We start from the raw sequence: 57,671 nt of genomic DNA, 5'->3' as shown, positions 1-57,671 counted from the left end.
GATCTTGTACAAATCACTGGCGAGCAGATTGAACCGGGCTCGAACAAAACCGGGCAAACATGAGTCCTTGGAAGGCATCGATGAACTTGAAAAAGTGATTGATATTGACCAATCACCAATCGGCCGTACGCCACGGTCCAATCCTGCCACTTATACCGGGGTATTCGACGATATCCGCGATGTCTACGCCTCAACGAATGAAGCAAAAGTGCGAGGCTATAAAAAAGGGCGTTTCAGTTTTAACGTTAAGGGTGGACGCTGTGAAGCTTGCCGCGGAGATGGTATTATAAAAATAGAAATGCATTTCCTGCCGGATGTTTATGTTCCATGCGAAGTTTGCCATGGCAAACGCTACAACCGGGAAACGCTGGAAGTGAAGTATAAAGACAAGAGCATTGCCGATGTATTGGAAATGACCGTTGAAACAGCTGCACAATTCTTTGAGAACCATCCGAAGATTTATCGTAAATTGAAAACGATTGTCGATGTCGGTTTAGGCTATGTTACGCTGGGACAGCCGGCAACCACTTTGTCGGGAGGAGAAGCGCAGCGGGTGAAACTCGCTTCTGAACTTCATAAACGTTCCAACGGCAAATCTTTCTATATATTGGATGAGCCGACAACTGGCCTCCATGCGGATGACATTTCACGCTTGCTTCTTGTGCTGCAGCGTTTGGTTGATAATGGCGATACGGTTTTGACCATCGAGCATAATCTGGATGTCATTAAAACAGCTGATTATATTATCGATCTTGGGCCGGAAGGCGGAGACAAAGGCGGGACAATTATTGCAACCGGAACACCGGAAGACATAGCAGCTTCCCAGGATTCTTATACCGGGAAATATCTGGGACCGATTCTGGAACGTGATCGCGCCCGTATGGAAACCTTAGTTAAAAAAGCAACGCGCAAGAAAAAAGTAGCGAAGTGAAACTTTTTTTGATTCGAAACGTATCAATTAAGAGACTATCAAGTTCGGTTTTTGTCTAGCTTCCGCTTTTCATTAAACCGACGAAGAGGAGGCCGCAATACATGCAAAGTGAAAAAGAACGCATATTGGATATGGTGGAAAAAGGCACCATTACGGCAAGAGAAGCAGTAGAGCTATTGAGAGCAATAGACGGCGGTGGGGAACGGGAACAGTCCTCGCGTGATTACGGCCGCCATGATTATCGGGAAAAGCGCGGCAGACGGGGCTTGTTCCGTCCGGAAGACATGGTGAAAAAATTCTCTAAAGATTTTTCACGTGATTTCTCGAAAGATTTCTCGAAAAACCTTTCCAAAGACTTTAACCAATTGAGCGACCGCATGATGCAGTTTATGCAAAGTTCAGTCGGGAAATTGAAAACGATGGAATTCGATTCTCCATTCGGGGATGCGATACAGTTCAGCCATACCTTCAAACAGGAAAATATCGATGTCAACAACATCATCACCGATATTGCGAATGGCCAGCTGGAAATCTTCCCGTCGCAAGACGATACAATCCGTGCTGAGTGCAGCGTAAAAGCTTATCGGGCAGAATCGGAAGAGCAGGCAAAAGAAGATTTTCTTGATAAATTTGTTTTCATTGCAGATGATCAGAAACTCCGCATCATCAGTGATATGAAAACAACGCAAGTAAATGTGGTGCTGTATGTACCAGCCAAAAAGTATACCCACATTGCTGCCCGTTTATTCAACGGCGGTTTTTCAATGAAGCGCATTGATGCAGCTTTGATCAAAGTGAAAACTGCAAACGGCAAAATCGAATTGAAAAATGTCGATTTTGATGATGCTGAACTAGAAACAGCAAATGGTGCAATCCAAGTGCAGGATGTCCAGGGGAAAGTAATGGAAACAGAAACTTTGAACGGCCGCATTTATATTGATGGTGACATCCAGACAACAGAAGCAAAATCGTTGAATGGCAATGTCGTAGTGACATCAAGATGCAAAGAAGCCCGCAAAGTGGAAGCGAAAACATTGGCAGGAAATGTAGAAATTTATATTCCTTCCCACTTGCCATTAAGAGGGGAAGTTTCTTCCAACCTCGGCAAAATGGATGTCTTGCTTTCAGATGTTGAACATACCCATGAACAAGGACAGTTTATGCAAAAGTCCATCCGTTTTTCAAAAGAAAGCGGAGAAGCTGTGGCAGCGCCTCTTTTGGTCTATGGAGAAACCAAAACCGGTTCTGTACTTGTGCGCTATTTGACAGTTGAATAAATTATAGAAAAAAGCCGGCATAGAGCATGCCGGCTTTTTTTCGTTTCTTGAGCTCTAATGACATATGCAGTACGGTTTAAATAAGGTAGCAACTCCAAAATTGAACAAGAACTAAAAATGATAAGGAGGAGAGTACGTGGCAGAAACGACCATTTCAACCCGGATAACAGAAGCCTTTAATCAGTTGAAAGAAGATGAAGCAGTAAAAAAGGGATTGTCATTCATTGAGCAAGATCACCATCAAACCATTGCAGACCAGATTGCCTTAACGGAAATTCCAGCACCGCCTTTTAAAGAACAGCAGCGGGCTGAAGACTTTATGCGCCGGCTGCAGGCACTTGGACTTGAAGAAGTTCAAATGGATGCAGAAGGCAATGTTTTTGGAATGCGCAGAGGAATTGGTGATGGACCAAGGGTTTTTGTTTCAGCCCATCTGGATACGGTATTTCCGGAAGGCACGGATACAACTGTGCACCAGAAAGACGGCATTCTTTACGCACCGGGAATTGGCGACGATACACGGGGACTGGCAGAATTGCTGGCGGTCGTGCGGGCGATGAAGGAAGCAGGGATAAAAATCAGCGGAGATCTCCTATTCGGTGGAACTGTCGGCGAAGAGGGAGCCGGGGACTTGCGAGGAGTCAAAGCGTTTTTTGCTGCGCGTCCTGACATTGATGCTTTTGTATCGATGGACGGCGAAGGATTCAACCATATCACTTATCTTGCAACAGGAAGTTTTCGCTATACCATTACATATAAAGGTCCGGGCGGCCATAGCTTTGGGGCATTCGGGACACCAAGTGCGACGCATGCACTTGGCCGGGCGATTGCAGCAATTGCAGATTTTGAGACTCCTTCCCGGCCGAAAACGACGTTTTCAGTTGGCCAAGTATCAGGAGGCACTTCGGTGAACGCGATTGCCCATGAAGCAAGCATGGCTGTCGATTTGCGATCCAATGATGAACAAGAACTCGGAACATTGGAAAGCCGCTTTTTGGAAATTGTCCAAAAAGCGGCTGAAGACGAAAATCGCCGCTGGGGCGATGACCGCTTAAAAGTGGAAGTTGTCCGTTTCGGCAACCGGGCGCCGGCCAGCCAATCGCCAGAAGCGCCAATTGTCCAAATTGCCTGTGCCGCCGTCAAATCGATCGGTGGGCAGCCGAGGCTGGGAGAACCGAGCAGTACTGATTCAAATTATCCGATGAGCCTCGGGATTCCTTCGATTACGATTGGGCTCGGCGGTGACTTTGGCGGGGCCCATACACTGGAAGAATGGCACAATCCTAAAAACGGCCATTTGGGCATCCAAAAAAGTTTTATGGCGATTTTAGGGATGGCCGGAGTAAAAGATATTTGCGAGTCTTTATTAATGGAATAGCAAAAGCCAGAAAAGCAGATAACCGCTTTTCTGGCTTTTTCAATTGTATTCTGCATATAACTTTTTAGTAAAATCCATGGATTGAATAATCAACTCTTTTAAGACTGCGGTATCGATGTCTTCAAGTTTGTTGATGTAGACGCAGGATTTTCCGCTGGTATGCTTGCCCAGTTTAGCAAGCCGCTGTTCATAGTCCGGATCGCCAGATGCAATATACAAACTGATTTTCGCTTTCCGTGGAGAAAAGCCGGCAAGCGGTGCATCGCCTGAATGGCCGGAAGCGTAAACATAATGATAGGACCCGAATCCGATGATGCTCGGCCCCCACATTTTCGGCGGGTATCCGCTGGTTTCTTGAAAAATCTCAAGCAACCGGTAAGCATCTTGTTTTTTCTTTGGATTTTCCACCGTCTCTTCGATAAATTGGATGACATCTGAATCTGTTTCTTTCATCTTTGCTTCATACATACGGATTCCCTCTTTTCCAATAAATTTTAAAGGCAGTGCATAGCGGCTTCTGCTTCGTCCCAAGGAACTTTATAGCCTTGTCCTTTGGCACAAAAGATAGAGGTTGATGTGTATTCCGGGTCCGCATCTTTATTGTAACCTTGTTTTGTGATAATTTCTTCTTCGTTATGGCAAAAATCATAGCCGCCGGGCAGCAGCGTAAGCGTCCCTTTTCCGTGGGTGAAAGAAGCGAATTCAGTGCTGTAGTTCATAAAAGTGGCCACTGGCACCCTTCCTTCGATAAAAGCTTTGCCGTCTAATAATTCAGGGGCATTAAAACTGCCATGGGATTGCTGGATATCAGATAAAACTTTCCCCATATGGTCCATTTCCACTTTAATCTTGAAATGATAGACAGGTTCCAGCAAGCGGTTTTGGGCTTTTTCAAGTCCTTGGCGAAGTGCCCGGTAAGCGGCTTCGCGGAAATCGCCGCCGGCAGTATGCTGGTTATGGCCACGGCCGGTCAATAAAGTGATTTTGACATCAGTTAATGCTGAGCCGGTGAGCAGGCCATGATGGTCCCGTTCTTTCAAATGATGGAGCACTAAGTTCTGGTTGCCGATGGATAAAGCATCGGCATGGCAAATGTTGGCCAAAGTAATGCCGCTTCCGCGAGGTGCCGGTTCAACCTTGAGATGGACTTCTGCATAATGGCGGAGCGGTTCAAAATGGCCGTAGCCCGTAACGGGCTGCTCAATTGTTTCCTTATAAAGAATTTCAGGATCTCCGAATGAAACTTGAAAGCCGAAGCGCTCTTTGACGATTTGTTCAAGGATTTCAAGCTGGATCACACCCATGACATGGATATGGATCTCCTGGAAATGCTCATCCCATACTACACGCAGTGAAGGATCTTCAGCATTGAGCAGCATAAAGCCTCTCAGTACTTCCTTGATATTAGCGGCAGGATCAACTAATACTTTTGATTTTAATGCCGGCACCATACCAAAAGATGCCCGTGCAGCCAATTTTCCCAAACCGTCTCCGATGCAAGTTTCTGAAAGTCCGGCAACAGCGACCAGTTCGCCAGCTCTCGCTTGCTCTACCGGTTGGAATTTATGGCCGTTGTATATGCGGAGCTGAGTCGCTTTTTCGTGAAGCCGGTTTTCGGCAGCCCCATAAGCGACTTCATCCCGTACCCGCAAAATGCCACTCAGCACTTTGATAAAAGTAAGGCGGTTGCCGTTCGCTTCGTGGCGGATTTTATACACTTGAGCAGCGAATTCTTCTTCATCTGAATAGGCAGTTGCCGTCAGTTGGTCAAGTTGATCGAAGAACTCAATAACTCCAGTATCTTTCAATGCTGAACCGCCGGCAGCAGCGAACAACTGCTGATTTTGAATCATTGTTTTCAAGGTTTGCAGCCAAAGTTCGGGATCGTACCCGTAATCCATATAGTATTCCAATAGAGTTTCATTGCGTTCAGCCAGAAACTCAATCAGCTCATCGTCCATTTCACCGTTATGAAAAGAAGCGGTCACATCAAATACATCCGGCGTAAGGCTGCTGCGGATCTCTGTTAAAACCCGATTCACCTCTGCGCCTTCGCGATCGGTTTTATTGATAAAGAAGAAAGTCGGTACCCGGTATTTCTTCAGGAGCTGCCAAACTGTTTCCGTATGTCCTTCAACGCCATCAACGGCACTGACGATGATGATGGCAATATCCAAAACCTGAATGGCGCGTTCCATTTCTGCTGAGAAATCGACATGTCCCGGTGTGTCGATCAAGTAATAAGTAGAATCGTTGTAGGAAAACATCGCTTGATCCGCAAAAATGGTGATGCCTCTGTTTTTTTCAATTTCATGGCTATCGAGAAAAGCGTCTTGATGGTCAACGCGCCCGCGCTGCCGAATGCTTTTGGTATGATATAGCAATTGTTCAGAAAACGTCGTTTTTCCTGCATCAACATGTGCAAGAATGCCAATTGTTTTGTTCATAGTCCACCTCTTCATTTTGTTCACTATGCAATAAGTGTAGCAGAACTGGAAGCTTTATCCCCACTGATTATTAGATGAACCAATCGGGCTGTTAAAGCACGGCAAAATAAAAAGCCCCGTGAAAGCAAATTCAGCTTTCACGGGGCGCGGATGTTAAATGGCACAACCGATGCCAAATGCGATAGCGCTGGCACAGCGTTTCCGGTAAGCATCCAGTTTTAATAATTCGGTTTCTTCACGGTTTGTCATAAAGCCGCATTCAATTAGAACAGCCGGCATTCCGGTATCACGGAGTACGGCAAAATCGGCTTTTTTGACGCCGCGATTTTTCCGGTGCGTTGACAAAATCAATGCCTGTTGAATCGAACCGGCAAATTTTATACTGTCTGCACTTGATTTGGTATAGATGAACGTTTCAATTCCTTGGGTGTCATTAAAAACAGAGCCAAAAGCGTTTGCGTGAATGGAGACGAATAAATCTGCTTTTAACCGGTTAGCAAGCGCCGTCCGTTCATGGAGAGACACATCCTGGTCGGGTTGATGGCTGAAAAAGACGGAATGGCCGTCTAATATGAGCCGCTTCTTGACTTCATCTGCGACTGCCGCATTAAAGTGGAATTCCCGGAGGCGTCCGTCGGGGGAGCGCTTGCCCGGAGTATTAGGTCCATGGCCTGCATCTATCATTATTTTCATTGTCAAATTCCTCCTTTACTGTCCATATAGATGGAAGCTTGCAGAAAGGAGACACGAAAATCTTCAAATTAAAGTTTTCCGTGTTAAAATAGGAGCAAACCGTCAGAATGCTGAAAGAACTTCAAACAAAGTTCTTTGCGTTTTGAGTGTAAAAGGAATGAGGGTAAAGATGGGACAGGTAACAGTAAAACAGGTAATGGACACTTTTGATCTGAAATTAATCAGCGGCGAGGACGGACTGGGACGGCATATTCCAATCAGTGATATTTCGCGGCCTGGACTTGAGATGGCAGGATATTTCACACATTATCCAGCGAACCGGATTCAAATGCTTGGCAAAACGGAGCTGTCTTTTTTTGCGCTGTTGGAAGAAAGGGAGCGGACAGAGCGGATGTTGAAACTCTGCACCGACGACACACCGGCAATTATTGTAGCCCATGAAATGGAAGTGCCGCCGGAGCTGGTGGATGCATCGAACCTAAAGCACGTGCCAGTATTCCGCACGAAAATGCCGACCACCCGTTTCTCCAGTTTGCTGACAAATTATTTGGAAAGCCAGCTGGCGCCTACGACTGCGGTCCATGGAGTGTTGGTTGATATTTACGGAGTCGGTGTTTTGATTACGGGCAAGAGCGGCGTGGGTAAAAGTGAAACTGCGCTCGAACTTGTGAAAAAAGGGCATCGCCTCGTTGCGGATGACTGCGTAGAAATCCATCAGGAAGGCGAGAATACGTTAGTCGGCCATCCTCCGAAACTGATAGAGCATTTGCTTGAAATCAGAGGGGTTGGCATCATCGATATCATGACATTATTCGGTGCAAGTGCTGTCCGGACATTCAAACGCATTTCACTGGTCATTGATCTGGAATTATGGGATCAGGACAAAACGTATGACCGCCTTGGCTTGGAAGAAGAGAAGATGCGGATCATCGATACGGATTTAACGAAGCTGACAATTCCTGTTCGCCCAGGGCGAAACTTAGCCGTTATCATAGAAGTAGCTGCCATGAATTATCGCTTGAAACGCATGGGCGTCAATGCAGCAGAAGAGTTTTCAAAACGGCTCGATGAAGTTATTGCTCAAGATACAAACTAAGGGAATGGGAAGGTGCATGGCATGTATTCGATTTTAGCTGCAATAGATCCGATCGCTTTCTCGCTCGGACCAATCGATGTCCGCTGGTATGGCGTCATTATTGCTACCGGCATCATCATCGCATTTTTGGTTGGCCAGCGTGAAATGGTCAAACGGGGCCTTCATCCCGATTTCTTGACGGATCTGCTGATTTGGGCGGTGCCGCTGGCTATTGTGGGGGCCCGCATTTATTATGTGATTTTTCAATGGGATCATTATAAAGACAATCCTGGAGAAATCATTGCCATTTGGAATGGCGGAATTGCTATTCACGGAGCGCTTATCGCTTCAGTAATTGTGGCGTATATTTTTACCAAGCGCCGCAATACGTCATTCCTGAAAGTGGCGGATATTCTCGCTCCCAGCATTTTAATCGGCCAGGCCATTGGCCGCTGGGGGAATTTTATCAACCAGGAAGCGCATGGCGGGGAAGTAAGCCGTGCATTTTTGGAAAATCTATTCATTCCCGATTGGATCATCAATCAAATGTACATAGATGGAGCTTATTATCACCCGACGTTTTTATATGAGTCGTTATGGAGTTTTGTCGGCATCATTATTTTGCTGCTGCTGCGCCGGGTTAATCTGGTGCGCGGCGAAATGTTCTTTTTCTACGTCATCTGGTATTCTGTCGGCCGCTTCTTTATAGAAGGGATGCGAACAGACAGCCTCTATGTGATTGGGGAACTGCGAGCTGCCCAATTGGTATCCGTAATAGCCATCATCATTTCAGTTGTTTTCGTTGTTTACCGCCGAGTGAAACTAAAAAATCCACCGCATTACTTGGATAAGTAGAAAGAAGGAATGGAATGTCTACGTTGAAAAATGGATTGAAAGCGGGTCTACATACGACTTGGACATTGGGGAAAATCATTTTCCCGATTACATTATTGGTGACGATGCTCCAATATACACCGGTCCTGCCATTCATCATCGATTTAGTTGCTCCGATCATGGGGATCTTCGGGCTTAGCGGAGATGCTGCCATTCCCTTGGTTCTTGGTAATGCATTAAACTTGTATGCCGGAATCGGAGGGATTCTGTCTCTGGAGCTGACCGTAAAAGAAGTGTTTATCCTGGCGGTCATGCTTTCTTTCTCCCATAATATTTTTATCGAAACCGGTGTTGCGTTAAAAGTTGGAGTTAAGCTATGGGTGGTTCTGGTTGTCCGATTCGGATTGGCCGCTTTATCAGGAATCATCATCAATCTCGTTTGGAAAGGCGGCGGCGAAACAGCCCAATATGGTTTCGCTCCAGAAGTTGCAGCTGCGCCGGAAAGCTGGATGGGCGTTTTCCTGCTCGGACTTGAAAAAGCCTCTTTCGGAATTTTACAGCTGGCGATCATTGTCATCCCGTTGATGCTGATGATTCAAATATTAAAAGATAAAGGCTTTTTGCAGCGCATCTCCAATTCGATGGGACCATTGACTCGATTGCTGGGCATCCAGAAAAATGCTTCGCTGACATTGGCATCAGGCTTGGTGTTCGGTCTAGCCATGGGAGCAGGCGTTATGATTCAAGCAGTTCAGGAAGATGGCGTCAGTAAAAAAGATGCCACATTGGCCTTTATCTTTCTAGTGGCTTGCCACGCCATTGTGGAAGATACGCTTATTTTCGTTCCACTTGGCATTCCCATATGGCCATTGTTTATCATACGCCTTGTTACAGCACTGGTCTTAACGATTTTTGTTTCTTATGTATGGCGGAAAACAGAAGAAAACCGGAAGGAAGTGCTTTCCTCGTGACCAAAGACATCAATACACTGTTATTCGACTTTGACGGAACGCTGCTCGACACCAATGAATTGATCATCCAAACCTTTCTTTCGGTATTGGACGAGCATTTTCCGGGCCGTTTCGAAAGGCAGGAAGTGCTTCATTTTATCGGGCCTTCACTTGAACAGACGTTTACTGCCATTGCCCCGGGGCGCACAGCAGAACTGACTGAGCAATACCGTGCCATCAATAAAACCTTGCATGACGAGTTGGTAACAGAATATGATGGCGTAGCTGAAACCTTGAGGCTGCTGAAAAACCGCGGCTTGAAAATGGCGATCGTTTCCACCAAAAGAGGGGCTTCCATCAAACACGGACTGGAATTAATGGGAGTCGGAAATATTTTCGACGTCATCGTCAGCCTGGATGAAGTCAAAGAGCCGAAGCCGGATCCAGAACCGATTTTGCTGGCATTGGAACAATTGAAGGCAGCGCCGGGCGAAGCCCTGATGATCGGTGACAATTCGCACGATATAGAAGGTGGTCAAAATGCCGGTGTCCGCACTGCCGGCGTCGCCTGGTCCGTAAAAGGCGAGGAATTTTTGGCCGGTTTTAATCCCGACTATATGCTGCAGCACATCAGTGATTTGCTGCATTTGACGAAAGAAGAAGTCCAATGAGAAACACCGAGCGCCATTTTGTCACCGGTCAAAATTCGCTATGGCATGTCTATAAAACCGTGCCGTTTTGGAAAGTCGTTAAAAATTTCATTGTCATTCAAACCGCACGTTATACACCTTTTTTGCCTATGAAAAACTGGCTCTACAAGACGTTTCTGCATATGAAAGTGGGAGAGCATTCTTCTTTTGCGTTAATGGTCATGCCGGATGTCATGTTCCCGGAGAAGATCACGGTCGGAAAGAATTCGGTCATCGGTTATAATACGACTATACTTGCCCACGAATATTTGATTAACGAATATCGATTAGGGGAAGTTATAATAGGAGACGAAGTTTTAATCGGCGCTAATACGACTATTTTGCCTGGAGTGACAATTGGGGACGGTGCCATTGTTTCCGCTGCCACACTGGTCAATAAAGACGTGCCAGCCGGAGCTTTTGTCGGTGGAAATCCGATGGTGATTATTTATACAGCTGAACAAATGGCCGAACGCCAACTGAAAACCTGAAAGCGGTGTGCTTTCAGGTTTTTTTACTATAAAAAGGGAAGTTTTCAGTGACTGGTATGTTGCGTGAGCCTTCGTAGATATAGTTGTTTTTGCTCCCTAAAGAGGTTGAAGCGATGTTGAAAATTCATTTTTTTCATATAACTTTTGCACAATTCCTTGACGGTCCATGGAAACATGCGCTAAAATAAAAATTACTTCACCACTCTAACTAACTAAAGTAAAATAACCAATTTTAGGAAGTGACCTTCAATGACCATTCAAATGTTCGAGAAACCACTGGGTATGCGTGACGATTTCCCGTTTATTGCTAAAAAGAAAGCTGAACTGCGTGCGAAAGGCACAGCGATCATGCAAGGTGCTGGATATGATTTGCTTCAAACTCCAACACTGGAGTATTACGAAACAATCGGCAAAATTTCTGCTATTCCAGATAACGCGCTTTTTAAATTATTGGACAGCCAAGGCGAAACACTGGTCCTTCGTCCCGACATGACTTCCCCAATTGCACGGGTGGCAGCATCAAAATTGCTGAAAGAAAAAATGCCGGTCCGGCTCGGGTATTATTCCAACGTTTTTCGGGCACAAAAGCGGGAAGGCGGCCGGCCGGCAGAATTCGAACAAATGGGCGTCGAACTGATCGGCGATGATTCGCTTTACGCAGATGCAGAAGTGATTATCCTGGCCTCGAATATCTTAAATCAGTTGAACGTTGAATCTGGCCGTGTCGTCATTGGCCATACACAATTGCTGCAACTTATATTAAAGGATTTTGGATTGGACGATGATCAAATAGAAGTGGTCCGTGCTGCTCTTGTCTCGAAAAACAGTGTCCGTTTTGAACAACTGGCCAATGAATTGATTGGGGATACAGAAAAAGCGGCTTCTTTTAAACAATTAATCATCACGTCCTCTTTAGAAGACTGGAAACCATACATTGATTTTTCAAATAGTGAACAAACAGCGTTTTATGAAGAAATGCTGAAACTGCAGACCATCATCCAAAGAAACGGACTGGCGGAAGCCATCACTTATGATTTATCCTTTACCAGCCATATGACCTATTATACCGGCCTGGTGTTTGAAATATATGGAGCAGGAAGCGGGTTTCCGCTAGGCAATGGCGGGCGCTACGATGGATTGATGAAGCAGTTCGGCTTGCATATCGGAGCTACAGGATTCGGCTTGCGTGTAGACCGGCTGCTGGAAGTGATGCCGCCGGACAAAGAGGAAGAGCAGCATATATTGATTTTATTTGACGAAGCCAGTGAAGAACAGGCACATGAGCAAGCGCAGCAATTGCGCGAATCCGGAGCAAGAGCCACGCTCCAATATGCTCCGGCTGTACACGCGCTAGAAGAGTTTACTGCATTGTTCAGCGAAGTAAGACGATTGGAAGGTGCTAAAAATGGATGAACTGACGATTGCTATGCCAAAAGGGCGGATTTTTGAGGAAGCCTATGAGCTGCTGGTAAAAGCAGGCTATGATTTGCCGAAAGAACTGGATGATTCGCGCAAACTGATTGTGGAAGCACCGAACGAACGCTTCCGCTTTATTTTGGCGAAGCCGATGGATGTGCCGGTTTATGTGGAACATGGCGTAGCGGATATTGGAATAGCTGGGAAAGACGTCATGCTGGAGCTGGACCGCTCCGTCCATGAATTGCTGGACCTTGGAATTAGCCGCTGCTATATCGCGACTGCAGGATTGCCGAATACAGAAATGAATCCGGTGACGCCGCGCATCGCAACGAAATATCCTAAAATCGCTTCCCGCTTTTACCGAGGCAAAGGGGAGCAAGTGGAAATCATTCAATTGAACGGATCTATCGAATTGGCGCCGATGATTGGCCTTGCAGACCGCATCGTCGATATTGTATCAACAGGAAAAACGCTGAAAGAAAATGGCCTAGTGGAGTATGAGCAAATTGCTGAAATCACTTCCCGGCTGATTGCGAATCCAGTTAGTTACCGATTAAAGCAGGAGCGGATCCGTGAACTTGTCGAAAACTTACGAAAGCAGGCGAAGGCATGAAACAGACGCAATTATCTTCCAACATCTCGATCAGAAGAACGATTGCTGAAGCTAATGCCGAGCAACTGGCATCCGTCAAAGAAATTATCCGAAACGTGAAGCAAAACGGCGATTCGGCATTGCTTGGCTACACCGAAAAATGGGATGGCGTCAAATTGGAAAGTATCCAGGTCAGCCCAGAAGAAATCACGGAGGCGGTCGACCGTTTCGATGCCCAGCTGCTTAAGGATTTGACGGAAGCGGCAGATAATGTCCGGGAGTATCACGAAAACCAGAAGCAAGAGGGATATAAAAATACAAGAAGCGATGGTTCTTATGTCGCTCAGCGCGTGACAGCAATCGGTTCAGCGGGATTGTATGTTCCAGGCGGAACAGCGGCTTATCCGTCTTCCGTATTGATGAATGTTATTCCGGCTCAAGTAGCCGGCGTCGGCCGGATCGTATTGATTTCTCCGCCAGGAAAAGATGGCAAATTATCAGATGGAGTATTGGTTTCAGCCCACATACTAGGAATTGATGAAATATATAAAGCGGGCGGTGCCCAAGCGATTGCTGCACTGGCATACGGCACAGAATCAATTGAAGCAGTTGATAAAATCACAGGACCAGGCAATGTTTTCGTAGCTCTTGCAAAACGGGAAGTTTATGGCGACGTCGCAATCGATATGATTGCAGGGCCAAGTGAAATTGCTGTCATTGCAGACGAAACAGCTTTTGCCGATGAAGTGGCGGCGGATCTATTATCCCAGGCGGAACACGATCCGATGGCAAGTGCCGTGCTGCTGACAACCAGTCAACAATTAGCAGATGCTGTTTCGCTTGAAGTGGAACGCCAGCTGGAGACCCTGCCGCGGCAGTCCATTGCAGGAAAAGCAATCAACGATCACGGCATGATTTATATCGGTGAAACGATGGATGAATTGATTGCGGCAGCGAATGAACTGGCACCGGAGCATTTGGAAATTATGACGGCAGATGCAGAATCCCTGTCAGAAAGAATCCAGAATGCCGGCGCGATTTTTATCGGTCGTTATTCGTCGGAACCGATCGGCGATTATTTCGCAGGCACAAACCACGTCTTGCCGACCAACAGCACGGCGCGTTTTTCGAGTGCCTTGTCGGTCTATGATTTTGTCAAAAGAACAAGTGTAGTTTATTACAGTGAACAGGCCTGGCAGCAAAATGAAGCGAAAATCGCCCGTCTTGCCCGCCTTGAAGGACTCGAAGGACATGCGCGGGCTGTAGAATCCCGTGCCTGGAAAAAAGGAGAATAAACGATGAGAAAAGCCGAAATCAAGCGCAATACAAATGAAACCAAAGTAGCCATCTCTTTTTCATTGGATGGAGACGGGAAAGCGGATATCAAAACGGGTGTACCGTTCATGGACCATATGCTCGACTTATTCATCAAGCACGGCTTGTTTGACGGAGAAATCAAAGCGGATGGAGATACCCATATCGATGATCACCATACAACAGAAGACATTGGCATTGTCCTAGGACAAGCAGTGAAAGAAGCGCTGGGTGACAAAAAAGGCATCCGCCGCTATGGCAATGCCTTTGTGCCGATGGATGACGCTCTTGCACAAGTGGTCGTTGACTGTTCAAATCGGCCCCACTTGGAAATGCGGGGCAATATTCCAAACGAAAAAGTTGGCACCTTTGATACAGAACTGGTCCGCGAATTTCTATGGAAATTTGCGCTTGAGTCCCGTATGAATGTCCACGTCATTATTCACTACGGCCATAATACACACCACATCATCGAAGCGGTCTTTAAGGCGCTCGCTCGTGCGCTGGACGAAGCGACAATCATTGATTCCCGTGTGAAAGGCGTGCCGTCTACAAAGGGGCTGTTAACATGATTATCGGAATTATCGATTACGGCATGGGCAATCTGTTCAGCGTTGAACAAGCATTGAAAAAACTGGATTGCACAGTGATTCTATCTGACGATCCGGAGACGCTGCTTGAAGCAGAAGCAATTTTACTGCCGGGAGTCGGTGCCTTTCCGGATGCGATGGAATTGCTGGACCGCAAAGGACTTTCTTCTTTTATTCAATCATTGCCCGAAAAAGGTATTCCGCTTCTTGGCATTTGCCTTGGCATGCAGCTGTTGTATGAAGACAGTTCAGAAGTAAAACCGACAAAAGGGCTCAGCTTGTTGAAAGGGCAGATTCGCCGTTTTGAAAAAGGGGCGTACCGCATTCCTCATATGGGCTGGAACCGGCTTGGATTTTCCCGCATGCCGTATTGGCTGGAGGATCTGCAAGTGGATACCCATGTCTATTTCGTCCATTCATTTTTAGCAGTGAACACGGACCCGGAACAGGTATGGGCGACAGCAAGCTATGGCAACATCGATGTGCCAGGCGTCGTCGGTTCAGGGTTGATTACAGGAATGCAGTTCCACCCGGAAAAATCCGGTGATTTCGGCCATTATTTACTTGAACAATGGATTGCAAACGTCAGGAGGAACCAAGATGAGCAAGTTTCAAATCTATCCGGCAATTGATTTGCGCGGCGGAAAATGCGTAAGGCTTTTTCAGGGAGATTATGCACAGGAAACCGTATACGGCGACTCGCCGGTTGATATGGCTAAGCAATTTGTGGATGCCGGAACGGAATGGATTCACATGGTCGATTTGGACGGAGCCAAAGATGGCGTCCGGATCAATGATAAAGTTGTAATTGAAGCGGCGAAGCTTCCGGTCAATATCCAAATTGGCGGCGGCATCCGGACGCGCGAAGATATAGAACATTATTTGTCAAATGGCATCAGCCGCGTCATCATCGGGAGCCTTGCAATCCGCAATCCGGAACTGGTCGCATCATTTATTGAGGAATTTGGGGCAGAACGGATCGTCATCGGCATTGACGCCAAAAACGGGATGGCTGCAACTGAAGGATGGATTGAAACTTCGGGGCAATCAGCAAAAGACGTCGCCAGCTTTTTTGTTTCCAAAGGAGCCAAGCATTTTATCTACACAGATATCGCAACGGACGGCACGCTGCAGGGGCCGAATATCAATGCCAATAAAACGCTCGTCGATTCGGATCAAGCAGAAGTAATCGTTTCCGGTGGTATCGGTTCTCTTGAAGATATCCAAAACGTTAAACAGGCAGCAGGCGAAAGCCCGATTGCCGGAGTCATTATCGGTAAAGCGCTGTATGAAAACCGCTTTACGCTGGAGGAGGCGCTGTCATGTTGACCAAACGAATTATTCCATGCCTCGATGTCAAAGAAGGACGGGTTGTCAAAGGCGTAAGCTTTGTGTCGCTTCGGGATGCCGGGGACCCGGTGGAGCTTGCCCGTTTTTACGACAAGCAAGGAGCGGATGAATTGGTCTTTTTGGATATTTCGGCTTCCCACGAAGGCAAAGAAACGATGATTGAAGTAGTCAAAATAGTGGCCACTGAATTATCCATTCCGTTTACGGTTGGAGGCGGCATTCGTTCTCTTGAAGATATGAAGCGTATGCTGCGTGCAGGAGCCGACAAAGTTTCCTTGAACACTTCGGCGCTTGACCGGCCCGAGCTGATCAAAGAAGGAGCGGATTATTTCGGTTCGCAATGCATCGTCGTAGCCATTGATGCCAAAAGCAACGGCACAGGCTGGGATGTTTATACACATGGCGGACGCAATAAAACCGGCTGGAATGCAGTGGAGTGGGCGAAGAAAAGCGTTGAACTGGGAGCTGGGGAACTGCTCTTGACTTCAATGGATAAAGACGGCTCAAAAGATGGTTTTGATCTGGAACTGACAAAAGCGGTGCGGGAAGCGGTAGAAGTCCCGGTGATTGCAAGCGGCGGGGCAGGAAATCGGGAACATTTCGCCGAAGTCTTCAAAGAAGTGGATGCAGATGCTGCTCTTGCGGCTTCGATTTTTCATTACAAAGAAACGAGCGTTGCTGAAGTGAAAGAGTATTTAAGGAAAGAGGGAGTGAACGTCCGATGAACGATATCCAATATGATGGCAACGGGCTGGTTCCCGTTATTATTCAAAATGCCGACACGAAAGCAGTGCTGACATTGGCTTATGCAAACGAAGAAGCCGTACAAAAAACACTGGAAACAAATGAAACTTGGCTATACTCCAGAAGCCGCAATGAATTATGGAACAAAGGCGCGACTAGCGGCAATACCCAGCAAGTAACAGCAGTCCGCCTTGACTGCGATGGAGATTCGTTGATCTATGAAGTGATTCCGAATGGCCCGGCTTGCCACACTGGCGAAGAAAGCTGTTTCCATAACACGATTGCCGGTGCACCAAACGAGTCGAAAGTGGACATGCTCAGTGAACTGACGGGATTGATCCGAAAAAGGGAAGAAGAAATGCCGGCCGGCGCTTATACGACCTATCTATTCGAAGAAGGCGTCGATAAAATCTGCAAAAAAGTCGGAGAAGAAGCAGCTGAAGTGATTATTGCAGCGAAAAATAGAGATCCAAAAGAACTGGCGATGGAAACAGCAGACTTGTTTTATCATGTCCTGGTGCTGCTGCAAGAACAGAAAGTCGGGTTTGACGATGTCATTGACGTGTTAAAAGAACGGCATGCAACAAAAACTGCGAGTAAATAATAAGAAAATATGCTATAATTACAGCACATTTAAGTGGAGGAGCGATGACAATCGTTCCTTTTACTTTTTCGGAGGCATATTTTGGAGAATAAAAAAAAGAAAAACTATGAAAATGTCCTGTCATTCATACCAACAGGGGAATATTATTACAAAAAGGCATTAAAAGAGTTACAGCGGGAACAGTATCCCAAAGCCCATAAGTATCTGCAGCGGGCTACAGAATTAAGCCCGAAAGACCCGGATATCTGGGTCCAGTTTGGCATCGTGCTTATGGAGATGCAGGAATTTGGCCCGGCAATGGAAGCATTGCGTACGGCATATGATCTTGATCAATATAAGACGGAGACCTTGTTTTTCTTAGCAGAAGTGAATGCACACATGGGAATGTTCTTAGAAGCGCGCAATTTTGCGAAGAAATACGTGGAAAACGACATACAGGGCCAGTATGCAGCAGAAGCTTTAGAAATCATCGATTTTGCAGAACAAGAAGACTGGCAGCTTTTTGATGACGACGGAGAAGCTCAAGACAGTGAGCATTTTTATCAGCAAGAAAAAGCCCGGCGCTTGATGGAGGAAGGGAACTTTCTGGAAGCCATCAAATTGCTGGAATCGCTGATTGAAGAAAAGCCGGATTTCTGGGGAGCACATAATAATCTTGCCTTGGCTTACTTTTATATCGGCGAAACGGAAATGGCAAAAGCGCTGCTGCATGATGTGTTAAGAAGAAATACAGGGAATTTGCATGCACTTTGCAATTTGGCAGTCTTTCATTATTACGAAAAAAATGAGGAACTTGAAGACGTGCTGGATTTGCTGAAGAAAATTCAGCCGTATGTCTTTGAGCATCGCTATAAATTGGGAGCTACTTTTGCATTGGTCGGCAAGTATAAAGAAGCGTACCGCTGGTTGCGGAGCTTGCAGAAACGCGGATTTGACGGTGATCCTGCGTTCTATTTCTGGTTGTCTCATGCAGCTTATCACTCCGGCCATGAAGACATTGCCAAGCAAGCCTGGAAGCATTTGACGCAAATGGATCCGGGCAAAGACGGCTACGAACCATGGGCAGAACAGGCGGCTATGCCACATCCAGACGCGCTTGAACATGACCGGGATTATTTGGTGGGCAAACTTGATCATCCGCAGACGAGCGAGCGGTTGTTCGGACTTTTTCTATTAGGAAAGTCTGCCCATAAGCAGGAAATTGTTTCACATCCGAATTGGCTGAAATCTGAACAGCCAACCGTGCTTGAAACCTATCTGCTTGGATATGCGCTCGGCCATCCGTTTAAAGCACATGTGCCGGAAGAGCAAGCATTCATGCGGGCAATGGAAGCGACTGAAATTCTGTACCAAGAAGAAAGTATGATAACTGAGCAAGGCTCCTACGCTTTCCAAATGTGGTTTATGCTAGTGGAAAAAGCGTTTGAACGCCGTTATGAATTTAAAAATCCAAAAGCATTGGCCGCTTCGGTTGCTTATATGGTCAGATCTTCAAGAGACCGTTCTGTCACCAAAAAAGCGGTTGCCGCACATTTCGGCATAACATCAGCTACACTGACCAAATATGTTAATCAGTTGATCCAGTATTTGCCGCTTTTCGAATCATAAGCAAAAAAGTTGCTGCAATGCTGGTAATCTTATACGATTTAGCTACTGAGATTTAGGAGGGCCTATTATGACTGAGACGAATAATACTTATGACGTGATCATTATTGGAGCAGGACCAGCAGGCATGACAGCCGCTGTTTACACATCAAGAGCGAATTTATCTACATTAATGCTTGAACGCGGAATTCCAGGCGGCCAAATGGCCAACACGGAAGAAATTGAAAACTATCCGGGTTTTGAACATATTCTAGGGCCGGACCTTTCGAACAAAATGTTCGAGCACGCAAAAAAATTCGGTGCTGAATACGCTTATGGCGACGTAAAAGAAATCATTGATGGTGAAGAATACAAAACCATCATCGCTGGTTCGAAAGAATACAAAGCGCGTGCCATCATTATTACTACAGGTGCTGAGTATAAAAAAATGGGTATCCCTGGTGAAAACGAACTGGGTGGCCGAGGTGTCAGCTATTGTGCAGTCTGTGACGGAGCCTTCTTTAAACAGAAAAATCTGGTGGTTGTCGGAGGCGGAGACTCTGCAGTTGAAGAAGGCGTTTATTTAACGCGTTTTGCAGATAAAGTAACCATCGTCCATAGACGCGATGAGCTTCGCGCACAAAAAATTCTTCAAGACCGGGCCTTTGCAAACGATAAAATTGATTTTATCTGGAGCCATACGGTTAAAGAAATTAATGATGAAAACGGCAAAGTGGGAAGCGTCACGCTGGTTTCTACAAAAGACGGCAATGAACAGGAATTTGAAGCGGATGGCGTATTCATTTACATCGGAATGCTGCCATTGACTAAACCATTTGCTGATTTAGGAATCCTAAATGACGAAGGCTATGTTGTTACCAATGAAAAAATGGAAACAGCAGTTCCGGGTATATATGCAGCAGGAGACGTACGTGAAAAAATGCTGCGCCAAGTTGTTACAGCAACTGGTGACGGAAGTATCGCTGCTCAAGCGGTTCAGCATTATATTGAGGAATTGGTCGAAAAAATCGGGATTAAAGCTTGATTTAATGCTATTTTAATCTACTTGTAACACTGTTGTCATAAGATGGTGGTAAAGTAGGGATAGTAAATTGACCCCCTTTTTATAAAGAACTTTTGACAGGCCGTTTTTCGAGTTAATCGGAGAACGGCCTCTTTTTTTATGCATAAATTTTAAAACTCTTCTTCCATAGGCGCTTGTCGGGGCTTACCGGGCGCCTCCGCTTTTCTTTTTTTGCATGACACGCCAGGATAGATGTATAATGGAGAGAGTTTACAATAGATACGGAGTGTCGACAGTGCAGCGAATCGCAAATTTATTAGTGGTCCATGAAGGACAAGTATTGCTATTAAAAAAACCCCGGCGTGATTGGTACGTTGCACCGGGCGGTAAAATGGAAACAGGAGAATCAATTTATGAAGCGGCGGTCAGAGAGTTCATGGAAGAAACAGGTGTACAGCCGCTTGGAACTCATTTAAAAGGGATCTACACGATGATGATTCAAGAAAAAGAACAAATCGTTGATGAATGGATGCTTTTCACTTTTTTGGCAACCGGCTTGATTGGCAAACCTTTCGAAGAAACAAGAGAAGGCCTTCTTGAATGGCATCCTGTTGAAAGTTTGGCATTTTTGCCGATGGCTGAAGGAGACCGTACAAACCTGCAATTTGCTGCTAGCCAAATAGGTATGCAATATGGCACTTTTCATTATTCGCCGGAATTCCAGCTAATTAAAGAAAGCATTCAAATGTCTACTGAAGAGGGGATCCAGCATAATGGATAAGCATACAGATGAAACTGAATTAATTATAATAACCGGCATGTCAGGAGCCGGCAAAACAGTCGCAATCCAAAGTTTCGAAGACTTGGGTTTTTTTACAATTGATAACTTGCCGCCGGCTTTATTGCTTACTTTCATCAAGTTGATGAGAGATTCCGGCAAATCAATGAAGCGGGTTGCGGCAGTTATGGATTTACGGGGCGGCGACTTTTTTGACAGCCTTGTGGATGCCATTGACAATATCTCGAAAGAGTCAAAAGTGTCTACGACGATTCTGTTTCTTGATGCCGACAACCAAACACTTGTCAGCCGGTATAAGGAATCACGCCGGTCACATCCATTATCTCCAGGCGGCCTAGTGCTTGGCGGCATTAAAAAAGAGCGCGACATGCTGATGGATCTGCAAGGGCGTGCGAAGTACATTTACAATACTTCCACCATGACTCCTAGACAGCTAAGAGAAAAAATTGTGACAGATTTCGCTACGCAAACAAGCAATAAATTTACCGTCAATGTGATGTCATTCGGCTTTAAACACGGCATTCCAATTGATGCCGATTTGGTTTTCGATGTCCGTTTTTTGCCGAACCCTTATTATATTGAAGAATTGAAACCGTTGTCCGGACTGGATGAACCGGTCTCAAGCTATGTTCTTCAATGGAGTGAGACCCAAACATTAATCAGTAAACTGACAGACCTTTTGGAATTCATGATTCCCCAGTATAAAAACGAAGGCAAAGCGCAACTGGTGATCGCTTTTGGCTGCACCGGCGGCCAGCACCGGTCAGTGACGCTTGCTGAATATTACGGAAAACTATTGGCAGAACAAAACAAAACGATCGTTACTCATCGGGACGTCAAAACAAGAAAGGGCTGAGTGCATGGAAAGTACTTTACGCCGGAAACGGGTTGTTATTATTGGTGGAGGCACAGGACTATCTACGCTTCTAAGAGGATTAAAGAAGTTTCCGCTGGACTTAACTGCGGTTGTTACTGTAGCTGATGATGGTGGAAGCTCAGGCCGGCTTCGAAACGACTTAGATATACCGCCTCCAGGAGACATTCGAAACGTCATGGCTGCTTTATCAGATGCTGAACCATTGGTGGCGGAAATGTTTCAATACCGATTTAAACACTCCCCGGATTTGGAAGGACATTCTCTAGGCAATCTTATGCTTGCTGCTTTGACGAACATCACAGGTGATTTTTCACATGCAGTCAGGGAGATGAGCCGTGTTTTGAACGTCAATGGGACAGTGCTGCCGGCAGCAAACCAGTTGGTCACGCTTCATGCCGAGTTTGAAGATGGCACGATTGTCAGCGGAGAATCTAAGATTCCGGCGTATTTGCAGCCAATAAAAAGAGTTTTTTTAGAACCGCAGGATGTAAAAACTTTGCCTGATACGATAGAGGCTATCACTAAAGCGGATGTTATTGTAGTGGGGCCGGGTTCGTTGTATACCAGTATATTGCCGAATCTGCTCGTAAAAGACATAAAAAAGGCAGTGGTTGCAGCTGAAGCTAAAAAAATATACATCTGCAATTTAATGACCCAAGCAGGAGAAACCTACAAATATACAGCTTGTGACCATGTTCAAGCGATTTACGACCATGTAGGTGAACCGTTTTTAGATGCGATTCTGCTCAATAAGGAACAAGTTCCTAAAGGAGTTGTAGAACGCTATAAAAAACAAAAAGCGTGGCCGGTCGAATATGATGAAGAACGTTTGCACAATATGGGCCTTGAAATATTCAGACAGGACATCGCGAATATTTTCGGAGAAACAGTCCGGCATGAACCGATGAAAGTAGCAGAATGGCTGTTTGAATATGCTGGAGGCCTTATCAAAGAAGATCCTGAGCATTTGTATTTTTAATGCTTGGAAGGGGGAATATGGATGTCTTTTGCTTCGGAAACCAAAAAAGAGATGACACAAGTCGAAGTAGACGATTGTTGTGGGAAAGCGGAATTATCCGCTTTAATTCGCATGAACGGCACCATATCATTTTCAAATCGGCAATTGAGCCTTGATATACAAACCGAAAATGCGGCTATAGCCCGTCGGATTTACACATTATTAAAGCGCTTTTACCGGGCTTATCCAGTGGAACTGCTGGTCCGAAAAAAGATGCGGCTGAAAAAGAATAACGTTTATATTTGCAGAATCAGGGAAGGTTCTAAACATGTGTTGGAAGACCTGGCTATTATTTCAGAAGGCTTCCAGTTTGAACATGAAATCAATAAAGCGTTAATCGAAAAGAACTGCTGTAAACGAGCGTATTTGCGTGGTGCATTTTTAGCAGGGGGATCTGTTAATAATCCGGAGACCTCTTCCTATCATTTGGAAATCTACTCGCTTTACAAAGACCATGCGGATTCTTTAGTGAATTTGATGAACGAATTCCATTTGAACGCCAAGACGATTGAACGGAAAAAAGGGTTTGTCACTTATTTGAAAGAAGCGGAAAAAATTTCGGACTTTCTCAGCATTGCCGGTGCGCATTCTGCTTTATTAAAATTTGAAGATGTGCGGATTATTCGCGATATGCGCAATAGCGTCAACCGTTTAGTGAATTGTGAAACCGCCAATTTGAATAAGACCATTGATGCGGCGCTGCGGCAAGTGGAAAATATTCGCCTTATTGATCAATTGATCGGGATTGACCAATTGCCGGAACGGCTGCGTGAAATTGCACGCCTGCGAGTAGAATACCAGGACGTCACTTTAAAAGAATTGGGCGAGATGGTCTCAACGGGCAATGTCAGCAAATCAGGTGTAAATCACCGGTTGCGGAAAATTGATGAAATTGCCGATACCTTGAGAAAAGGAGAAATGATTGGCCAGTGATTTTAGGCCTTTCTTTCATATAAGTTAAAGTGTTTAGCCAAGTTTCAGAGGAGGATCAGCATGGTTGATAAACAAGTGGAAGTACAATTGAAATCAGGATTACAAGCAAGGCAAGCGGCTTTGTTCGTTCAAGAAGCAAACCGTTATAATTCGGATGTTTACTTAGAAAAAGACGATAAAAAAGTAAACGCCAAAAGCATTATGGGCATCATGAGCCTGGCAATCAGCAAAGGAACGACCGTCAAAATTTCTGCAGACGGCAGAGATGAAGAAACGGCAGTCGAAGCATTGGCTGCCCTTATTGAAAAAGATGCATAAAAAAGAGTCCACAGCAACCAGCTGTCGATTCTTAAGGCTGTCGAGAAACTCTCGGCAGCCTTTTCTCATTTCGCTCCAGGCGGGACGCTTTCCGCGGACATGGCTTCAGCCGCTTCCTTCGCTTTGCTCAGTCCAGGGTCTTCAGCTCATGTTATTTCCGCAGGAGTCGCCCACCTTCCGCTGCAATCAGCTCTCTTTTGTTACCTTTGGAGATTCTCTGGAATAGGGAGCTGATTCGGAAAGCTCTCGAATGTTTGTACCCGCTTTCTAGATATGAAGCCAACCGGCGGAGACGCCTGCGGGATAGCGAGACAGCCGAGACCCCGCAAGACGCGAAGCGGCTGAGGAGGCTTGGCGCTCGCCCGCGGCAAGCGCAGCTGGTTGGCGGAATATCGGTTAAGGGAAGATACCTTATACAAATTTCAACTTCCTCAACCAGCTGTGGACTCTTTCTATTCGCAAAATCGTTAATAGAAAAAGAGGATTCGGAATAACTCATCCCGAATCCTCTTTGTTCATTTTATTTTTTTTCGTCCAGCAATTTGTTGCGAGTGATGATTTGATCGACCAAACCATATTCAACTGCACGTTCAGCAGTCATGAAGTTATCACGGTCTGTGTCTTTTGAAATCACTTCTAACGGCTGGCCAGTACGGTCTGACAAGATTTGGTTCAATTTTTCACGTAGGTGCAAAATGCGTTTCGCTGCAATCTCAATTTCTGTCGCTTGTCCTTGAGCTCCGCCAAGTGGCTGGTGAATCATGACTTCAGCATTTGGAAGTGCATAGCGTTTTCCTTTTGTCCCAGCTGCAAGCAGGAAAGCACCCATAGATGCTGCCATGCCGATGCAGACAGTTTGAACATCCGGACGGATAAACTGCATAACATCATAAATTGCCATACCGGCTGTAATGCTTCCGCCTGGGCTGTTGATGTAAATGGAGATATCTTTATCTGGATCTTCAGCTTCAAGGAATAAGAGCTGTGCTACAATTGAGTTGGCAACATTATCGTCGATTCCGCTGCCGAGCATGATGACACGGTCTTTTAACAAGCGCGAGTAAATATCATAAGCGCGTTCGCCTCTGCTAGTCTGTTCAATTACTGTAGGAATTAAATTCATAAGATATTTCCTCCTCATAATAAATAGTAGTCAATTCATGCTGAAAGTTCTTCCAGCTGTATTAATATCATACACATTATGGTCAATGAAGGTCAAATCTAACGAATTAAAAAAATAGGCTTGAAAAGATTTATTGTTATGGTTATAATAGAAAAGTCGTTAAGAACGAAAACGCCCTCGTAGTGTAATGGATCACACGTAAGATTCCGGTTCTTAAGATGGGAGTTCGATTCTCTCCGAGGGCATAGTTTAAAAGCCGATTCCTTTTCCGTAATAAGGTAGTGACCCCTTAAAGTTAGAGTTTTCGTTATGCAGCTAATTGGCTGGCATGCGTCCGGTATTGTACTGGGCTCATGCCGGCCAATTTTTGTTTGATGCGTTCGTTGTTGTAGTAATAGATGTAACGTTCGATCCGCTTCTTTAATTCTTCGTAGGATACCAACGCTTCCCCGTAATACATCTCCTGCTTCAGGAGGCCAAAGAAATTTTCCATAGCCGCATTGTCGGCACATGTCCCTTTCCGGGACATGCTTTGGAAGATCCGGTGCTGCTTCAGCGCCTTCACCCAGGCCGGGTGCTGGTAATGCCAGCCTTGGTCCGAATGGAGGGTTGTCCGGTAGACAGCCTGCTCTTTGATAATCGGCAGGGCCTGGTGCAGCGAATTCAGGACGAAGTCGAGGGTCGGCCGTTTCGCCATACTCAGGCCAATGATCTCGCCGTTATAAAGATCCATGATGGGGCTTAAATACAGCTTTTCTTCCCCTGTACATTTGAATTCGGTGACGTCGGTGGCCATCTTTTGCAAGACATGCGCTGTTTGGAACCGGCGGTTCAACCGGTTTTTGGCAATGGTCCCGACTTTGCCCTTATACGATCTGTAGCGGGATTTCCGGATGAACTTCACGCATCTTAAATCCAATTCCCTCATAAGGCGCTGGATTTTCTTGTGATTAATGTCATATCCTTGCGCTTGTAATTCCAGATGGATCCGGCGGTACCCGTAACGGCCTTCGTGTTTCTCAAAGAGCGCCCGGATCACTGTTTTCCATTCCCGGTCTGCGTCTTCCGAATCGAATCGCTGCCGGTGGTAATGATACGTCGCTTCTGGAAGATCGATGATCTTCAGCACATCCTTCAATCGGAATCCTTTTTTGCGGAGTTCGAACGCCATTTCCGTTTGGGCTTTTCGAGGTAGGCATTCGGATTTTCCCGGAAAGCTTTCAACTTTTTTAGGTACGCAACCTCTAAGCGAAGCAACTCATTTTCGCGTTCAAGCTGCGCTTCACGAGAGGGAAGTTTCTCTTGGTTTTCAGTTCTGCTTTTCGGTTTCTTGGACATGGGTGGCCGTCCTTTCACTCGCTCCTCCAAGCCGGCTATCCCTTTTTCCAGGAACCGGTGGTTCCAAGTCGTGATCAGGGAAGGGTTGTTCATCTTAAACTGAATCGCCGTATCTTGGTAGGAAGCACCTGTTTGTTTCATAAAGTGTAATACATCCACCTTGAATTGAACAGAATACACCTGGTTCGTCTGCTTCTTCCGCAGTCCCTTTTCTCCAAGCACCTGATAAGCACGTACCCACCGTTTGATCGGAGTAGAACTAGGAATTCCGTATTTTCGGGCTAAAAGGGAATAACCCAAAGAACCTTCTGCGTATTCTTTGACAATCCGCAGTTTGAAACCCTCACTATATTTCGCCATATAAAAACACCCCAAAAGTTAGATTTGAACTCTAACTTTTGGGGTGCACCACCTAACGGAGACCGGAATCGGCTTTTTTAATTTTTTAAAATAACGAATGTATAAAATGGATCAGTTTCTAATGGACGTATCTTTTGTTATGCACATTTTCTTAGCTGAGCTATAGAAATTATCTTTTGTACATTGCTTGCCACAAAGATTTAATCTCAAAAAATCAGCCGCTGTCTTCGAGACCTTTTTGCGGCATTTCAGTATGAGAGAATGCAATTAAATAAAATAGAAAGAAGGAAGTAAAAATGATTACATTCTATACACGTCAAAATTGCCCTTTATGTGATGAAGCAAAAATGATGCTTGAGCTTGTACGGGAAGATTTTCCTTTCGAATATGAGGAAGTCGATATCGAGAGCGACGATGCCATACATGAAAAATACATGCTGATGATTCCTGTGCTCGAAAAAGACGGGAAAGTCGTGATTTATGGAAACATTGGTTATATCGAATTATTGGAAGCGTTAGAATTCTAACGCTTCTTTTTGTTTGCATTTTAGTTAGTCCTTCGTTAGAATAAAACTAGTGGGACAATAAAATTAAAAGTGGGACAAAAAACGTCCAGCTTGAAATGGAGTGAACGAATGGATCCATTAACGGAAGCGAAGAAAAAGCTGATGCCGGAAATGACCGAGCTCCTGAAAAAGCGTTATCAGATCCTCCAGACCATTCAAATGGAACAACCCATTGGCAGACGAACCTTAAGTGAACTTGCCGGAATGACTGAACGGGATATCCGAAAAGAAACAGATCTTTTGCGAAACCAGCAATTGATTGAAGCAAGAACTGCTGGAATGGTTGTTACTGCACAGGGACTTGAAGTGCTTGATGCTTTAAAGGAGTTTATGCGCGAAGTGTCGGGTTTATCCAACATGGAAAAAGAGCTGAAGTCCATTTTAGGAATATCGAGAGTGCTGATCGTTCCTCAAAACAGCGACGATATTCCAGCAGTCAAGTCGAATATAGGTAAAGAAGCTGCCCGCTTATTGGAAGCGAAGTTCCCACTGTATAAAAAAATCGCGGTAACAGGCGGCAGTACAATGGCTGCTATTTCAAAAGAAATAGCTTCCGATAAGAAAGACAGCTCATTGCAATTTATTGCAGCAAGAGGAGGCTTAGGGGAAGATGTCCTCCATCAAGCCAATACAATCGCCTCCCTGTTTGCTGAAAAAACCGGTGGAGCGGTAAAAACACTTTATCTGCCTGATCATTTAAGTGCTGAGGCGTACGAGATGATGATGCGGGAACCGGTGATCAAAGAAATGATGGAATTGTACGACCAGACACAAGTTGTTGTACATGGCATTGGAAACGCTGAAGAAATTGCGCTGCAGCGAAAGTCCTCATTTGAAGAAGTGGAAAAAATCCGGGCAGGTGAAGCGGTAAGTGAAGCTTTCGGGTATTACTTCGACAAAAATGGAAATGTAGTTTACCGCATCCGCACAGCGGGAATCCAAATTGAACAAGTTCAAAAAGCGCCTTTTATCCTGGCAGTTGCAGGAGGGCGATCGAAAGCTAAAGCAATTCTTTCTTACTTCAAGATTGCGCCGGAACAAACAGTTTTAATCACAGACGAAGGTGCAGCACAAAAAATAATCGAGTTAACTCAAAAACAGGAGGAATTTTAAATGACTTTAAAATTAGCAATTAACGGATTTGGACGTATCGGACGTATTGTATATCGCCAGGTAATGGAAAACCCGGAAGTGGAAGTAGTAGCAGTAAACGATTTGACTGACGCAAAAATGCTTGCACATCTTTTGAAATATGATTCAGTGCACGGCATTTCAGATGCAGAGATTTCTGCTGAAGGCGAAGAGCTTATCGTGAACGGCAAAAGAATGCGTGTATTCGCTGAAAAAGATCCTGCAGCTCTTCCATGGGGAGAATTAGGGGTTGACATCGTCCTTGAATCGACAGGCCGATTCACAGATGCCGCTGCGGCTGCTAAACATATCGAAGCTGGCGCTAAGAAAGTTATCGTTTCTGCACCGGGCAAAGACATGAAAACATTGGTTATGGGCGTAAACCATGACAGCTACGACCCAGAAACGGACAACGTAGTGTCAAATGCTTCATGTACGACTAACGGCCTTGCAGGCATTTCTAAAGTATTGAATGAGCGTTTTGGCATCAAACATGCCATGATGACTACAATTCACTCTTATACAAACGACCAAATCTTGTTGGATTCACCTCACAAAGATTATCGCCGTGCACGTGCAGCAGCAGAGTCGATGATTCCGACAACTACTGGGGCTGCAGTAGCAGTAACAAAAGTATTGCCGGAACTAAAAGGCAAACTGGATGGAATGGCTATCCGCGTTCCTACACCAAACGTATCATTGATCGATTTAGTGGCAGAACTTGAAACAGAAGCTACTGTCGAAGAGGTCAACAATGCGTTGAAAGAAGCAACTGAAAACGAATTGAAAGGTTACTTGGCTTACACGGATCTTCCGTTGGTATCAAGCGACTATAATGGCAACCCGGCTTCATCTACAGTCGACGGTGCATCCACAATGGCGCTTGGCGGAAACATGGTGAAAGTTCTTTCATGGTATGACAACGAATCAGGGTACTCTGCACGTTGTATCGACCTTGCTCTTCACATGTATAAAACAGGATTGTAATCCCAAATTTATAGCTTAATTTCCGATGAACCTCTATAATGGAAGAGGGTAAAGGGGTGGGGGTTTACCCCGCCCCTTATTTTTTTTAGACGAACGGGGAGGTAGTGTCATGTTGAAGAAAATGACTATGAAAGACGTGGACTTAAAAGGGAAACGTGTATTTTGCCGAGTGGATTTTAACGTACCGATGTCGGAAGGAAAAGTGACTGATGATACACGGATCCGCGCTGCCATTCCAACAATCGAGTATCTGGTTGACAACGGAGCGAAAGTGATTTTGGCTAGCCACTTGGGACGCCCAAAAGGTGAAGTCAACGAAGACATGAGGCTTGCAGCAGCAGGCGCCAAACTAAGCGAATTATTACATAAAGAAGTGAAGAGCCTGGATGAATCCATCGGGCCAAAAGTTGAACAGGAAATTGCTTCGATGAACGAGGGAGATATTGTTCTATTGGAGAACGTTAGGTTCCATCCTGGCGAAGAAAAGAACGATGAAGAATTGGCTAAAGCGTTTGCCGCGCTGGCAGATGTATTCGTCAACGATGCTTTCGGAGCTGCACATAGAGCGCACGCTTCAACGGCTGGCATAGCCAAGCACTTGACTGCCGTTTCCGGCCTATTATTGGAAAAGGAACTGGATGTGCTAGGAAAAGCCTTATCTGAACCGGAGCGGCCATTTACCGCCATTATCGGTGGAGCGAAAGTAAAGGATAAAATCGGCGTGATTGACCATTTACTGGACAAAGTCGACAATCTGCTAATTGGCGGCGGACTTTCTTATACCTTTACGAAAGCCCAAGGCCATGAAATCGGCACTTCTTTGCTCGAAGAAGACAAAATCGAGCTGGCACAATCGTTCATCAAAAAGGCGGAAGAAAAAGGCGTTAAACTTTATTTGCCTGTAGATGTGGTTGTGACAAAAGAATTTTCCAATGATGGGGAAACCAAAGTGGTCAAGATCGATGGAATTCCTGCAGACTGGATGGGCCTCGATATTGGACCGAAAACTGTTGAGCTTTATTCCGATGTCATTATGAATTCTAAATTGATCATTTGGAATGGGCCGATGGGCGTCTTTGAAATGAGTTCTTTTGAAAATGGCACAAAATCAGTAGCACAGGCTATGGCAAAAACAGAAGCTTATACAATTATTGGCGGAGGCGATTCAGCCGCTGCAGTAGAGCAGTTCAATGTCGCTGATCAAATGGATCATATTTCAACCGGCGGCGGAGCTTCCCTCGAATTTATGGAGGGCAAAGAATTGCCAGGCGTAACTGCCTTAACCGACAAATAGAAGGAGTGGTATTGTTGAGAAAACCGATTATTGCTGGAAACTGGAAAATGTATAAGACCTTATCTGAAGCAAAGGGATTTGTAGAAGAAGTAAAAGGTCTCGTGCCGGATGCAGACAAAGTTGATTCGGTCATTTGTGCGCCTGCTCTTTACCTGCAGCAGCTTGTCGCATCAACAGAATCAAGTTCGCTTCAAATAGGCGCTCAAACGATGCATGAAGAAAAAGAAGGTGCATTTACTGGAGAAATCAGTGCTGCCCAATTGGCTGACATCAAAGTGAAGTACGTGATTATCGGGCATTCAGAGCGCCGGCAGTATTTCAATGAAACAGACCAATCGGTCAACAAAAAAGTCCATGCAGCATTTGACAACGGCTTAACACCGATTATGTGCGTAGGCGAGACGTTGGAGCAGCGTGAAAAAGGTGATACGGGCTCAATTGTTGAAGCACAAGTAGAAGCAGGGCTCGCTGGTTTATCGGAACAGCAAGCCGGGCAATTGGTGATTGCTTATGAACCAATCTGGGCGATTGGAACAGGCAAGACAGCTACTGCCCAAGATGCCAACGAAGTTTGCGGCATTATCCGGGATAAAGTGGCTTCATTATTCAATGACGGCATTGCTCAGCAAGTTCGCATCCAGTATGGCGGCAGCGTTAAACCCGCCAATATCGAAGAATTGTTGGGCATGGAACATATTGACGGCGCGCTTGTTGGAGGCGCCAGCCTTGAAGCAGACTCCTTTGTAAAACTACTAGAGGCGGGATCGCATGCGTAATACAGATTATCCAGTGGCGTTAATCATTTTGGACGGTTTCGGCTGCCGGAAAGAGACTTTTGGCAATGCTGTTTCTCAAGCAAATAAACCGAATTTTGATCAATTATGGGACAACTATCCACACAGCCTTTTGACGGCTTCAGGCGAAGCAGTAGGGCTTCCGGAAGGCCAGATGGGCAATTCGGAAGTTGGCCATTTGAACATCGGTGCCGGAAGAATCGTTTATCAGAACCTGACACGGATCCATAAATCAATCCGCGATGGCGACTTTTTCCAAAATGCGGCTTTTGTAGAAGCGGTTGAAAATGCCAAAGCAAACGGCAAAGCGCTCCATTTGATGGGCTTGCTGTCAGACGGCGGCGTGCATAGCCATTATGAGCATTTGTTCGCTCTGTTGGAATTGGCAAAACTTCATGGTTTAACAAATGTTTATGTACACGGATTCTTAGATGGCCGGGACGTCGGACCGCAGACAGCGCTTAAATATGTGGAAGAAGCCGAGCAGAAAATGCAAGAAATCGGCGTCGGAAAATTCGCTTCCATTAGCGGCCGGTATTATGCAATGGACCGCGACAAGCGTTGGGAGCGGGTGGACCTTGCTTACCGCGTTTTAGTGGATGGTGCGGGCCAGACGGCTCCATCTGCTAATGCTGGTATTACTTATTCTTATGATTTGGGCATCCATGACGAGTTTGTCGTGCCTTTTGCCATCGTTGAAGAAGGCCAGCCAGTGGCAACGATTGAAACAGGCGATTCTGTCGTGTTTTTCAATTTCCGTCCTGACCGGGCCATTCAACTGACTTCTGTATTCGTGCGTGAAGGATTCCAGGAATTGCAGCTGAGCGTGAAGCATCCGACAAATCTGTCATTCATCACATTTACATCTTATAGTGATGACTTGCCGACACGAGTTGCTTATGAAACGCAGAATTTGGAGAATACGATCGGTGAAGTATTGTCCGATAAAGGATTGACGCAATTGCGGATTGCGGAAACAGAGAAGTATCCGCATGTGACGTTCTTTATGAGCGGAGGACGAGAAGAAGTTTTCCCGGGAGAAGACCGGATTTTGGTAGATTCCCCGAAAGTGGCGACATACGATCTGCAGCCGGAAATGAGTGCTTTTGAAGTGACAGGCAAACTGGTCGAACAAATTCAAAATGACGCTCATGATGCCATCATTTTGAACTTTGCAAACCCGGATATGGTTGGCCATAGTGGAATGCTTGGGCCGACAATCCGTGCCATTGAAGTGGTCGATGAATGCTTAGGCAAAATCATTGAGGCGCTGCACGCCAAAGGTGGATATGCCATCGTAACAGCTGACCATGGAAATGCCGATGAAGTGGTAACGCTTGAAGGCATGCCGATGACTGCCCATACGACAAATCAAGTGCCGGTCATTGTGACTAAAAAAGGCGTGGAGTTGAGAAAAGGCGGAATTCTAGCCGACTTGGCTCCGACCGTATTGAAATTGCTGAATGTTGAACAACCGGAAGAAATGACCGGAAAACCATTATATTAAAAGGGAGATGTTTTCATTGCCAATTATCACAGACGTTTTAGCACGCGAAGTATTAGATTCACGAGGAAACCCAACAATCGAAGTGGAAGTATTCACAGAAAGCGGCGCATTTGGACGCGCAATAGTACCATCTGGAGCTTCGACTGGAGAACACGAAGCAGTTGAACTTCGCGACGGCGACAAGAGCCGTTACCTTGGAAAAGGCGTATTAAAAGCAGTTGACCACGTTAACAATGAAATTGCTGCAGAAATCGAAGGCAACTTCTCAGTTCTTGACCAAGTCTCCATCGACCAGGCATTGATTGCACTGGACGGTACGGAAAACAAAGGCCGCTTAGGGGCAAACGCTATTTTGGGTGTCTCCATGGCAGTAGCCCACGCCGCTTCTGATTACTTAGATGTTCCGTTATACCAATACTTAGGCGGTTTCAACGCTAAGCAATTGCCAGTGCCGATGATGAACATTTTAAACGGCGGTGAGCATGCTGATAACAATGTGGACATTCAGGAATTCATGGTCATGCCGGTTGGTGCAGAAACCTTCCGCCACGCCGTGCGCATGGGAGCAGAAATCTTCCATAACCTGAAAAGTGTCTTGAAAGAAAAAGGCTATAACACTTCTGTAGGGGATGAAGGCGGCTTTGCTCCAAACCTTGGGTCAAACGAAGAAGCACTTCAAACGATTATGGAAGCTATTGAAAAAGCGGGCTATAAACCAGGAGAAGATGTTCTTCTTGCAATGGACGTCGCTGCTTCTGAAATCTACGACAAAGAAAAAGGCGTATATAACTTGCCAGGAGACAATACAGTGAAAACTTCTGCTGAAATGGTTGACTGGTACGAAGAACTTTCCAATAAATACCCAATCGTTTCAATTGAAGACGGCTTGGACGAAAATGACTGGGAAGGCCATAAATTGCTGACAGAACGCATTGGTGACCGTGTTCAATTAGTCGGTGATGATTTATTCGTGACAAATACGAAAAAATTGGCGCAGGGAATTGAGCAAGGCATTGGAAACTCGATCTTGATCAAAGTAAACCAAATCGGTACATTGACAGAAACATTTGATGCGATTGAAATGGCGAAACGCGCGGGCTACACAGCTGTCATCAGCCACCGTTCAGGAGAATCGGAAGATGTAACGATTGCCGATATCGCAGTGGCAACAAATGCGGGACAGATCAAAACTGGGGCACCTTCACGTACAGACCGCGTTGCGAAGTACAACCAATTGCTGCGCATCGAAGACCAGCTTCATGATACAGCGAAATACCTTGGCGTTAAAACTTTCTACAACTTGAAGAAATAAGGTATAAGGAACCCATTAGTTCTGTTGCTATTGTCATAGTTCGCAGTTTTTGGTAAACTTATTCTTGTTGTGGAAGTTCTTTTCAGGAGGTGGAATTTATGCATACGTTGTTAATGACATTACTCGTCATCGTATCGCTCGCTTTAATCGTTGTCGTCTTATTGCAATCAGGAAAAAGTGCAGGCCTTTCAGGAGCCATCTCCGGTGGAGCAGAGCAACTTTTCGGCAAGCAAAAAGCCCGTGGATTGGACCTAGTCCTTCAACGCGTTACGATTGTACTTGCTGCCTTATTCTTTATTCTGGCTATCGCCGTCACAAAAGTTTAATGTAGATGATTAAATCGCCTGACCAATAACTGGTTAGGCGTTTTCTTTTAGAGCTATAATTTTATGAAGAGTGAAGAAATTGCTTCAGCGCACTTTCATGTCTCGAAGCTAGCGAAGCGATGCAGGAGCACAATATTTGCCCTCGCCGCCTTCCGCTCTTTCTTTTAAAGTGGATTGGATATTGATAGAAGATGTTATCTTAACGAAAATAATTAATTTGATTTATGTAAATAAGGATGGAGGATATTTATGCGGATTTCGCAGCCAAAACCATTTTTCTTTAAAGCAGGACCAAGAGCCGTGCTTTTGCTGCACGGATTTACAGGGAATTCAGCGGACGTCCGGATGCTCGGCCGTTTTCTTGAAAAACAGGGCTATACGTCTATTGCTCCCCATTATGCGGGACACGGAGTGGAGCCGGAGAAATTGCTTCCTACAGGTCCGGCAGACTGGTGGAAAGATGTTGAGAAAGCTTATAACCAATTAAAAGAAGAAGGTTATGAGGAAATTGCCGTTGCCGGTTTATCGCTTGGCGGCGTATTTACACTGAAGATAGGGTATACATTCCCTGTAAAGGGACTCATCACAATGTGTGCGCCCATGCATATGAAAACAACCGAATTGATGTATGAAGGCGTGTTAAAATATGCCCGGGATTATAAGAAGTATGAAGGAAAAGACGAACAAGTTATCGAAGAAGAAATGAAGAAGTTTCAAGAAACTCCAATGGAGTCACTTGCCGATTTACGGAAATTGATTGGCCATGTCAGAGGACAGGTGGATCATGTATACGCTCCGCTTTTTGTCGTCCAAGGTTCATTGGATGATGTGATCGATACTGATTCTGCCAACATCATTTATGAAGAAGCAGAATCTTTCCAGAAAAATATCAAGTGGTACGAGAAATCCGGGCATGTCATTACGCTCGATAAAGAAAAACAACAATTGCATCAAGACATTTTAGCATTTCTCGAATCGCTCGATTGGAGCGTGTGAGACCGTCTTAGAGGAGGAATTCAGTATGGCGAATAAAGAAATGACATTGGACCAACGGTTATTGGAGTTTATGCGTGAAGACGCTTATAAACCATTGACTGTACAGGAAATAGAAGAGCAATTCGGCTTTGAAGATGCCGATGAATTTAAAGAATTGGTGAAAACCTTGGTGAAGCTTGAAGAAAAAGGACTGCTTGTCCGGTCGCGTGCCAACCGTTACGGAGTACCGGAGCGAATGAATCTAATGCGCGGAAAATTCATCGGCCATGCCAAAGGCTTCGGCTTTGTGGCACCAGAAGAAGCCGGTTTGGATGATATTTTCATTCCACCGAACGAAGTGAATGGAGCGGTCAACGGCGATAAAGTCATGATTCGTGTATCGGAGGCTTCAGCAGGCGACCGCCGCGAAGGCACCATTATCCGGATTCTGGAACGGGGCACTTCAAAAGTGGTCGGCACTTTCCAAGACAACCGCGGCTTCGGTTTTGTCGTGCCGGATGATAAGAAATTGAATATGGACGTCTTTATCGCAAAAGACGATACACTTGGCGCGGTTGATGGCCATAAAGTTGTTGTCGAAATTACGGGCTGGCCGGAAGGACGGATGTCCGCAACGGGAATCATCTCGCAAATCTTGGGCCATAAAAATGATCCCGGCGTTGATATCTTATCCATTATTCATAAACATGGCATTGAGACAGAATTTCCACCGGATGTCCTGGAGCAAGCGAACAATGTGCCGGAAGAAATCGATCAAGGAGATTTAAAAGATCGGCGCGATTTGCGCGATCAGCAGATCGTGACGATTGATGGCGCCGATGCAAAAGATTTGGATGATGCTGTCCAAGTAATAAAATTAGAGGATGGAACTTATAAATTGGGCGTCCACATCGCCGACGTCAGCCATTATGTCACAGAAGGATCAGCGATTGACCGGGAAGCTTATGACCGGGCAACGAGCATTTATTTGACGGACCGAGTTATCCCAATGATTCCTCATCGCCTGTCGAACGGCATCTGCTCGCTGAATCCGCAAGTGGACCGCTTGACGCTGTCGTGTGAAATGATCTTCAACGATATGGGCGAAGTGCTTTCGCACGATATTTTCCAAAGCGTCATCAATACTTCCGCGCGGATGACGTATACCGATGTCTATGAAATACTGGAAACGGACAATCAGGAACTGAAAGAGAAGTACGCAGATCTTGTTCCAATGTTTGAGTTGATGAAAGACTTGGCGGCCATCCTCAGAGAACGCCGCATGCGCCGCGGAGCAATCGATTTCGACTTTAAAGAATCGAAAGTCCTTGTTGATGAAGATGGCTATCCGGTGGATGTCGTGGTTCGTGAACGCACGGTTTCCGAACGATTGATCGAGGAATTCATGCTGGCAGCGAACGAAACGGTGGCGGAACATTTCCATAATATGGACGTACCTTCGCTTTACCGGATTCACGAAGATCCAAAGCCGGAGAAGCTTCAGCGCTTTTTCGAATTTATCACCAATTTTGGGATCATGGTAAAAGGCAGCGGTACGCAAGTGCATCCGAGCGCCTTGCAGGAAATTATTAATTCCATCAAAGACACACCAGAAGAGGCGGTCGTTTCGACAATGATGCTGCGCTCTATGCAGCAGGCGAAATACTCGGCTGAAAGCGTAGGCCATTTCGGGCTTGCCAGTGAATTTTATACGCATTTCACATCGCCGATCCGCCGTTACCCAGATTTGGTCATTCACCGCTTGATCCGCACGTATTTGATCAATAAAGACTTGTCGAAAGCGACCATCATGCACTGGGAAGCCCATATGGATGAAATCGCTGAGCACACGTCTGAGCGCGAACGCCGGGCAGTCGATGCCGAACGCGACACAGATGCATTGAAGAAATCACAATACATGGCAGATAAAATCGGCGAAGAATTTGAAGGCATCATTTCTTCTGTAACGAATTTCGGCTTGTTCGTCGAATTGGCGAATACGATTGAGGGATTAGTCCACGTGTCGAACATGACGGATGATTTCTACCGCTTCGATGACCGCCAGATGATGATGATTGGTGAGCGTTCAAAACGCCAGTTCCGCATCGGAGATGAAATTCAAGTGAAAGTGATCGGCGTCAAGCCGGAAGAATCGTCGATCGACTTTGAAATCGTCGGCATGCCGCAGAGCGTACGCCGCACGAGAAAAGACGCACCAAAAGTCATCCGCGCCACGAAAAAAGACGGCGATAAAAAGCCGGGAAGAAGCGGAAAACCAGGTGGCAAACCAGCCGATAAGCCAGGAAGTCCGACCCGCAAACCGAAAAACAAAAAGAAAAAGTTTTATGAAGGCGTTGCTAAGGGCAAAGGTCCAGGACGCAAAAAGAAATAATAAAGGAGCGGCTCAGCTGCCGCCCTTTTTGAATCTATTTGAGGTGAAAACAGCATGGCAAAAGGCGAAGGAAAAGTTATCGCACAAAACAAAAAAGCAGGGTTCGATTATTTCATCGAAGAAACGATTGAAGCCGGAATTGTGCTGCAAGGAACTGAAATCAAATCTGCACGAAACGGCAAAGTGCAGCTTGTGGATGCGTTTGTTCGGATCCGGAACGGCGAAGCCTGGATTTCCAATATGCACATCGCTCCATATGAACAAGGCAATATCTTTAACCACGATCCGACGAGAGTCCGGAAACTGCTGCTGCATAAAAAGCAGATCAATGAACTTGTAGGGGTGTCGAAAGTGCAGGGAGCGGCAATCATACCGTTGAAGATGTACTTGAAAGACGGTTATGCCAAAGTGCTGCTGGGCATCGGTAAGGGTAAGAAAAACTACGATAAGCGCCAGGACTTGAAGAAAAAAGACGCTAAACGTGAAATTGACCGGGCTTTGAAAGACCGTAACCGTTAAGACTTGAAGTCTGACCATTATTGTCTTATAATATTCATATAGCACACAAGGCTAATCGCCTTTCCGTGTTCCTTTATTAATGAGGGGACGTTACGGATTCGACAGGGATGATCTGGGCTTGGGTCGCGCGTCGGAGGATCGGCTCCGTCACCAACGTAACTATAGTAACTGGCAAAACAAACCAAAACCTAGCATTCGCAGCGTAAGCTCGGATCTGCTTTATCTATCCATCGCCCATGTGGCTAGGTAAAGCTCAACTTTAGTGGGATACGGCTTGCAGTGCCATTTGAGCTGCTGGCAAGAGATTCTCAAATTAGTGCCCAGGACGCCTGCTTACTGGCAGAATGGCGCATGAAACCCTAATAAGTAAGCTACACGCGTAGACGCTCAAGTAGCGGAGTTTCTGGACGCGGGTTCGACTCCCGCCGTCTCCATACTTTGGAGTCAAATAATTTAACAAGGCCGAAAACCTTATATTAAGGTTTTCGGCCTTGTTGTGTTTTTAAGTGATTTTGAATATTGCTCATTTTAGGGCTAAAACTAAAATGCTTGTTGTATTTATAAGCTTAAATTAACTTATTAAGTAATAAGGCCAAAAAATTCAAGTAGCTATAGTGTAATTAAAGAGATTTAAAAAAGAAATGTAACCAAATGAGCTATGGCAGCTCTAGACAAGCTAAGTGTACGGACATTAGAAATAAGGTGTTGAATTAAATCTTCTATCTATATTTCTATTTAATAAATTTTCAGATTCTATTTACAAAAGTTATAAAATCATTCCCTTAACTAGTATCTCAACCTTAATTATGGATAACAGGAACTAAAACTATTTTATGATCCTTAGTATAGAAAATATCTTAAGAGCTATAGATTTTAAGCTATTTTTACTTGATGAAATATATAGTTAAATAATTATATTCTAAAATTGATTTAACATTTTACATACAAAGAATATGCAAAGGTCGATATTAGTTATATAATTTATATTGGAGTAGCTTCGAACATCAAAGGTGTTATCGCCTTTATTTGATAAATAGAAAATGGAATATATATTCCTGCACGTATACTTTTCGTCTACTGTTATTTAACGTTGATACACGGATGACTAGAAAGGTAGGAATGGCTACTCCAAAATTTATAGGGAGTTCTATAAATGCAAATTAAATTAATGAAGTTAGATGAGACTATTAAAAGTCAATTTGAGGTTTTAGAATCATTTGAAGATATAGCTAATTTGCTAGAAGTTCCCCAGGAACTTTTGTGGAAACATGTAGTAGAAAAAAAATCTTATACTAACTTTAAAATTCCTAAAAAACAAAAAGACGAATTTCGGCAGATTAACAAGCCTTCAAAAAACTTAGATATAATTCAGAAAAAGTTAAATTACATCTTAAAGTTAGTTTATACAAAGTCACACAATGCGTCTCATGGATTTATATTAGACAAAAGTATAAAAACTAATGCATTAGCGCATATTAATAATAAAGTTATTTTAAATATAGATTTAGAAAATTTTTTCGGAAGTATAAATTTTGCAAGAATTAGAGCAATGTTTATGACTTATTTTAAATTTAATTCAATTGTTGCAACTACGCTTGCAAATATTTGTTGTGATAATAACAATGTTCTTGCTCAAGGAGCAGCTACTTCTCCTATAATTTCTAATATTATTGCAAATAAATTAGATAAACAATTACATAGATTAGCTAAGTCCAAAAAATGTGTTTATACGAGATATGCCGATGATATAACTTTTTCTACAAATTTAAATGAAATACACAAGGATATACTTCATGATGAAATTAATTTAGTACTAGGTAGTGTATTGTCTAATCTCATCTCATCCAATGGTTTCAATATAAATAATAGTAAAACGAGAATCAGTAGAAAGAATAAGGCACAATATGTAACTGGAATAAAAATTAATACTAAATTAAACGTAAATAGGAAGTATGTTAAAAAAATTCGGACTATATTAAATAATATTGAAAAAAATATTGATAATTTAGAGGAAGCTGAAAGAATATTTTACAATAAGCATAAATTTAGAAAAACTTTGTTTAAAGATTACAATATGTTTAATATAGTGAGGGGAATGATTTCACATATTGGTTTTGTTAAAGGTAAAAAAGACGAGGTGTTTTTTAAATACGCTACTAGATATAATGAAATAATTAAACACGTAAATGATCAGAATGAGAAAACATATGCTTTTATTAATATTCCTTTGTCAATAAAACAATTTAGGGAACAAAATATATTTGTAATTGAAAGTGATGCATTTGCGGAATATATAGTGGGAGCTTATAAGAAGGATGATTTAGAAACAGGGCAAGGTACAGGATTTATGTTAAAGGATATAGGTTTAATAACAAATTGGCATGTAATCAAGCCTTATCTAGAAAAAGTAATAAAATTTGATTATGCAAGATTTGAAAATGAATATTATATTCCAGTTTCTAAATCAAGATACGAAGATGATGTATGGTTTGCAAAAATTCTCGCCTTTGATGAGGTAAGGGATATAGCAATACTGGAAATCGAAGGTATTGACAAAACCAAAGTAGGTTTTAATTATTCCTCTGAAATCGAATCTGGAATGGAATGTTGTTTACTTGGCTATCCAGAATATAAGGATGGACAGTATTTACATGAAGTTGAAGGGAAAGTTCAAAGTGCTAGAGCAAATGTTTTTGCACAAACACAGTTTTTAAGATATACAGTTAATATGTCAATTCATGGTGGGAATAGTGGGGGACCGATTGTTAATAATAGAAACGAGGTCATCGCAGTTGCTGTTAAAGGAAGAGATTTTACAGTTTCTGAAGTTATACCCATTAAAGAATTATTCAACTCTATAGATGAAAATGACATTATTTATGTAGAAAACCATAACATAAGAGACAAAAGCGATGTTTTAAACTGAAACATCGCTTTATTAATTATCAGCTATTAAAATTCTCAATAATTGTCGTCTTATAGATAATAAAATGATTATGTATACGATAAATAGAAAAAGGAAAATCCATTACTATAAAAAATAGCTTCTCCTAGCTGTTCTCTTCTTCTTTTATGAGAATATAATAATTGAAAATATTCAGTTTTGCAGAATGAACAGTAGGGTACTCCAATAATATCCCGCATTAATCAATAATGCATATTTATTAGGAGGCTCTCATGGAAAACATCTACTTGGGCAACTCAGGCTTGCGTGTACCCAAATACATACTTGGAACGGTCCCGTTCAGCGGGACGAATGGTTTTGAAGCAGCCGGCGACATCAAGGAAGACCAGGCCCGCCGGATGGTGGATTTGTCGCTGGAAGCGGGCATCAACATGTTCGACACGGCGAATCTTTACTCAAAAGGCGATGCAGAGCGCGTACTTGGCGCGGCTATCAAAGGGCGCCGGGATCGAGTGCTGCTGACATCGAAAACAGGATTTCCGTTAAGCGACAATCCGAACAATCGCGGTGCATCACGCAACAATATCTTAAGTTCTATTGACCAAACTTTAGAGCGGCTCGGGACGGACTATCTTGATTTGTATCTTACCCATCTTTGGGATGGGCAGACGCCAATCGAAGAAACGGTGGAAACGATGACGAGCCTGATTAAATCCGGAAAAATTCGGCATTGGGGTGTTTCAAATTACAGCGGATGGGCACTGGCTAGAACTTATTCAGTTGCACAGCAGCTGGGTTGCATCCCACCGGTCACCCAGCAAATCTACTATACGCCAGAAGCACGGGAAGCGGAGTATGAGCTGTTGCCGGCAGGAGCGGAACTTGGCGTCAGTTCGATGATCTGGAGTCCGCTCGGCGAAGGATTGCTCAACGGCAAGATTGGGCGGCATAAACAAGCCCCTGACAATACGCGCCAAGGCGCCGGATGGCCGGAGCCTTGGGTTCAGGACCAAGAACGCCTTTACCAAGTGATTGATGCTCTGGAGGACGTTGCGATGAACCACAACGCATCCATTCCGCAAATCGCTTACTCTTGGGTGAGGGACCGTCCGAATGTCGGCCCGATTGTCATCGCAGCCCGCAACGAGGAGCAGTTGAAGGAAAATATCGCTTCATTTGATATTCAGCTGACCAAGGAGGAGCATGACCGGATCGAATCAGTCGCTAGGCCGGCGCCTCTCTATCCACACTGGCACCGGGCGATGAATTCAATGGAGCTGGGAAGTCCCTCTGAAATTTCCTATCTAAAAGGGTATAAACAGTCGATGGGAATTGAAGATTAGCTAAAGTTTATTCTTTAAGAAGAAATGCACCGCTTGCAGAACGTTAAACCAGTTCTGCAAGCGGTGCGTTTTTCTATTTGTTTTATATCATAAAGATAAGATCCGAACCCCCAATTAGAATCCCATAAGCTATAATGAGTGATGAGAAAATAATCGTAATGTTAAGAAAAGAGTCATGCTAATGAATAAAATGAAAAACATTCCATTACAAACCAAAATACTTGGGTTGATCAGTGCGCTGATCCTTTTTATCGTAACTCTGCTTGCCGGTATCTTCGCTTATTTAGAATCTGTAGATACCAGGGACCAAGTGGAACAATTGGCTTTGCAATCGGCCAAGACGATTTCTCTTTTGCCTGAACTTCGGGAGGCCATTGAAGAAAATGATGCAGACAGCCGTTTCCGCCCAATTGCTGAGCAGATAAAAGATCAAGTGAATGCAGCGGATATCGTCATCGAAGATCGCGAGAGAATCATTTATTCACATGTGAATCCAAGTCTCGTTGGCCAAGAGAGCATGGATCCTATCAGTTACCGGGCATTAATTTTCGGGGGCTCGAATAATTTTGAAGTGGAACGGGAACAAGGAACCGTGATCATCGGGAAAGTGCCGATCATTGCGGATTACGGTGAATACACGCAAATCATTGGGACCGTATCCGTCGAATTTTTGGAAAGGGATATTTACCAAAGCATCTATGAACGAATCAGGGTTATTATGATTGCATCTTTGATTGTTTTGCTGGTGGGAATATTCGGAGGCATTTTTCTGGCGAAAAGCATCAGAAAAGATACATTGGGACTGGAGCCGCACGAAATTGCTGCCTTGTATAGGGAAAGAAACGCCATTTTGTTATCCGTCAAAGAAGGGATTATAGCGATTGATGAAAACGGATGGATCACGTTGATCAATCATTCAGCGAAGTCGATGTTAGATTTTGATGAGGACAACCTTATAGGCCAGCCCCTCAAGCAATTTCTTCAACAGATTCAAATAGATGACGTGTTACAAACAGGGAAATCGGTTAATAACGCAGAGGTCTTGATTAATGAAAAGATTTTTATCTTTAATATCATCCCGATTATTGAAAATGGCCAGGTGGCAGGCGTTGTTTCCAGTTTCCGGGACAAAACGGAATTAAAAAATCTAATGAATACCATAACAGAGGTTCGTGAGTATTCGGAAGGGCTTCGTGCACAAACCCATGAATACGCCAATAAATTATTTTTGCTGTCCGGGTTATTGCAATTAGAGCGATACCAGGATGCATTTGAGTTTATCCAGAAAGAGTCAGTCACACATAAGCATCAAAACCAGATTTTGTTCAATCAAATTCACGATGCGAATGTCCAGGCTATTTTGTTAGGGAAAATCGGAAAGGCTTCGGAAAAGAAAATTCACTTTGAAGTGGATCCTGACAGTTACGTCGATCCATTGCCAAGCCATATAGAGGCAGCAGATGCGGTTGTCATTATTGGGAATCTGATTGATAATGCCTTTGATGCAGTAGAGCAGCAGCAAGAGAAAAAAGTGGCGTTTTCAATTACGGATTTTGGCAACGATATTATAATAGAAGTAACGGACAATGGAAAAGGAATTCCAAACGATAAATTAGATGCGCTATTTACGATGGGATACTCCTCGAAGGGTGAAAATAGAGGATTCGGCTTATTCAACGTGAAGCGCATTGTCGAATCGTTGGGTGGCACAATTGAAGTAAGCACTGAACAAGAAAGCAGGACCATTTTTACCGTCTACCTCCCAAAAAAGATGATGGGATAAATTCAGGAGGGAAATACCATGATTAAAGTGGTTATAGCAGAAGATGATTTTCGGATTGCTCAAGTACAGGAGCAGTTCTTGCAAAAAGTAACGGATGTAAAGTTGGTAGGAAAGGCATTAAATGCGAAAGAAACGATGGATCTTTTACGTGAAAATGAAGTGGATTTGCTGTTGCTGGACATTTATATGCCCGATGAACTGGGGACGGAATTATTGCCGAGAATACGGGAAAGTTACCCGCTGGTCGATATTATTATGGTGACTGCTGCTACCGAAAAAGCGATGCTTGAGAAAGCTGTCCGATACGGTGTTTTCAATTATCTCTTAAAGCCGGTAACCATGGACAAGTTTGTGGAAACGATTGAAGAGTTTAAAAGAAAAAGAAAATTGCTCGGCACTAATGATGAAGTAAATCAAAAAATGATCGACCAACTGTTTGGATCCGCAAAGCAGCCAGCTGCGATGCAAAATGATCTTCCAACAGGTGTAGATGGCCATACTTTGGATAAAGTGAAAGTTGTAGTGGAGAGGCTGAAAGGCGTTTCCATTGATGAAATGAGTGAAGAAATGGGAATCTCCCGAACGACGGCAAGAAGATATTTGGAGTATTTGGTTTCAGTAAATGTCTGCGTAGCAAAACATGAGTACGGGATTGTTGGAAGGCCACAAAGAAAATACTACTTTGTAGAATGATTCAATAAAATGGCACCTTTGGTGAATAGAAATACGCCATGGTTTATTTCATTAAGTTAACGAGGGATAAAGAATGAGAAAAAAGATAATGATCATTTCCATATTTTTCGCCATTCTTTTAACGGGATGCACTCCTGAAGAAAATCAGGAGCTGGCGACAGATGAAATCACGATTGTTGCCGGGTCAATTGGCGGAGGATGGGACATAACGGCACGAGCGATGCAGGAAAGTTTACTGAGTGAAAACCTGATTGATGGGGAAGTTCATGTGCTCAATAAAGTTGGGGCTGGCGGAGAATTAGGCTGGAAATATACGCAGCAGCAGAAAGATTCCGTATTAGCGGTCAACTCCAGCTTGCTTATCACGAATCATTTATTGGGCCAAAGCCAGTTGACCTATAAAGATTTTACTCCACTGGCGATATTGGCTACAGAATGGGAAGTGGTGGTGGTTTCAAAAGATTCAAGCATTGATAGCGCCAAAACCATGATGGGAAATCTGAAAGATGCACCGCAAGATTATAAAATTGGCGTTTCTCCGAGATTAGGAAATGATGATCAATTGTCGTTTGTACTGGCGAGTAAACGAGCTGGCGTGCAGCCGGAAAAACTTAACTTTCAAATTTATGAAAACAGTGCCAACGTAGTGGATGCCTTATTGAAAAAGCAAATAGATGTGGCAACCATGACGTTAGCGGAAGCGAAAAAATACTATGACCTTGATCAAGTGAAAATACTTGTTATCTCGTCTGATGACCGGTTAAAAGAACTGCCTGAAGTCCCGACTTGGTCAGAAGAAGGAATTGAAATTGTATTCGAGCATTGGCGAGGCATTATGGGACCGCCTGATATGACGGAAGATGAAATTCGATTTTGGGATCAGACGATTGAAAAAATGGTGCAAACAGAACAATGGCAGCAAACACTCGAGAAGTATATGTGGAAAGATTTTTATATGAATAGTAGTGAAACAACTCAATTTCTAGAACAGCAAAGTAAGATGTATGAGGATTTGATGAAGACTAACGAGAAAGACGAATAAGTTTCTGGATAAATAAAAAAGCTGAAATGGATTTAACGAAATAAATATTTTCGGCATCCATTTCTTGTTCTGTAGACACTTTGAAATATAGAAATCATCTTATTATGAGGTTGCCTTAGGGATAACTGTGTTACTACTTTCGCCGGTTTATGCAGGCTGGCGGAGAGTTAAAACACACCCTGAGGCAACCTCTTTTTATTGTTTTGCATTCTAAATAAAAGGATCAGAAAAAATCAGACAATGGTTTTAATGTACGAAATAGCTTTTAAGTATTTAAATAACAATATTTTGTAAACGTTTACATAGCTGCATAGCTAATCTATATTAATAAACAATATCTAAATTGTTGAATTATTTATTGAATTTATCAACGGACAATGGAAAAAATAGAGGGGGAATAAATATGTTAGCACTTTTAGGGTTTTCAATGATCGGTGTATTCATGTTTTTAATCATTACCAAGCGGATGTCCGCGATGGTTGCGTTAGTGACGATACCGATTATCTTTGCATTGCTGGGAGGATTTTGGACAGGCCTCGGTGATATGATGCTGGAAGGGATTAAGCAAGTGGCACCGACGGGTGTCATGCTGATGTTCGCTATTCTGTATTTCGGTATTATGATTGATGCGGGATTGTTTGATCCGCTAGTGTCAAAAATACTATCAATTGTTAAAGGCGATCCATTGAAGATCGTCATAGGTACCGCTGTTCTTGCCATGGCTGTCGCACTTGACGGCGATGGGACGACTACTTATATGATCACGGTAACAGCGATGCTGCCGCTTTATAAACGCATTGGAATGAATCCGCTCATCCTGACATGTGTAGCCATGCTGTCATTTGGTGTCATGAACATGACGCCTTGGGGTGGGCCGACTGCAAGAGCAGTTGCTGCACTTCAGCTTGATGTAGCAGATGTGTTTACACCGCTTATTCCTGTTATGGCAGCCGGGATTTTATGGACCTTATTTACAGCATTTGTTCTAGGGAAAAGAGAGCGCAAACGTTTAGGGATTGCGGAGATTCAATATTCGAAAGAAGAAAAACTTGTTATCAGTGAATTAAGTGCAACTGCCGCTATGGAAAATACGAAGCGGCCGAAATTAATCTGGATCAATTTTCTATTAACTGTTACATTGATCATCTGTTTGGTGACGTCTGTATTGCCATTATCGACTTTGTTCATGATTGCTTTTGTCATAGCGCTGATGATCAACTATCCGAAATTGGATGACCAGAAAGAAAGAATATCCAATCATGCTGGAAATGTCTTGGCAGTAGTCGGATTGGTTTTTGCTTCCGGCATCTTTACAGGGATCTTATCAGGAACCGAAATGGTTGATGCGATGGCTAACAGTTTAGTTGCCGTGATTCCAGAATCTGCTGGTCCGTATTTTGCGATTATTACAGCTGTCACAAGTATTCCGTTCACTTACTTTATGGCAAACGACCCTTATTATTTTGGCGTATTGCCGATTCTAGCTGAAACTGCAGCAGTTTATGGCGTAGACCCGGTAGAAATTGCACGTGCATCACTGCTTGGCCAACCCGTCCATGCCATGAGCCCATTAATAGCATCTGCCTACTTGCTTGTAGGGATGGCGGGAGTGGAGTTCGGGGACCACCAAAAATTCATTTTTAAATGGGCATTAGGCTCGTGCTTTGTCATGATTTTTGCAGCACTTGCTTTCGGAGTGCTTACTTTCTAAGTCATTCGTATATGTTACCGCCATTCAATTGAATGGCGGTATTTTTATTTTTTGAAGAAGGGAAGCTAAGGGATAATTTAAAAAGAGAAAGGGAATAGAATTATTGTATATGGTGACTAATCAAGTTGTAAAAATGGTTCGAGAGGTAAACTTGCTGGAAAGACTCTTAGAAGAAGGAAACGAAATCATTTACTCGAGGGGTTTCTTCCATTCTTTTTAATATATGCATATTGCAACTCAAAGACTTATGATTCTAAATCTTTTCAAATAGAAGCTGATTTGACATCACTTCCAATATTCTTTAACATAAAGAAATGTGTTAAAAGAGAAGGAGAGATACTATATGAAAAAAGTAACCAATGTTTTCTGGATTTCGCTTGCTATCGTCTTATTGGCAGTTGCGTACGGTACATTCGCGCCAGAAAATTTCGCAGAAGTTACAGGCAATATAGAGTCATTCCTGACAACTTCGTTTGGATGGTATTATTTATTGGTCGTTTCGGTCATAGTTCTATTTTGTCTATTTTTCCTCGTCAGCCCGATGGGGAAAATCAAATTAGGGAAAGAAGATGACAAACCGGAATTTTCGTTTATATCATGGGTATCCATGCTATTTTCAGCGGGAATGGGTATTGGGCTGGTCTTTTGGGGGGCAGCTGAACCACTATCTCACTTTGCCATTGATCCGGCAACTGCAGAGCCAGGTTCTGCTGAAGCATTCCGGGAATCAATGCGTTTCACCTTTTTCCATTGGGGAATTCACGCTTGGGCTATATATGGTGCCGTAGCATTAGTACTGGCATATTTCCAATTTCGAAAAGGTGAGCCTGGCTTAATCTCTGTAACGTTAAAACCGATTTTCGGTGATAAAATGAAAGGGCCATGGGGAACGCTGGTCGATGTCATTGCCATTTTCGCTACCGCTATGGGGGTGGCCACTACACTTGGTTTTGGAGCCATACAAATTAATGGAGGCTTGTCGTTTTTATTCGAGGGCATTCCAAGTGATAATTTCATCGTTCAAATCATTATTATCGTTATTGTTACTATACTATTTACAATTTCCGCATGGAGTGGAGTGAGTAAAGGGATTAAATACTTGTCCAATACGAATATGGTTTTGGCTGTCTGCTTAATGATTTTAGTTCTTATATTAGGTCCGACATTGCTAATTCTTAACACTTTCACGGATACGATCGGCAGCTATTTGCAAAATTTGGCCCAGATGAGTTTCCGTACTGCACCGGTTAATTCAGAAGAACGTGTCTGGATAGATGGCTGGACTGTGTTTTACTGGGCCTGGTGGATTTCTTGGGCTCCTTTTGTGGGAATCTTTATTGCTCGGGTTTCGAAAGGCCGGACAATTCGCCAGTTCTTGTCAGGGGTTCTCTTGATTCCAGCTGTTTTCAGTTTCATTTGGTTTGCGACTTTCGGCACGGCGGCTATGGATGTGCAGAATAAAGGGACAGATTTAACTGGCTTGTTGACGGAAGAAACTTTGTTCGCTGTATTCGAACAATTGCCACTTGGTTCCTTCTTGTCAGTCATTGCTATTGTGCTGATTGCTATTTTCTTTGTCACATCGGCAGACTCGGCAACCTTTGTGCTCGGAATGCAATCGACAAATGGATCGCTAAATCCAGCCAATTCCGTTAAGATATCGTGGGGTATCTCTCAGTCACTGATTGCTGTAGTTTTATTGTCAACTGGTGGATTAGGTGCACTTCAAACTTCGTTGATCATAGCTGCTTTTCCTTTCTCGTTTATCATACTCTTAATGATGATATCGTTTTACAAATCAATCAGTCTTGATTTTAAAGCAGTCAAACGCAAACGTTAAAACCGCCGCTTCGGCGGTTTTTTTGTTGGCTAAAAAGAAATACAATCAACGGTTGTTCTCCCATTGATTGTCAGTTGGTCGAATCCGACTTTTACGGTGAGTAAGAGGTATAATGGGTAGAGTGTTTGATAAAGGATGGAGGATTTACAATGAATGAAAGACCACACGTTTTATTAGTAGATGGAATGGCTTTGTTGTTCCGCTCTTTTTTTGCAACTTCCGCAGTAGGACAGTATTTCCGGACGACGGAAGGGCTGGCAACTAACGGTGTACAGGGATTTGCACGGCATGTTCTGGCCGCTAAAACCATGATGAAGCCGACGCATCTGGCAGTGTGCTGGGATATGGGGGCACAGACATTCCGTACTGAAATGTTTGACGGCTACAAAGCAAACCGGCCAGCGCCGCCGGAAGATATGCTGCATCAATTCGATTTGGCGAAAAAAGTATCGGAGCAGCTTGGCTGGAAGAATTACGGAGAAGCCGGCATCGAAGCTGACGACTTTATCGGCTCGTTTACAAAACAATGGCAAGGTGAAGCAGATTTCACCATCATGACAGGCGACAAAGACATGCTGCAACTCTTAAACCCTTCCGTGAAAATCGCTTTCATGAAAAAAGGCTATCATATATATGATGTTTACACTGAAACCCGGTTTAAAGAAGAATATGGCATCGAGCCAGATCAGTTCGCGGATGTCAAAGCCTTTATGGGAGATGCGAGCGATGGCTACCCGGGAGTAAAAGGGATCGGGCCGAAGACTGCCTTGGAGCTCATCAAAAAATACGGGTCGACCGATGGAGTGCTTGAAGCGATTGACGAATTGAAACCTGCCCAAAAGAAAAAGATAGAAGAGCATAAGGATATGCTGCTGCTATCTAAAGAACTGGCCGTCATCAAATGCGATATTCCGCTCGATGTGGCTCTTGATGAAATAGTGGTGCCGAATTATACAAACGATATGGTCGAGCTTTTCGACGACCAGGAATTGAAACTGCTGGCGCGCCAATTGGAGAAAAGCTTGATTCCGGAACTATCTCCTTTTGACCGGGCAGATCCTTACGAACGTTAAAACGTTTCGGTTTTCATTATAAGAAACCGCCCGTATTTTACTCGGGCGGTTTCTTTTTCCGTTATCGTGAATATACAGGACCACATCAACATCCTTGACTTCAAAACCGATAAGCGGCACCCAATGGTAGTCATACAAAGGTTTAGAGAACCAGCGGAATGAAAAATAGCGGTCGAATTTCATTGCGAGCGGCCGCCCCGCAAGCAGTTCACCTTTGACTGTTTCCAGTGAACGGACTTTTTCAATATGATAGCGCTGGCCGGCGGCTTTTTTGAAGTTCTTGATCAGCCGCCAAGTGAAAAGGCCGATTGGCGTAGTGCCAAGGAAGCCATAAAGCTGCTCAATTCCATAATCAATTTTTTCATGATGCTTGAGGATAGCAGCTATGGTGGTCGGCCCACAGGCAGATCGCTGTTTTTTGGCATCGATTGCTGCATTGTATTGAGACAAGCCTTCAAATGGAAGAAGAATTTTCAGTTTTAAGACCTCCTCAAAAGTTCCCGGATGGCATTTACATTGAATACAAGGATTTTTCATTTTCCGCCAGGAGTTTCTTCAGCGCTGCCCGGAATGTATTAAAAACTTCCAGTTCCACTTGTATGCCCGCATGGACAATTTCCCGGACAAAGCGCGGATTAAAGCCGACATAAATTGGACGAAGGCCCATCAGCTTGAGAGCGTTATTGAGCTGGGACAATTCACAGGCTAATTCGTTGTAATCGAATTTTTCCACATCTTCAATCCGCACACCGGTAAAATCAAAAATGACGCACTCGATATCCCGGTGTTCAGACGCGTATTGAAGCACTTTCGTGCGGATCGTTTCAAAACGATTCCGGAAAATAAAACCGGCGATTGGAACAAGAATGGTATCGGGCACAATGGATGGAATGATCGGAGCCGACATATTCTGAATCACTTTTTCATAATGCAACAGCAGCTCTTTTAACTCTTTAATTTCTTGCGATGAATCCATCAAGACACCTCTATTTCTATTATTGACTTTTATTATAGCGCAAAAAAAGAAATAGACGGTTGTCTATTTCTTCTGGCTTGCTAAAAAATCTGTTACCGATTCAGGTGTTTTTGCATGAGCGCTGTGAAGATGGGCTGTTTTCTCGCCGTTTTTGAAAATCAATAAGCTGGGAATGCCCATAACGTCGTATTTTTCAGCAAGCTCAGGCAATTCATCACGATTCACGTCAAACCATTTGTATTCGTTGTATTCTTCGATGATTGGATCGATGAACATATCCATGCGCGTGCAATCCGGACACCAGCCGGCTTGGAATTTAACGATTACTGGTTCAGTTCCTTCGATGATTTCATTGAATTGTTCAGTTGATGTAATGGGTTTCATAAAATCTCCTCCTAAATGTCTCTAAACCAGTTTACAATGCCGGATAACTTTCGGGAAGAGATTGAACTTGAAGAGTTGAATAATTTTAACGATTAAATATTGCGAAAACAATGAAAATAATTTACACTGAGGACATAGAGAGCGTTCTATTTTTTTAAGTAAAAAATGAATGAGGGTTCATTCAAAAAAACGAGGAGGGTTTTTCATTGGCTTACCAAATTAAAAAAGCAGCGGTGCTTGGTTCCGGTGTAATGGGATCAGGAATTGCAGCACACCTTGCAAATATAGGAATTCCGGTTTTACTGCTGGATATCGTTCCTCGCGAATTAGCGGAAGAAGAACAGACAAAAGGATTGTCATTAGAACATCCGCAGGTGAGAAACCGGATTGCTGCCGCTTCTATTCAAAAACTGTTGAAACAGAAACCGGCACCATTAACTTCTAAAAAGAATTTGCAGCTGATTACACCAGGGAACTTGGAAGATGACTTAGAAAAATTGAAAGACGTGGATTGGATCATCGAAGTAATCGTTGAAAATTTAGAAGTTAAAAAATCGCTTTATGAAAAAATTGATGCTGTCAGAACCCCTGGCACAATCGTTTCATCCAATACATCCGGCATCAGCATCAACGCGATGGCTGAAGGCCGTTCAGAAGATTTTGGCAGACATTTTCTTGGCACGCATTTCTTCAACCCGCCGCGCTATTTGAAACTCCTGGAAATCATTCCGGCGGACACGACGGCACCTGAAGTTCTTCAGTTCATGACATCATTCGGAGAAGACCGATTGGGCAAAGGCGTTGTGATTGCGAAAGATACGCCGAATTTCATAGCCAACCGCATCGGTACATACGGATTGTTGGTGACATTGCGTGAAATGCAGAACCGCGGGTATTCCATCGGAGAAGTGGATTCGGTTACAGGGCCGTTGATCGGGCGCCCGAAATCAGCGACATTCCGTACATTGGATGTAGTCGGCCTGGATACATTCATGCATGTAGCGAAAAATGTTTACGACCAGACTTCCGGTGAAGAACAGAAAGTATTTGAAACTCCTGAATTCATGAAGAAGATGATTGAGAAAGGCTGGATCGGTGCCAAATCAGGACAAGGATTCTTCCTTAAAAAAGACAAAGAAATTCTGGAACTGAACCCAGAAACCTTGGAATACCGCCCAGCCGGCGATTTGAAAACGCCTTCACAAGAAATGGCAAAACAACAGAAAGGCCTTGCAGCGAAAACTAAAACGCTCGTTTACGCAAACGACCGCACAGGAGAGCTTTTATGGAGCATCCTTTCGCCGACACTCCTTTATTCCGCTCGATTAACTGGTGAAATTGCAGACGATATAGTGGCCATTGACAATGCCATGAAATGGGGATTCGGATGGGAACAAGGGCCGTTTGAAACATGGGATGCGATCGGCGTCCAAAAATCAGTCGAAAAAATGCAGCAGGAAGGTTTACAGATTCCTGGCTTTGTTCAAAGTTTGCTCGACAGCGGCAATGAGAGCTTCTATAAAGAAGAAAACGGCGACCTGTATTTCTTTAATGGAACCGATTACCAGCCGGTGCCAGTCAACGAAAAAGCCATTGATTTAAAACGTTATAAGAAAAAGAACGGGGTCTTGAAGTCAAATTCAGGAGCGAGCTTGATCGATCTTGGAGACGGCATTTTGCTGCTGGAATTCCATTCGCGTTCAAATGCAATCGGCTTGGACATTATGCAAATGATCAATTATGCAATAGATGAAGTAGAAAAGAATTACAAAGGTTTGGTCATTGGGAACCAAGGCAAGAACTTCTGTGTCGGCGCGAACCTTGGCATGATCCTGATGGAGGCGCAAGATGACAATATCTTTGAACTGGATTTCACTATCCGGACCTTCCAGAACTCGTTAATGAAAATTAAATACAGTTCCAAACCTGTAGTGGTTGCACCGTTCGGCATGACGCTTGGCGGAGGCGCGGAAGTTGCGCTTCATGCAGCACATATTCAGGCTTCAATGGAGACGTATATGGGCTTAGTGGAAGCGGGCGTTGGGCTGATACCTGGCGGCGGTGGAAACAAAGAACTTTACATCAAGCACTTGAAAGGCCTGCCGAACGGCGTAACGGTGGATTACCAGAATATCGCAAGCAATGTGTTTGAAACGATTGCGATGGCAAAAGTGTCCACTTCAGCAGAAGAAGCGCGTGAAAATAACTTTTTAAATTTTACAGATGGCATCAGCGTCAACAGCGACCATCTGATTTATGATGCAAAACAAGCAGCACTTGCTTTATATGAAAATGGCTACCAGGCACCGATTCGCGAAAAAGTACCGGTTACCGGTGAGCCAGGGTACGCCACTCTTTTACTCGGAGCAGAAGGCATGTTCATATCCGGCTATATTACAGAGTACGATTTGAAAATTGCCAAGAAACTCGCTTTTGTCTTGTCCGGCGGAAAACTTCCATACGGCACGAAAGTGGATGAACAATATTTGTTAGATCTGGAACGTGAAGCATTTTTAAGCTTGGTTGCGAAACCGAAAACTCAGCAGCGGATGCAGCATATGCTGGTCAAAGGCAAACCGCTCCGCAACTAATCGAAGATATTAAAGGAGGAAAAACACATGCGCGAAGCAGTAATCGTCGCTGGGGCCAGAACCCCGGTCGGCAAAGCGAAAAAAGGCTCTCTTGCTACTGTGCGCCCGGATGATTTCGGCGCATTGGTAGTCCGGGAAGCATTAAACCGGGCTGGTGGATATGATGGCCCGATAGATGATTTAATCATGGGATGTGCGATGCCGGAAGCTGAACAAGGCATGAACATTGCGCGCAATATCGGTGCATTGGCAGGATTGCCGGATACGGTATCAGCAGTAACAGTCAACCGTTTCTGTTCTTCAGGTTTACAGTCGATTGCTTATGCGGCCGAACGGATCATGGTCGGAAGCGCAGAAGCAATCATAGCCGGCGGTGTTGAATCGATGAGCATGGTGCCGATGATGGGCAATGTGATCCGGCCGAATTCAAAGCTGGCGGAAACTGCTCCTCAATACTATATGAGCATGGGCCATACGGCAGAGCAGGTCGCTACTCAATACGGCGTAAGCCGGGAAGACCAGGACGCGTTTGCGGTCCGCTCCCATGAAAAAGCGGCTGCAGCAATCGCTGCCGGCAAATTCGATGAAGAAATCGTGCCGGTCGAAGTCACTAAGCGTTTCGTCGATGACAACAATAAATACCAGGAAAAAACATTCATGTTTGAAATGGACGAAGGCGTGCGACACGGCACAAGCATCCAAACCTTGAACAAGCTCCGCGCAGCTTTCTCGGCTCGCGGGACAGTAACTGCCGGAAACTCTTCGCAGACTTCAGACGGTGCCGGAGCGGTGTTGGTCATGGACCGGGAAAAAGCGGAAGCACTGGGATTAAAGCCAATTGCAAAATTCCGTTCATTTGCAACAGGCGGTGTACCGCCGGAAGTGATGGGAATTGGTCCGATTGTCGCCATCCCGAAAGCATTGAAATTGGCTGGCCTTTCAATTGAGGATATTGATGTATGGGAATTGAATGAAGCTTTCGCTTCCCAATCGTTAGGCGTCATCCGCCATCTCAACCTTGATATCGATAAAGTGAATTTAAACGGCGGCGCCATCGCTTTAGGCCACCCGCTTGGAGCAACAGGCTCTATTTTGACGATGAAGATGATGAGTGAATTAAAACGCCAAGGAAAACAATTCGGCGTCGTTACCATGTGCATCGGCGGCGGTATGGGCGCGGCCGGCGTTTTTGAAATGCTATAGGAAATATATGCTGAACTGAGCATCGATATTCCGCAAAACAGCTATGCTTTCCTGCGGACTTGCGCCGAACTAACTCGGGCTTTTGGCCCGAGTGGATTTCGGCACTTCGTCGCTACGCTGCCCCGCGGGAATCTCCGCTGTTCTGCTCCATATCATTCTATAAGCTATCCTACTATCAAATAGTATTAAGAAATGCCAATGGTTTAGTTGGTATAAAAAATTACTACTACCATGTGTTTTTGAGAAGAAAGAGCGGAAGGCGGCGACTCCAGCGGGAACAGCACGAGCTGAAGACACTGGACTGAGCGCAGCGAGGGAAGCGGCTGAGGCCGTGCCCGCGGAAAGCGTCCGCCTGAAGCGATTTTTCTCACTCTCTAAATTCAATCAACAAATTTACACAAGAAAACCATAAACCAGGAGGAATAAAAAATGGCAGAATCTAAGACTTTAATCAAAGGCGGCAGTTTCTTAATTGAAGAAGCCGATTTATCCCGCGTATTTACACCGGAAGACTTTACGGAAGAGCAAAAAATGATCGCTAAAACGACGGAGGATTTTGTAAATACAGAAGTAATGCCTGTAGTGGAGAAATTGGAAAACCATGAGTTTGAGCATTCTGTGCGGCTATTGAAAACGGCTGGAGAAATCGGCCTTCTCGGTGCCGATGTACCGGAGCAATACGGCGGCCTTGGCCTCGATAAAATCGCTTCCGCTTTAATTGCAGAAAAAATGTCGAAAGCGGGCGGTTTCTCGATTACACACGGCGCCCATGTGGGCATCGGCTCTTTGCCAATTGTGCTTTTCGGCAATGAAGAACAAAAGCAGAAATACTTGCCGCGTTTGGCAACTGGCGAACTGATTGCCGCGTATGCCCTTACAGAGCCAAGCTCCGGATCAGACGCACTGGGTGCAAAAACAGTGGCTAAGTTAAATGAAGCCGGTACGCATTACGTATTAAATGGCGAAAAACAATGGATTACAAATGCGGGATTTGCGGATGTGTTCATTGTTTATGCAAAAATTGACGGCGAGAAATTTTCAGCCTTTATTGTGGAACGTGCTTATGACGGTGTTTCTGTTGGACCGGAAGAAAAGAAGATGGGCATTAAATCCTCTTCCACGCGCACATTAGTCCTGCAGGATGCGGAAGTCCCTGTAGAAAACTTATTAGGCGAAGCAGGGCGCGGCCACATTATCGCATTTAACATTTTGAACATCGGCCGATACAAACTGGGGGTCGGCACAGTCGGCGGTTCAAAACGTGCGATGGAAATCACGATTCCTTACACGAATCAGCGCCAGCAGTTTAAAACACCCATTTCTTCCTTCAATTTGACGCGTGAAAAACTGGCGACAATGGCTTCTCAATTGTATGCACTGGAAAGTTCGGTATACCGCACAGTTGGTCTATTTGAAGACCGCATGAGCGGCTTTACAGAAGAAGAGCATGCCAACGGGAAATTAGTGGCGGATGCAATTGCAGAATTTGCAGTGGAATGTTCGATGAATAAATTCTTTGGTACAGAAACGCTGGATTATATTGTTGATGAAGGCGTTCAGCTGCACGGCGGA

Annotated in this window: 54 protein-coding genes, 1 tRNA gene and 1 other RNA gene (2 of these 56 cut by a window edge); 47 read left to right on the top strand and 9 right to left on the bottom strand. The window is 44.4% G+C overall.

Annotation, left to right across the window (positions count from 1 at the left end):
- The 3 genes from uvrA to ACSFXN_RS16885 form a co-directional block, all read left to right on the top strand.
- Positions 1-931: the 3' portion of an excinuclease ABC subunit UvrA gene (gene uvrA, locus ACSFXN_RS16895; protein WP_437151296.1), read on the top strand. It extends 1,952 nt beyond the left edge of the window; only the last 931 of its 2,883 coding nucleotides appear in the window; the start codon falls outside the window, past its left edge; its stop codon occupies positions 929-931.
- A gap of 101 nt (positions 932-1,032) precedes the next feature.
- Positions 1,033-2,208 (top strand): DUF4097 family beta strand repeat-containing protein, encoded by a 1,176-nt coding sequence (locus tag ACSFXN_RS16890; protein ID WP_437151294.1) that lies wholly within the window; start codon positions 1,033-1,035, stop codon positions 2,206-2,208.
- 136 nt (positions 2,209-2,344) lie between these two features.
- A complete protein-coding gene (locus ACSFXN_RS16885; protein WP_437151292.1) occupies positions 2,345-3,586 on the top strand; it encodes a M20/M25/M40 family metallo-hydrolase in 1,242 nt (413 codons plus the stop codon).
- 39 nt (positions 3,587-3,625) lie between these two features.
- Here ACSFXN_RS16885 and ACSFXN_RS16880 read toward each other — a convergent pair whose 3' ends face one another.
- The 3 genes from ACSFXN_RS16880 to ACSFXN_RS16870 form a co-directional block, all read right to left on the bottom strand.
- Positions 3,626-4,054 (bottom strand): DUF1801 domain-containing protein, encoded by a 429-nt coding sequence (locus ACSFXN_RS16880; protein WP_437151290.1) that lies wholly within the window; start codon positions 4,052-4,054, stop codon positions 3,626-3,628.
- A gap of 26 nt (positions 4,055-4,080) precedes the next feature.
- Positions 4,081-6,033 carry a GTP-binding protein gene (locus ACSFXN_RS16875; RefSeq protein WP_437151288.1) on the bottom strand — a complete coding sequence of 651 codons (1,953 nt, stop codon included), beginning with the start codon at positions 6,031-6,033 and terminating at the stop codon, positions 4,081-4,083.
- A 153-nt stretch (positions 6,034-6,186) separates the two neighbouring features.
- Entirely contained in the window at positions 6,187-6,726 is a 540-nt protein-coding gene (locus tag ACSFXN_RS16870) for an N-acetylmuramoyl-L-alanine amidase family protein (RefSeq protein ID WP_437151286.1), read from the bottom strand.
- A gap of 169 nt (positions 6,727-6,895) precedes the next feature.
- Between ACSFXN_RS16870 and hprK the strand changes: the two genes are divergently transcribed.
- From hprK to ACSFXN_RS16770, 20 genes are all read left to right on the top strand, one after another.
- Positions 6,896-7,822: an HPr(Ser) kinase/phosphatase gene (gene hprK, locus ACSFXN_RS16865; protein ID WP_300992029.1), complete on the top strand. Its 927-nt coding sequence runs from the start codon at positions 6,896-6,898 to the stop codon at positions 7,820-7,822.
- A gap of 21 nt (positions 7,823-7,843) precedes the next feature.
- Positions 7,844-8,656 (top strand): prolipoprotein diacylglyceryl transferase, encoded by an 813-nt coding sequence (lgt, locus tag ACSFXN_RS16860; protein ID WP_300992030.1) that lies wholly within the window; start codon positions 7,844-7,846, stop codon positions 8,654-8,656.
- 14 nt (positions 8,657-8,670) lie between these two features.
- A complete protein-coding gene (locus ACSFXN_RS16855; RefSeq protein WP_437151284.1) occupies positions 8,671-9,606 on the top strand; it encodes a nucleoside recognition domain-containing protein in 936 nt (311 codons plus the stop codon).
- Positions 9,561-10,256 carry a pyrophosphatase PpaX gene (ppaX, locus tag ACSFXN_RS16850; protein WP_437151282.1) on the top strand — a complete coding sequence of 232 codons (696 nt, stop codon included), beginning with the start codon at positions 9,561-9,563 and terminating at the stop codon, positions 10,254-10,256. Before ACSFXN_RS16855 ends, ppaX begins: the two co-directional genes overlap by 46 nt.
- Positions 10,253-10,765 carry an acyltransferase gene (locus tag ACSFXN_RS16845; protein ID WP_300992033.1) on the top strand — a complete coding sequence of 171 codons (513 nt, stop codon included), beginning with the start codon at positions 10,253-10,255 and terminating at the stop codon, positions 10,763-10,765. Before ppaX ends, ACSFXN_RS16845 begins: the two co-directional genes overlap by 4 nt.
- Before the next feature lie 249 nt (positions 10,766-11,014).
- Positions 11,015-12,178, top strand: coding sequence for an ATP phosphoribosyltransferase regulatory subunit (locus ACSFXN_RS16840; RefSeq protein WP_437151280.1), 1,164 nt, complete (start codon positions 11,015-11,017; stop codon positions 12,176-12,178).
- Positions 12,171-12,797 carry an ATP phosphoribosyltransferase gene (gene hisG, locus ACSFXN_RS16835; RefSeq protein ID WP_300992035.1) on the top strand — a complete coding sequence of 209 codons (627 nt, stop codon included), beginning with the start codon at positions 12,171-12,173 and terminating at the stop codon, positions 12,795-12,797. The genes ACSFXN_RS16840 and hisG overlap by 8 nt, the downstream gene beginning before the upstream one ends.
- Complete coding sequence (gene hisD, locus ACSFXN_RS16830; RefSeq protein ID WP_437151279.1) at positions 12,794-14,071, top strand: histidinol dehydrogenase; 1,278 nt, start codon at positions 12,794-12,796, stop codon at positions 14,069-14,071. The genes hisG and hisD overlap by 4 nt, the downstream gene beginning before the upstream one ends.
- Before the next feature lie 3 nt (positions 14,072-14,074).
- On the top strand, positions 14,075-14,662 hold the full coding sequence (gene hisB, locus ACSFXN_RS16825) for an imidazoleglycerol-phosphate dehydratase HisB (protein WP_437151278.1): 588 nt from the start codon (positions 14,075-14,077) through the stop codon (positions 14,660-14,662).
- Entirely contained in the window at positions 14,659-15,312 is a 654-nt protein-coding gene (gene hisH / locus ACSFXN_RS16820) for an imidazole glycerol phosphate synthase subunit HisH (protein WP_437151277.1), read from the top strand. Before hisB ends, hisH begins: the two co-directional genes overlap by 4 nt.
- Positions 15,281-16,009, top strand: coding sequence for a 1-(5-phosphoribosyl)-5-[(5-phosphoribosylamino)methylideneamino]imidazole-4-carboxamide isomerase (hisA, locus tag ACSFXN_RS16815; protein ID WP_437151276.1), 729 nt, complete (start codon positions 15,281-15,283; stop codon positions 16,007-16,009). The genes hisH and hisA overlap by 32 nt, the downstream gene beginning before the upstream one ends.
- On the top strand, positions 16,003-16,755 hold the full coding sequence (hisF, locus tag ACSFXN_RS16810; RefSeq protein ID WP_437151275.1) for an imidazole glycerol phosphate synthase subunit HisF: 753 nt from the start codon (positions 16,003-16,005) through the stop codon (positions 16,753-16,755). The genes hisA and hisF overlap by 7 nt, the downstream gene beginning before the upstream one ends.
- The gene (gene hisIE / locus ACSFXN_RS16805; protein WP_437151273.1) at positions 16,752-17,378 is read left to right on the top strand and encodes a bifunctional phosphoribosyl-AMP cyclohydrolase/phosphoribosyl-ATP diphosphatase HisIE; all 627 of its coding nucleotides are present in this window, start codon (positions 16,752-16,754) and stop codon (positions 17,376-17,378) included. The genes hisF and hisIE overlap by 4 nt, the downstream gene beginning before the upstream one ends.
- Positions 17,379-17,459: 81 nt before the next feature.
- Positions 17,460-18,986, top strand: a complete 1,527-nt coding sequence (locus ACSFXN_RS16800; RefSeq protein ID WP_437151271.1) for a tetratricopeptide repeat protein — start codon at positions 17,460-17,462, stop codon at positions 18,984-18,986.
- A 67-nt stretch (positions 18,987-19,053) separates the two neighbouring features.
- A complete protein-coding gene (gene trxB / locus ACSFXN_RS16795) occupies positions 19,054-20,007 on the top strand; it encodes a thioredoxin-disulfide reductase (protein WP_300992045.1) in 954 nt (317 codons plus the stop codon).
- A 274-nt stretch (positions 20,008-20,281) separates the two neighbouring features.
- A complete protein-coding gene (locus ACSFXN_RS16790; protein ID WP_437151401.1) occupies positions 20,282-20,767 on the top strand; it encodes an NUDIX hydrolase in 486 nt (161 codons plus the stop codon).
- Complete coding sequence (rapZ, locus tag ACSFXN_RS16785) at positions 20,760-21,641, top strand: RNase adapter RapZ (RefSeq protein WP_437151269.1); 882 nt, start codon at positions 20,760-20,762, stop codon at positions 21,639-21,641. Before ACSFXN_RS16790 ends, rapZ begins: the two co-directional genes overlap by 8 nt.
- Before the next feature lie 4 nt (positions 21,642-21,645).
- Positions 21,646-22,641 carry a gluconeogenesis factor YvcK family protein gene (locus tag ACSFXN_RS16780; protein ID WP_437151267.1) on the top strand — a complete coding sequence of 332 codons (996 nt, stop codon included), beginning with the start codon at positions 21,646-21,648 and terminating at the stop codon, positions 22,639-22,641.
- A gap of 21 nt (positions 22,642-22,662) precedes the next feature.
- Positions 22,663-23,613, top strand: coding sequence for a DNA-binding protein WhiA (whiA, locus tag ACSFXN_RS16775; RefSeq protein ID WP_437151265.1), 951 nt, complete (start codon positions 22,663-22,665; stop codon positions 23,611-23,613).
- A gap of 60 nt (positions 23,614-23,673) precedes the next feature.
- Positions 23,674-23,931, top strand: a complete 258-nt coding sequence (locus tag ACSFXN_RS16770; protein WP_300992049.1) for an HPr family phosphocarrier protein — start codon at positions 23,674-23,676, stop codon at positions 23,929-23,931.
- Between the two features lie 520 nt (positions 23,932-24,451).
- Here the strand turns inward: ACSFXN_RS16770 and clpP are convergent.
- A complete protein-coding gene (gene clpP, locus ACSFXN_RS16765; protein ID WP_300992051.1) occupies positions 24,452-25,054 on the bottom strand; it encodes an ATP-dependent Clp endopeptidase proteolytic subunit ClpP in 603 nt (200 codons plus the stop codon).
- A 173-nt stretch (positions 25,055-25,227) separates the two neighbouring features.
- On the opposite strand from clpP, the gene ACSFXN_RS16760 reads away from it, so the two are divergent.
- A tRNA-Arg gene (locus ACSFXN_RS16760) sits at positions 25,228-25,299 on the top strand.
- A gap of 62 nt (positions 25,300-25,361) precedes the next feature.
- Here ACSFXN_RS16760 and ACSFXN_RS16755 read toward each other — a convergent pair.
- Positions 25,362-26,183 (bottom strand): IS3 family transposase, encoded by an 822-nt coding sequence (locus tag ACSFXN_RS16755; RefSeq protein ID WP_437151399.1) that lies wholly within the window; start codon positions 26,181-26,183, stop codon positions 25,362-25,364.
- A 5-nt stretch (positions 26,184-26,188) separates the two neighbouring features.
- The gene (locus tag ACSFXN_RS16750) at positions 26,189-26,752 is read right to left on the bottom strand and encodes a helix-turn-helix domain-containing protein (protein ID WP_437151262.1); all 564 of its coding nucleotides are present in this window, start codon (positions 26,750-26,752) and stop codon (positions 26,189-26,191) included.
- Positions 26,753-27,048: 296 nt separating this feature from the next.
- On the opposite strand from ACSFXN_RS16750, the gene ACSFXN_RS16745 reads away from it, so the two are divergent.
- The 20 genes from ACSFXN_RS16745 (at position 27,049) to ACSFXN_RS16650 (ending at position 50,945) form a co-directional block, all read left to right on the top strand.
- On the top strand, positions 27,049-27,279 hold the full coding sequence (locus tag ACSFXN_RS16745; RefSeq protein ID WP_437151261.1) for a glutaredoxin family protein: 231 nt from the start codon (positions 27,049-27,051) through the stop codon (positions 27,277-27,279).
- 108 nt (positions 27,280-27,387) lie between these two features.
- Complete coding sequence (locus tag ACSFXN_RS16740; protein ID WP_437151260.1) at positions 27,388-28,431, top strand: sugar-binding transcriptional regulator; 1,044 nt, start codon at positions 27,388-27,390, stop codon at positions 28,429-28,431.
- Positions 28,432-29,436: a type I glyceraldehyde-3-phosphate dehydrogenase gene (gene gap, locus ACSFXN_RS16735; protein WP_437151259.1), complete on the top strand. Its 1,005-nt coding sequence runs from the start codon at positions 28,432-28,434 to the stop codon at positions 29,434-29,436.
- A gap of 112 nt (positions 29,437-29,548) precedes the next feature.
- On the top strand, positions 29,549-30,730 hold the full coding sequence (locus ACSFXN_RS16730) for a phosphoglycerate kinase (protein ID WP_437151397.1): 1,182 nt from the start codon (positions 29,549-29,551) through the stop codon (positions 30,728-30,730).
- Between the two features lie 14 nt (positions 30,731-30,744).
- A complete protein-coding gene (gene tpiA, locus ACSFXN_RS16725; protein WP_437151258.1) occupies positions 30,745-31,506 on the top strand; it encodes a triose-phosphate isomerase in 762 nt (253 codons plus the stop codon).
- Positions 31,499-33,031, top strand: a complete 1,533-nt coding sequence (gene gpmI, locus ACSFXN_RS16720; RefSeq protein WP_437151257.1) for a 2,3-bisphosphoglycerate-independent phosphoglycerate mutase — start codon at positions 31,499-31,501, stop codon at positions 33,029-33,031. The genes tpiA and gpmI overlap by 8 nt, the downstream gene beginning before the upstream one ends.
- Before the next feature lie 16 nt (positions 33,032-33,047).
- Positions 33,048-34,343, top strand: coding sequence for a phosphopyruvate hydratase (gene eno / locus ACSFXN_RS16715; RefSeq protein ID WP_437151256.1), 1,296 nt, complete (start codon positions 33,048-33,050; stop codon positions 34,341-34,343).
- A 98-nt stretch (positions 34,344-34,441) separates the two neighbouring features.
- The gene (gene secG, locus ACSFXN_RS16710) at positions 34,442-34,669 is read left to right on the top strand and encodes a preprotein translocase subunit SecG (RefSeq protein WP_036808196.1); all 228 of its coding nucleotides are present in this window, start codon (positions 34,442-34,444) and stop codon (positions 34,667-34,669) included.
- Positions 34,670-34,918: 249 nt separating this feature from the next.
- On the top strand, positions 34,919-35,665 hold the full coding sequence (locus tag ACSFXN_RS16705; protein ID WP_300992064.1) for an alpha/beta hydrolase: 747 nt from the start codon (positions 34,919-34,921) through the stop codon (positions 35,663-35,665).
- A 25-nt stretch (positions 35,666-35,690) separates the two neighbouring features.
- Positions 35,691-38,036 carry a ribonuclease R gene (gene rnr / locus ACSFXN_RS16700; RefSeq protein WP_437151255.1) on the top strand — a complete coding sequence of 782 codons (2,346 nt, stop codon included), beginning with the start codon at positions 35,691-35,693 and terminating at the stop codon, positions 38,034-38,036.
- Positions 38,037-38,090: 54 nt separating this feature from the next.
- On the top strand, positions 38,091-38,555 hold the full coding sequence (smpB, locus tag ACSFXN_RS16695) for an SsrA-binding protein SmpB (RefSeq protein ID WP_301857523.1): 465 nt from the start codon (positions 38,091-38,093) through the stop codon (positions 38,553-38,555).
- Between the two features lie 83 nt (positions 38,556-38,638).
- Positions 38,639-38,992: a transfer-messenger RNA gene (gene ssrA / locus ACSFXN_RS16690) on the top strand.
- 716 nt (positions 38,993-39,708) lie between these two features.
- Positions 39,709-41,481, top strand: coding sequence for a reverse transcriptase domain-containing protein (locus ACSFXN_RS16685; protein ID WP_437151254.1), 1,773 nt, complete (start codon positions 39,709-39,711; stop codon positions 41,479-41,481).
- A gap of 251 nt (positions 41,482-41,732) precedes the next feature.
- Positions 41,733-42,803 carry an aldo/keto reductase gene (locus ACSFXN_RS16680; RefSeq protein WP_437151253.1) on the top strand — a complete coding sequence of 357 codons (1,071 nt, stop codon included), beginning with the start codon at positions 41,733-41,735 and terminating at the stop codon, positions 42,801-42,803.
- Between the two features lie 181 nt (positions 42,804-42,984).
- The gene (locus tag ACSFXN_RS16675; protein ID WP_437151252.1) at positions 42,985-44,586 is read left to right on the top strand and encodes an ATP-binding protein; all 1,602 of its coding nucleotides are present in this window, start codon (positions 42,985-42,987) and stop codon (positions 44,584-44,586) included.
- Positions 44,587-44,604: 18 nt separating this feature from the next.
- Entirely contained in the window at positions 44,605-45,279 is a 675-nt protein-coding gene (locus ACSFXN_RS16670; RefSeq protein ID WP_437151251.1) for a response regulator, read from the top strand.
- A gap of 73 nt (positions 45,280-45,352) precedes the next feature.
- Positions 45,353-46,321, top strand: coding sequence for a tripartite tricarboxylate transporter substrate binding protein (locus tag ACSFXN_RS16665; protein WP_437151250.1), 969 nt, complete (start codon positions 45,353-45,355; stop codon positions 46,319-46,321).
- A gap of 403 nt (positions 46,322-46,724) precedes the next feature.
- Positions 46,725-48,032, top strand: coding sequence for a CitMHS family transporter (locus ACSFXN_RS16660; protein ID WP_437151249.1), 1,308 nt, complete (start codon positions 46,725-46,727; stop codon positions 48,030-48,032).
- Between the two features lie 343 nt (positions 48,033-48,375).
- On the top strand, positions 48,376-49,872 hold the full coding sequence (locus ACSFXN_RS16655; RefSeq protein ID WP_437151248.1) for a glycine betaine uptake BCCT transporter: 1,497 nt from the start codon (positions 48,376-48,378) through the stop codon (positions 49,870-49,872).
- 149 nt (positions 49,873-50,021) lie between these two features.
- Entirely contained in the window at positions 50,022-50,945 is a 924-nt protein-coding gene (locus ACSFXN_RS16650) for a 5'-3' exonuclease (RefSeq protein WP_437151247.1), read from the top strand.
- On the opposite strand, the gene ACSFXN_RS16645 is transcribed toward ACSFXN_RS16650, so the two are convergent.
- From ACSFXN_RS16645 to ACSFXN_RS16635, 3 genes are all read right to left on the bottom strand, one after another.
- Positions 50,907-51,482, bottom strand: a complete 576-nt coding sequence (locus ACSFXN_RS16645; protein WP_437151246.1) for a hypothetical protein — start codon at positions 51,480-51,482, stop codon at positions 50,907-50,909. The two genes, ACSFXN_RS16650 and ACSFXN_RS16645, sit on opposite strands and share 39 nt — an antisense overlap.
- Complete coding sequence (locus ACSFXN_RS16640) at positions 51,457-51,921, bottom strand: STAS domain-containing protein (RefSeq protein ID WP_437151245.1); 465 nt, start codon at positions 51,919-51,921, stop codon at positions 51,457-51,459. The genes ACSFXN_RS16645 and ACSFXN_RS16640 overlap by 26 nt, the downstream gene beginning before the upstream one ends.
- Positions 51,922-51,984: 63 nt before the next feature.
- The gene (locus tag ACSFXN_RS16635; protein ID WP_301857513.1) at positions 51,985-52,305 is read right to left on the bottom strand and encodes a thioredoxin family protein; all 321 of its coding nucleotides are present in this window, start codon (positions 52,303-52,305) and stop codon (positions 51,985-51,987) included.
- A gap of 206 nt (positions 52,306-52,511) precedes the next feature.
- Between ACSFXN_RS16635 and ACSFXN_RS16630 the strand changes: the two genes are divergently transcribed.
- From ACSFXN_RS16630 to ACSFXN_RS16620, 3 genes are all read left to right on the top strand, one after another.
- Entirely contained in the window at positions 52,512-54,896 is a 2,385-nt protein-coding gene (locus ACSFXN_RS16630; RefSeq protein WP_437151244.1) for a 3-hydroxyacyl-CoA dehydrogenase NAD-binding domain-containing protein, read from the top strand.
- A 27-nt stretch (positions 54,897-54,923) separates the two neighbouring features.
- Positions 54,924-56,099, top strand: a complete 1,176-nt coding sequence (locus ACSFXN_RS16625; protein ID WP_437151243.1) for an acetyl-CoA C-acetyltransferase — start codon at positions 54,924-54,926, stop codon at positions 56,097-56,099.
- Positions 56,100-56,528: 429 nt separating this feature from the next.
- A protein-coding gene (locus ACSFXN_RS16620) for an acyl-CoA dehydrogenase family protein (protein WP_437151242.1) crosses the window boundary here: on the top strand, positions 56,529-57,671 show its 5' portion. The gene runs 639 nt beyond the window's last position; 1,143 of the gene's 1,782 nt are visible here — the first part of the coding sequence; the start codon lies at positions 56,529-56,531; its stop codon lies beyond the right edge, outside the window.

The sequence above is a fragment of the Planococcus sp. 1R117A genome (assembly GCF_051417975.1).
GTDB lineage: Bacteria > Bacillota > Bacilli > Bacillales_A > Planococcaceae > Planococcus > Planococcus shenhongbingii.
This window is presented reverse-complemented; position numbering and strand designations above follow the sequence as displayed.

Bases quoted from the DNA above. Each gene is read 5' to 3' on its own strand.
- ACSFXN_RS16875 (WP_437151288.1), bottom strand. From the start codon at position 6,033: ATGAACAAAACAATTGGCATTCTTGCACATGTTGATGCAGGAAAAACG.
- hisH (WP_437151277.1), top strand. From the start codon at position 14,659: ATGATTATCGGAATTATCGATTACGGCATGGGCAATCTGTTCAGCGTT.
- ACSFXN_RS16740 (WP_437151260.1), top strand. From the start codon at position 27,388: ATGGATCCATTAACGGAAGCGAAGAAAAAGCTGATGCCGGAAATGACC.
- ACSFXN_RS16880 (WP_437151290.1), bottom strand. From the start codon at position 4,054: ATGTATGAAGCAAAGATGAAAGAAACAGATTCAGATGTCATCCAATTT.
- ACSFXN_RS16705 (WP_300992064.1), top strand. From the start codon at position 34,919: ATGCGGATTTCGCAGCCAAAACCATTTTTCTTTAAAGCAGGACCAAGA.
- ACSFXN_RS16750 (WP_437151262.1), bottom strand. From the start codon at position 26,752: ATGGCGAAATATAGTGAGGGTTTCAAACTGCGGATTGTCAAAGAATAC.
- ACSFXN_RS16650 (WP_437151247.1), top strand. From the start codon at position 50,022: ATGAATGAAAGACCACACGTTTTATTAGTAGATGGAATGGCTTTGTTG.
- hprK (WP_300992029.1), top strand. From the start codon at position 6,896: ATGGGACAGGTAACAGTAAAACAGGTAATGGACACTTTTGATCTGAAA.
- ACSFXN_RS16845 (WP_300992033.1), top strand. From the start codon at position 10,253: ATGAGAAACACCGAGCGCCATTTTGTCACCGGTCAAAATTCGCTATGG.
- hisD (WP_437151279.1), top strand. From the start codon at position 12,794: ATGAAACAGACGCAATTATCTTCCAACATCTCGATCAGAAGAACGATT.
- ACSFXN_RS16685 (WP_437151254.1), top strand. From the start codon at position 39,709: ATGCAAATTAAATTAATGAAGTTAGATGAGACTATTAAAAGTCAATTT.
- trxB (WP_300992045.1), top strand. From the start codon at position 19,054: ATGACTGAGACGAATAATACTTATGACGTGATCATTATTGGAGCAGGA.
- ACSFXN_RS16655 (WP_437151248.1), top strand. From the start codon at position 48,376: ATGAAAAAAGTAACCAATGTTTTCTGGATTTCGCTTGCTATCGTCTTA.
- ACSFXN_RS16675 (WP_437151252.1), top strand. From the start codon at position 42,985: ATGAATAAAATGAAAAACATTCCATTACAAACCAAAATACTTGGGTTG.
- whiA (WP_437151265.1), top strand. From the start codon at position 22,663: ATGTCTTTTGCTTCGGAAACCAAAAAAGAGATGACACAAGTCGAAGTA.
- ACSFXN_RS16640 (WP_437151245.1), bottom strand. From the start codon at position 51,921: ATGGATTCATCGCAAGAAATTAAAGAGTTAAAAGAGCTGCTGTTGCAT.
- rnr (WP_437151255.1), top strand. From the start codon at position 35,691: ATGGCGAATAAAGAAATGACATTGGACCAACGGTTATTGGAGTTTATG.
- ACSFXN_RS16770 (WP_300992049.1), top strand. From the start codon at position 23,674: ATGGTTGATAAACAAGTGGAAGTACAATTGAAATCAGGATTACAAGCA.
- ACSFXN_RS16625 (WP_437151243.1), top strand. From the start codon at position 54,924: ATGCGCGAAGCAGTAATCGTCGCTGGGGCCAGAACCCCGGTCGGCAAA.
- ACSFXN_RS16670 (WP_437151251.1), top strand. From the start codon at position 44,605: ATGATTAAAGTGGTTATAGCAGAAGATGATTTTCGGATTGCTCAAGTA.
- ACSFXN_RS16680 (WP_437151253.1), top strand. From the start codon at position 41,733: ATGGAAAACATCTACTTGGGCAACTCAGGCTTGCGTGTACCCAAATAC.
- ACSFXN_RS16840 (WP_437151280.1), top strand. From the start codon at position 11,015: ATGACCATTCAAATGTTCGAGAAACCACTGGGTATGCGTGACGATTTC.
- clpP (WP_300992051.1), bottom strand. From the start codon at position 25,054: ATGAATTTAATTCCTACAGTAATTGAACAGACTAGCAGAGGCGAACGC.
- hisB (WP_437151278.1), top strand. From the start codon at position 14,075: ATGAGAAAAGCCGAAATCAAGCGCAATACAAATGAAACCAAAGTAGCC.
- ACSFXN_RS16660 (WP_437151249.1), top strand. From the start codon at position 46,725: ATGTTAGCACTTTTAGGGTTTTCAATGATCGGTGTATTCATGTTTTTA.
- hisA (WP_437151276.1), top strand. From the start codon at position 15,281: ATGAGCAAGTTTCAAATCTATCCGGCAATTGATTTGCGCGGCGGAAAA.
- ACSFXN_RS16890 (WP_437151294.1), top strand. From the start codon at position 1,033: ATGCAAAGTGAAAAAGAACGCATATTGGATATGGTGGAAAAAGGCACC.
- ACSFXN_RS16645 (WP_437151246.1), bottom strand. From the start codon at position 51,482: ATGAAAAATCCTTGTATTCAATGTAAATGCCATCCGGGAACTTTTGAG.
- ACSFXN_RS16635 (WP_301857513.1), bottom strand. From the start codon at position 52,305: ATGAAACCCATTACATCAACTGAACAATTCAATGAAATCATCGAAGGA.
- gpmI (WP_437151257.1), top strand. From the start codon at position 31,499: ATGCGTAATACAGATTATCCAGTGGCGTTAATCATTTTGGACGGTTTC.
- rapZ (WP_437151269.1), top strand. From the start codon at position 20,760: ATGGATAAGCATACAGATGAAACTGAATTAATTATAATAACCGGCATG.
- ACSFXN_RS16870 (WP_437151286.1), bottom strand. From the start codon at position 6,726: ATGAAAATAATGATAGATGCAGGCCATGGACCTAATACTCCGGGCAAG.
- ACSFXN_RS16855 (WP_437151284.1), top strand. From the start codon at position 8,671: ATGTCTACGTTGAAAAATGGATTGAAAGCGGGTCTACATACGACTTGG.
- ACSFXN_RS16665 (WP_437151250.1), top strand. From the start codon at position 45,353: ATGAGAAAAAAGATAATGATCATTTCCATATTTTTCGCCATTCTTTTA.
- gap (WP_437151259.1), top strand. From the start codon at position 28,432: ATGACTTTAAAATTAGCAATTAACGGATTTGGACGTATCGGACGTATT.
- ACSFXN_RS16780 (WP_437151267.1), top strand. From the start codon at position 21,646: ATGGAAAGTACTTTACGCCGGAAACGGGTTGTTATTATTGGTGGAGGC.
- lgt (WP_300992030.1), top strand. From the start codon at position 7,844: ATGTATTCGATTTTAGCTGCAATAGATCCGATCGCTTTCTCGCTCGGA.
- hisG (WP_300992035.1), top strand. From the start codon at position 12,171: ATGGATGAACTGACGATTGCTATGCCAAAAGGGCGGATTTTTGAGGAA.
- ppaX (WP_437151282.1), top strand. From the start codon at position 9,561: ATGGCGGAAAACAGAAGAAAACCGGAAGGAAGTGCTTTCCTCGTGACC.
- ACSFXN_RS16745 (WP_437151261.1), top strand. From the start codon at position 27,049: ATGATTACATTCTATACACGTCAAAATTGCCCTTTATGTGATGAAGCA.
- hisIE (WP_437151273.1), top strand. From the start codon at position 16,752: ATGAACGATATCCAATATGATGGCAACGGGCTGGTTCCCGTTATTATT.
- secG (WP_036808196.1), top strand. From the start codon at position 34,442: ATGCATACGTTGTTAATGACATTACTCGTCATCGTATCGCTCGCTTTA.
- hisF (WP_437151275.1), top strand. From the start codon at position 16,003: ATGTTGACCAAACGAATTATTCCATGCCTCGATGTCAAAGAAGGACGG.
- smpB (WP_301857523.1), top strand. From the start codon at position 38,091: ATGGCAAAAGGCGAAGGAAAAGTTATCGCACAAAACAAAAAAGCAGGG.